This is a genomic window from Bradyrhizobium sp. U531 (assembly GCF_051710265.1).
Taxonomy (GTDB): domain Bacteria; phylum Pseudomonadota; class Alphaproteobacteria; order Rhizobiales; family Xanthobacteraceae; genus Bradyrhizobium.
In genome coordinates, this window is the sequence record NZ_JASVEN010000013.1 from 110,382 (window position 1) to 164,755 (window position 54,374).

At 65.6% G+C, this 54,374-nt stretch carries 57 protein-coding genes (1 of these 57 only partly in view); 32 read left to right on the forward strand and 25 right to left on the reverse strand.

What is annotated here, in order from left to right; all coding sequences use genetic code 11:
• Positions 1-12 precede the first annotated feature (12 nt).
• The 3 genes from QRQ56_RS36015 to QRQ56_RS36025 are packed head-to-tail and all read left to right on the forward strand — an operon-like array spanning position 13 to position 2,691.
• Positions 13-555, forward strand: a complete 543-nt coding sequence (locus tag QRQ56_RS36015; RefSeq protein ID WP_438746331.1) for a MarR family winged helix-turn-helix transcriptional regulator — start codon at positions 13-15, stop codon at positions 553-555.
• Complete coding sequence (locus QRQ56_RS36020; RefSeq protein WP_438746333.1) at positions 552-1,283, forward strand: response regulator; 732 nt, start codon at positions 552-554, stop codon at positions 1,281-1,283. Before QRQ56_RS36015 ends, QRQ56_RS36020 begins: the two co-directional genes overlap by 4 nt.
• A gap of 19 nt (positions 1,284-1,302) precedes the next feature.
• Positions 1,303-2,691 carry an ATP-binding protein gene (locus tag QRQ56_RS36025; RefSeq protein ID WP_438746335.1) on the forward strand — a complete coding sequence of 463 codons (1,389 nt, stop codon included), beginning with the start codon at positions 1,303-1,305 and terminating at the stop codon, positions 2,689-2,691.
• Positions 2,692-2,860: 169 nt separating this feature from the next.
• Here QRQ56_RS36025 and QRQ56_RS36030 read toward each other — a convergent pair whose 3' ends face one another.
• Positions 2,861-3,391, reverse strand: a complete 531-nt coding sequence (locus QRQ56_RS36030) for a DUF3617 domain-containing protein (RefSeq protein ID WP_438746337.1) — start codon at positions 3,389-3,391, stop codon at positions 2,861-2,863.
• 59 nt (positions 3,392-3,450) lie between these two features.
• Positions 3,451-3,750, reverse strand: coding sequence for a hypothetical protein (locus QRQ56_RS36035; protein WP_438746339.1), 300 nt, complete (start codon positions 3,748-3,750; stop codon positions 3,451-3,453).
• A gap of 185 nt (positions 3,751-3,935) precedes the next feature.
• Between QRQ56_RS36035 and QRQ56_RS36040 the strand changes: the two genes are divergently transcribed.
• From QRQ56_RS36040 to QRQ56_RS36055, 4 genes are all read left to right on the forward strand, one after another.
• Entirely contained in the window at positions 3,936-4,397 is a 462-nt protein-coding gene (locus QRQ56_RS36040) for a hypothetical protein (protein ID WP_438746340.1), read from the forward strand.
• 118 nt (positions 4,398-4,515) lie between these two features.
• The gene (locus tag QRQ56_RS36045; protein WP_438746341.1) at positions 4,516-5,208 is read left to right on the forward strand and encodes a ribonuclease T2 family protein; all 693 of its coding nucleotides are present in this window, start codon (positions 4,516-4,518) and stop codon (positions 5,206-5,208) included.
• 123 nt (positions 5,209-5,331) lie between these two features.
• Complete coding sequence (locus QRQ56_RS36050) at positions 5,332-6,192, forward strand: 23S rRNA (adenine(2030)-N(6))-methyltransferase RlmJ (RefSeq protein ID WP_438746342.1); 861 nt, start codon at positions 5,332-5,334, stop codon at positions 6,190-6,192.
• Positions 6,193-6,458: 266 nt separating this feature from the next.
• On the forward strand, positions 6,459-6,674 hold the full coding sequence (locus tag QRQ56_RS36055) for a cold-shock protein (RefSeq protein WP_008544396.1): 216 nt from the start codon (positions 6,459-6,461) through the stop codon (positions 6,672-6,674).
• 98 nt (positions 6,675-6,772) lie between these two features.
• Here the strand turns inward: QRQ56_RS36055 and QRQ56_RS36060 are convergent, their stop codons facing one another.
• Positions 6,773-7,396, reverse strand: coding sequence for an outer membrane protein (locus tag QRQ56_RS36060; protein ID WP_438746343.1), 624 nt, complete (start codon positions 7,394-7,396; stop codon positions 6,773-6,775).
• 251 nt (positions 7,397-7,647) lie between these two features.
• Between QRQ56_RS36060 and uvrC the strand changes: the two genes are divergently transcribed.
• The 9 genes from uvrC to QRQ56_RS36105 all read left to right on the forward strand — a co-directional run bounded on the left by uvrC (position 7,648) and on the right by QRQ56_RS36105 (position 16,493).
• Entirely contained in the window at positions 7,648-9,687 is a 2,040-nt protein-coding gene (gene uvrC / locus QRQ56_RS36065; RefSeq protein WP_438746344.1) for an excinuclease ABC subunit UvrC, read from the forward strand.
• A 97-nt stretch (positions 9,688-9,784) separates the two neighbouring features.
• Positions 9,785-10,402: a CDP-diacylglycerol--glycerol-3-phosphate 3-phosphatidyltransferase gene (gene pgsA, locus QRQ56_RS36070; RefSeq protein WP_438746346.1), complete on the forward strand. Its 618-nt coding sequence runs from the start codon at positions 9,785-9,787 to the stop codon at positions 10,400-10,402.
• Positions 10,399-10,650 (forward strand): molybdopterin converting factor subunit 1, encoded by a 252-nt coding sequence (gene moaD / locus QRQ56_RS36075; RefSeq protein WP_438746348.1) that lies wholly within the window; start codon positions 10,399-10,401, stop codon positions 10,648-10,650. Before pgsA ends, moaD begins: the two co-directional genes overlap by 4 nt.
• 3 nt (positions 10,651-10,653) lie before the next feature.
• Positions 10,654-11,136, forward strand: a complete 483-nt coding sequence (locus QRQ56_RS36080; protein ID WP_438746349.1) for a molybdenum cofactor biosynthesis protein MoaE — start codon at positions 10,654-10,656, stop codon at positions 11,134-11,136.
• A complete protein-coding gene (gene prmB / locus QRQ56_RS36085) occupies positions 11,136-12,095 on the forward strand; it encodes a 50S ribosomal protein L3 N(5)-glutamine methyltransferase (RefSeq protein ID WP_438746351.1) in 960 nt (319 codons plus the stop codon). The genes QRQ56_RS36080 and prmB overlap by 1 nt, the downstream gene beginning before the upstream one ends.
• A 91-nt stretch (positions 12,096-12,186) precedes the next feature.
• Positions 12,187-12,774, forward strand: a complete 588-nt coding sequence (locus QRQ56_RS36090) for a phage holin family protein (protein ID WP_438746352.1) — start codon at positions 12,187-12,189, stop codon at positions 12,772-12,774.
• The gene (locus QRQ56_RS36095; RefSeq protein ID WP_438746353.1) at positions 12,774-13,904 is read left to right on the forward strand and encodes a YihY/virulence factor BrkB family protein; all 1,131 of its coding nucleotides are present in this window, start codon (positions 12,774-12,776) and stop codon (positions 13,902-13,904) included. The genes QRQ56_RS36090 and QRQ56_RS36095 overlap by 1 nt, the downstream gene beginning before the upstream one ends.
• A 162-nt stretch (positions 13,905-14,066) precedes the next feature.
• Complete coding sequence (locus QRQ56_RS36100; RefSeq protein WP_438746355.1) at positions 14,067-15,623, forward strand: EAL domain-containing protein; 1,557 nt, start codon at positions 14,067-14,069, stop codon at positions 15,621-15,623.
• Positions 15,624-15,638: 15 nt separating this feature from the next.
• Complete coding sequence (locus QRQ56_RS36105) at positions 15,639-16,493, forward strand: TIGR01459 family HAD-type hydrolase (RefSeq protein WP_438746357.1); 855 nt, start codon at positions 15,639-15,641, stop codon at positions 16,491-16,493.
• 121 nt (positions 16,494-16,614) lie between these two features.
• On the opposite strand, the gene QRQ56_RS36110 is transcribed toward QRQ56_RS36105, so the two are convergent.
• Positions 16,615-17,010 (reverse strand): response regulator, encoded by a 396-nt coding sequence (locus tag QRQ56_RS36110; RefSeq protein ID WP_007596883.1) that lies wholly within the window; start codon positions 17,008-17,010, stop codon positions 16,615-16,617.
• Between the two features lie 231 nt (positions 17,011-17,241).
• On the opposite strand from QRQ56_RS36110, the gene QRQ56_RS36115 reads away from it, so the two are divergent.
• From QRQ56_RS36115 to arfB, 7 genes are all read left to right on the forward strand, one after another.
• Complete coding sequence (locus QRQ56_RS36115; protein ID WP_438746359.1) at positions 17,242-18,225, forward strand: bifunctional riboflavin kinase/FAD synthetase; 984 nt, start codon at positions 17,242-17,244, stop codon at positions 18,223-18,225.
• Positions 18,226-18,454: 229 nt separating this feature from the next.
• Positions 18,455-21,472: an isoleucine--tRNA ligase gene (ileS, locus tag QRQ56_RS36120; RefSeq protein ID WP_438746361.1), complete on the forward strand. Its 3,018-nt coding sequence runs from the start codon at positions 18,455-18,457 to the stop codon at positions 21,470-21,472.
• 8 nt (positions 21,473-21,480) lie between these two features.
• The gene (gene lspA / locus QRQ56_RS36125; RefSeq protein WP_438746364.1) at positions 21,481-21,975 is read left to right on the forward strand and encodes a signal peptidase II; all 495 of its coding nucleotides are present in this window, start codon (positions 21,481-21,483) and stop codon (positions 21,973-21,975) included.
• A gap of 95 nt (positions 21,976-22,070) precedes the next feature.
• Complete coding sequence (locus tag QRQ56_RS36130; RefSeq protein WP_438746366.1) at positions 22,071-22,796, forward strand: hypothetical protein; 726 nt, start codon at positions 22,071-22,073, stop codon at positions 22,794-22,796.
• Between the two features lie 187 nt (positions 22,797-22,983).
• Positions 22,984-24,375, forward strand: coding sequence for a M16 family metallopeptidase (locus QRQ56_RS36135; RefSeq protein WP_438746368.1), 1,392 nt, complete (start codon positions 22,984-22,986; stop codon positions 24,373-24,375).
• Positions 24,372-25,739, forward strand: coding sequence for a M16 family metallopeptidase (locus tag QRQ56_RS36140; protein WP_438746369.1), 1,368 nt, complete (start codon positions 24,372-24,374; stop codon positions 25,737-25,739). The genes QRQ56_RS36135 and QRQ56_RS36140 overlap by 4 nt, the downstream gene beginning before the upstream one ends.
• A 116-nt stretch (positions 25,740-25,855) precedes the next feature.
• Positions 25,856-26,272: an alternative ribosome rescue aminoacyl-tRNA hydrolase ArfB gene (gene arfB / locus QRQ56_RS36145; RefSeq protein WP_438746371.1), complete on the forward strand. Its 417-nt coding sequence runs from the start codon at positions 25,856-25,858 to the stop codon at positions 26,270-26,272.
• A 60-nt stretch (positions 26,273-26,332) separates the two neighbouring features.
• Here arfB and QRQ56_RS36150 read toward each other — a convergent pair whose 3' ends face one another.
• Entirely contained in the window at positions 26,333-26,638 is a 306-nt protein-coding gene (locus QRQ56_RS36150) for a hypothetical protein (protein WP_438746373.1), read from the reverse strand.
• 301 nt (positions 26,639-26,939) lie between these two features.
• Between QRQ56_RS36150 and QRQ56_RS36155 the strand changes: the two genes are divergently transcribed.
• Genes QRQ56_RS36155 through QRQ56_RS36170 form a run of 4 tightly spaced genes read left to right on the forward strand, consistent with a single transcriptional unit; the run spans position 26,940 to position 29,917 of the window.
• Entirely contained in the window at positions 26,940-27,323 is a 384-nt protein-coding gene (locus QRQ56_RS36155) for a c-type cytochrome (RefSeq protein WP_438746488.1), read from the forward strand.
• On the forward strand, positions 27,324-27,719 hold the full coding sequence (locus QRQ56_RS36160; protein ID WP_438746375.1) for a VOC family protein: 396 nt from the start codon (positions 27,324-27,326) through the stop codon (positions 27,717-27,719).
• Between the two features lie 53 nt (positions 27,720-27,772).
• On the forward strand, positions 27,773-28,321 hold the full coding sequence (locus QRQ56_RS36165) for a gluconate 2-dehydrogenase subunit 3 family protein (protein WP_438746377.1): 549 nt from the start codon (positions 27,773-27,775) through the stop codon (positions 28,319-28,321).
• Positions 28,322-28,348: 27 nt separating this feature from the next.
• The gene (locus QRQ56_RS36170; protein WP_438746379.1) at positions 28,349-29,917 is read left to right on the forward strand and encodes a GMC family oxidoreductase; all 1,569 of its coding nucleotides are present in this window, start codon (positions 28,349-28,351) and stop codon (positions 29,915-29,917) included.
• Positions 29,918-30,166: 249 nt separating this feature from the next.
• Here the strand turns inward: QRQ56_RS36170 and QRQ56_RS36175 are convergent, their stop codons facing one another.
• Positions 30,167-30,484: a ribbon-helix-helix domain-containing protein gene (locus QRQ56_RS36175; RefSeq protein WP_438746381.1), complete on the reverse strand. Its 318-nt coding sequence runs from the start codon at positions 30,482-30,484 to the stop codon at positions 30,167-30,169.
• A 239-nt stretch (positions 30,485-30,723) separates the two neighbouring features.
• Here QRQ56_RS36175 and mutL point away from each other — a divergent pair, with 239 nt between their 5' ends.
• Positions 30,724-32,538, forward strand: a complete 1,815-nt coding sequence (mutL, locus tag QRQ56_RS36180) for a DNA mismatch repair endonuclease MutL (RefSeq protein WP_438746383.1) — start codon at positions 30,724-30,726, stop codon at positions 32,536-32,538.
• A 108-nt stretch (positions 32,539-32,646) separates the two neighbouring features.
• On the opposite strand, the gene rsmD is transcribed toward mutL, so the two are convergent.
• The gene (gene rsmD, locus QRQ56_RS36185) at positions 32,647-33,201 is read right to left on the reverse strand and encodes a 16S rRNA (guanine(966)-N(2))-methyltransferase RsmD (RefSeq protein ID WP_438746385.1); all 555 of its coding nucleotides are present in this window, start codon (positions 33,199-33,201) and stop codon (positions 32,647-32,649) included.
• Between the two features lies 1 nt (position 33,202).
• Positions 33,203-35,317 (reverse strand): pseudouridine synthase, encoded by a 2,115-nt coding sequence (locus QRQ56_RS36190; RefSeq protein ID WP_438746387.1) that lies wholly within the window; start codon positions 35,315-35,317, stop codon positions 33,203-33,205.
• A gap of 119 nt (positions 35,318-35,436) precedes the next feature.
• On the opposite strand from QRQ56_RS36190, the gene QRQ56_RS36195 reads away from it, so the two are divergent.
• Positions 35,437-35,895 (forward strand): nucleoside deaminase, encoded by a 459-nt coding sequence (locus QRQ56_RS36195; protein ID WP_438746489.1) that lies wholly within the window; start codon positions 35,437-35,439, stop codon positions 35,893-35,895.
• Positions 35,896-36,038: 143 nt separating this feature from the next.
• Here the strand turns inward: QRQ56_RS36195 and QRQ56_RS36200 are convergent, their stop codons facing one another.
• From QRQ56_RS36200 to QRQ56_RS36230, 7 genes are all read right to left on the reverse strand, one after another.
• Entirely contained in the window at positions 36,039-36,941 is a 903-nt protein-coding gene (locus tag QRQ56_RS36200) for an alpha/beta fold hydrolase (protein WP_438746389.1), read from the reverse strand.
• 212 nt (positions 36,942-37,153) lie between these two features.
• Positions 37,154-38,437: a phosphoribosylamine--glycine ligase gene (gene purD, locus QRQ56_RS36205; protein ID WP_438746391.1), complete on the reverse strand. Its 1,284-nt coding sequence runs from the start codon at positions 38,435-38,437 to the stop codon at positions 37,154-37,156.
• Positions 38,438-38,665: 228 nt separating this feature from the next.
• Positions 38,666-39,286: a hypothetical protein gene (locus tag QRQ56_RS36210; RefSeq protein WP_438746393.1), complete on the reverse strand. Its 621-nt coding sequence runs from the start codon at positions 39,284-39,286 to the stop codon at positions 38,666-38,668.
• Between the two features lie 191 nt (positions 39,287-39,477).
• Positions 39,478-40,284 carry a hypothetical protein gene (locus QRQ56_RS36215; protein ID WP_438746395.1) on the reverse strand — a complete coding sequence of 269 codons (807 nt, stop codon included), beginning with the start codon at positions 40,282-40,284 and terminating at the stop codon, positions 39,478-39,480.
• Between the two features lie 371 nt (positions 40,285-40,655).
• A complete protein-coding gene (locus tag QRQ56_RS36220; protein ID WP_126259030.1) occupies positions 40,656-40,955 on the reverse strand; it encodes a winged helix-turn-helix domain-containing protein in 300 nt (99 codons plus the stop codon).
• Between the two features lie 4 nt (positions 40,956-40,959).
• Complete coding sequence (locus QRQ56_RS36225; protein ID WP_438746396.1) at positions 40,960-41,514, reverse strand: hypothetical protein; 555 nt, start codon at positions 41,512-41,514, stop codon at positions 40,960-40,962.
• A 183-nt stretch (positions 41,515-41,697) separates the two neighbouring features.
• Positions 41,698-42,708, reverse strand: coding sequence for an alpha/beta hydrolase (locus QRQ56_RS36230; RefSeq protein ID WP_438746397.1), 1,011 nt, complete (start codon positions 42,706-42,708; stop codon positions 41,698-41,700).
• Between the two features lie 133 nt (positions 42,709-42,841).
• Here QRQ56_RS36230 and xseA point away from each other — a divergent pair, with 133 nt between their 5' ends.
• Positions 42,842-44,461, forward strand: a complete 1,620-nt coding sequence (gene xseA, locus QRQ56_RS36235) for an exodeoxyribonuclease VII large subunit (RefSeq protein ID WP_438746399.1) — start codon at positions 42,842-42,844, stop codon at positions 44,459-44,461.
• 347 nt (positions 44,462-44,808) lie between these two features.
• On the opposite strand, the gene QRQ56_RS36240 is transcribed toward xseA, so the two are convergent.
• Together QRQ56_RS36240 and QRQ56_RS36245 are read right to left on the reverse strand one after the other, a co-directional pair.
• Complete coding sequence (locus QRQ56_RS36240; protein ID WP_438746400.1) at positions 44,809-44,955, reverse strand: hypothetical protein; 147 nt, start codon at positions 44,953-44,955, stop codon at positions 44,809-44,811.
• 272 nt (positions 44,956-45,227) lie between these two features.
• A complete protein-coding gene (locus tag QRQ56_RS36245) occupies positions 45,228-46,052 on the reverse strand; it encodes a dienelactone hydrolase family protein (protein ID WP_438746401.1) in 825 nt (274 codons plus the stop codon).
• Between the two features lie 209 nt (positions 46,053-46,261).
• Here QRQ56_RS36245 and QRQ56_RS36250 point away from each other — a divergent pair, with 209 nt between their 5' ends.
• Positions 46,262-46,489: a DUF2093 domain-containing protein gene (locus QRQ56_RS36250; RefSeq protein ID WP_438746403.1), complete on the forward strand. Its 228-nt coding sequence runs from the start codon at positions 46,262-46,264 to the stop codon at positions 46,487-46,489.
• Positions 46,490-46,628: 139 nt separating this feature from the next.
• Here the strand turns inward: QRQ56_RS36250 and QRQ56_RS36255 are convergent, their stop codons facing one another.
• From QRQ56_RS36255 to QRQ56_RS36285, 7 genes are all read right to left on the reverse strand, one after another.
• Entirely contained in the window at positions 46,629-46,937 is a 309-nt protein-coding gene (locus tag QRQ56_RS36255; RefSeq protein ID WP_438746404.1) for a hypothetical protein, read from the reverse strand.
• 92 nt (positions 46,938-47,029) lie between these two features.
• Positions 47,030-48,046 (reverse strand): tetraacyldisaccharide 4'-kinase, encoded by a 1,017-nt coding sequence (lpxK, locus tag QRQ56_RS36260; protein ID WP_438746406.1) that lies wholly within the window; start codon positions 48,044-48,046, stop codon positions 47,030-47,032.
• On the reverse strand, positions 48,039-49,385 hold the full coding sequence (locus QRQ56_RS36265) for a 3-deoxy-D-manno-octulosonic acid transferase (protein ID WP_438746407.1): 1,347 nt from the start codon (positions 49,383-49,385) through the stop codon (positions 48,039-48,041). Before QRQ56_RS36265 ends, lpxK begins: the two co-directional genes overlap by 8 nt.
• Positions 49,348-50,061, reverse strand: a complete 714-nt coding sequence (locus QRQ56_RS36270) for a lysophospholipid acyltransferase family protein (RefSeq protein ID WP_438746408.1) — start codon at positions 50,059-50,061, stop codon at positions 49,348-49,350. The genes QRQ56_RS36265 and QRQ56_RS36270 overlap by 38 nt, the downstream gene beginning before the upstream one ends.
• Positions 50,058-50,300: a DUF4170 domain-containing protein gene (locus QRQ56_RS36275; RefSeq protein WP_247320159.1), complete on the reverse strand. Its 243-nt coding sequence runs from the start codon at positions 50,298-50,300 to the stop codon at positions 50,058-50,060. Before QRQ56_RS36275 ends, QRQ56_RS36270 begins: the two co-directional genes overlap by 4 nt.
• A gap of 62 nt (positions 50,301-50,362) precedes the next feature.
• Positions 50,363-51,172: a 3'(2'),5'-bisphosphate nucleotidase CysQ gene (locus QRQ56_RS36280; RefSeq protein ID WP_438746411.1), complete on the reverse strand. Its 810-nt coding sequence runs from the start codon at positions 51,170-51,172 to the stop codon at positions 50,363-50,365.
• The gene (locus QRQ56_RS36285; RefSeq protein WP_438746413.1) at positions 51,159-52,562 is read right to left on the reverse strand and encodes a TldD/PmbA family protein; all 1,404 of its coding nucleotides are present in this window, start codon (positions 52,560-52,562) and stop codon (positions 51,159-51,161) included. Before QRQ56_RS36285 ends, QRQ56_RS36280 begins: the two co-directional genes overlap by 14 nt.
• 264 nt (positions 52,563-52,826) lie before the next feature.
• Here QRQ56_RS36285 and QRQ56_RS36290 point away from each other — a divergent pair, with 264 nt between their 5' ends.
• Positions 52,827-53,345, forward strand: a complete 519-nt coding sequence (locus tag QRQ56_RS36290) for a DUF6101 family protein (RefSeq protein ID WP_438746414.1) — start codon at positions 52,827-52,829, stop codon at positions 53,343-53,345.
• A 117-nt stretch (positions 53,346-53,462) separates the two neighbouring features.
• Here QRQ56_RS36290 and ubiA read toward each other — a convergent pair whose 3' ends face one another.
• Positions 53,463-54,374, reverse strand: the 3' portion of a protein-coding gene (gene ubiA, locus QRQ56_RS36295) for a 4-hydroxybenzoate octaprenyltransferase (RefSeq protein ID WP_438746416.1). 21 nt of this gene lie beyond the right edge of the window; 912 of the gene's 933 nt are visible here — the last part of the coding sequence; its start codon lies off the right edge, out of view; the stop codon is at positions 53,463-53,465.

Sequence of the window (54,374 nt, forward strand, 5' to 3'; positions counted from 1 at the left end):
AGATACGTCAATATGCCTGACATAAATTTCGCGACGTCCTCTCAGGAAGCTGCCGGATCCAGGCCGGCCGCAGGCGATGGAGGCAATTTGCGCTGGGATATCATCGAGCTGCTGTTCTTCGCCTATCGCGATTTCGTCGGCGATCCCGACCAGGAGCTGGAGGCTTTCGGCTTCGGCCGGGCCCATCACCGGGTCATGCATTTCGTCTATCGCTATCCCGGCCTCAAGGTCGCCGACCTGCTCGACGTCCTGCGCATCACCAAGCAATCGCTCGGCCGCGTGCTCAAGCAGCTGCTGGACGAGGGCTACATCGTGCAGAAGACCGGCGACAATGATCGCCGCCAGCGGCTGCTCTACGCGACGCCGAAGGGCGAGGCGCTGGTGCAGAAGCTCGCAGGCCTGCAGACCACGCGGATCACCAAGGCACTCGCCGAGATGAGCCCGCAGGATGCCGAGACGGTGAAGCGCTTCCTGCGCGCGATGATCGACCGCGACGATCCGGACAAGGTGCTCGAGACGATCTTCGCGTCCGTCAATCAAGACACCAAGGAGTGATTGTGCCGCTCGCTGCCACTCTCGCCCGCCCGCCGGCTCGCCCGGCCGATGACGCGCCCCATCTGCTGCTGGTCGACGACGACCGCCGCATCCGCGACCTGCTCTCGCGCTTCCTCGCGGCCGAAGGCTACCGCGTCACCACCGCCGCCAGCGCCGGCGATGCAAGGTCGAAATTGCTGGGCCTGCATTTCGACTTGCTGATCCTCGACGTGATGATGCCCGGCGAGACCGGCTTCGATCTCGCCCGCTTCATCCGCACATCCTCCTCGGTGCCGATCGTGATGCTGACGGCGCGGCACGAGGCGGAGGCCCGCATCGAGGGCCTGCAGATCGGCGCCGACGACTACGTGGCAAAACCGTTCGAGCCGCGCGAGCTGGCGCTGCGCATCAACAACATTCTCAAGCGCGCCGCTCCGCCGCCGCAGGCCACGACCGTCGAGAAGATCGCCTTCGGTCCCTACATCTATCACCTCGATCGCGGCGAGCTGCGCCAGGGCGAGGAGGTCATCCACCTCACCGACCGCGAGCGCGAGATGCTGCGCATCCTCTCGGAGACGCCGGGCGAGACCGTGCCGCGCAGCGCGCTGACCGGAAATGGCAGCGTCAACGAGCGCGCCGTCGACGTGCAGATCAACCGCCTCCGGCGCAAGATCGAGACCGACCCCGCCAATCCGCTGTTCCTGCAGGCGGTGCGCGGCATCGGCTACCGGCTGGTGGCCTCGCCATAACGCAAGTGAAGCGCGCCAGATGAGCACGATCGATACCGGCCTGACGCTGCTCCGAAGCGCCGCCGGCCGCGTCTCCGCCGTCAATGGCTGGATGGGCAACGCATTCAAGGGCTGGATGCCGACCGGCCTCTATGCCCGCGCGCTCCTCATCATGATCGTGCCGATGGTGATCCTTCAGTCGGTCGTCGCCTTCGTGTTCATGGAGCGGCACTGGAACACGGTGACGCGCCGCCTGTCGGCCGCCGTGGTGCAGGACATCGCCGCGCTGATCGACGTCTACAAGGGCTATCCGCAGGACAAGGACCGCAACGAGATCCGCCGCATCGCGCAGCAGCGCCTCGGCCTCGTGGTCGACTTCCTGCCCGCCGGCGACATGCCGCCGCCGGGACCAAAGCCGTTCTTCTCGCTGCTCGACCAGACGCTGTCGGTGCAGCTCGGCCGCCAGATCGGCCGCTCGTTCTGGATCGACACGGTCGGCCGCTCCAATCTCGTCGAGATCCGCATCCAGCTCGACGATGCCGTGATGCGCGTGTTCGCGCAGCGCAGCGCCGCCTATGCTTCGAACTCGGAGATCTTCCTGTTCTGGATGGTCGGCACGTCGTCGATCCTCCTGATCGTCGCGGTGCTGTTCCTGCGGAACCAGATCAAGCCGATCCTGCGGCTCGCGGACGCCGCCGAAAGCTTCGGCAAGGGCCGCGAAGCCCCGAACTTCCGCCCGCGCGGCGCGCGCGAGGTGCGGCGCGCCTCGATTGCCTTCCTCGAGATGAAGTCGCGCATCGAGCGCACGATGGAGCAACGCACCGCGATGCTCGCCGGCGTCAGCCACGATCTGCGCACCATCCTGACCCGCTTCAAGCTCGAGCTGGCGCTGATCGGCGACAGCCCCGAGCTCGACGGGATGCGCAAGGACGTCGACGAGATGTCGATGATGCTCGAGGACTACCTCGCCTTTGCCCGCGGCGATTCCGGCGAGCAGTCGCAGCCGACCGACATGGCGCAGGCACTTGAGGAGCTGCGCGGCGACGCCGAGCGTCACGGCCATACCGCGACCGTCGCATTCCACGGCCTGCCCGTGGTGACGGTGAAGCCGGCCTCGTTCAAGCGCTGCCTCGCCAACCTCGTCACCAACGCGGCGCGCTACGGCAAGAGCATCGCCATCACCGGACAGCGCGATCACCGTTATTTGACCGTGACGGTTGACGACGACGGCCCCGGCATTCCCACGCATTTGCGCGAAGAAGTGTTCAAGCCGTTCCTGCGGCTGGACAACGCCCGCAACCAGGACGAAGGCGGCACCGGCCTTGGCCTCGCCATCGCCCGCGACATCGCCCGCTCGCATGGCGGCGACATCACGCTGGGCGACAGCCCGATGGGGGGATTGAGGGCGAGCGTGAGGATACCGGTGTAGGTGGCTCTTCCCTTCTCCCCCTGTGGGGAGAAGGTGGCGCGAAGCGCCGGATGAGGGGTTGCTTCGGCAAATTCAAAAGCAAGAGTGCCGCACCCGGAGAGAGACCCCTCACCCGTCTCGCCGCTTCGCGGCGAGCCACCCTCTCCCACAAGGGGAGAGGGAAAGAGGCCTACTTCGGCAGCAGCGCCTTCAGCTTGTCCATGTCGCGCACGTTCATCTTGAAGCCGCCCGGCATCACGATGTCGCCGGGCTTCTGCTCCGGCTTGCAGGCGCCGAGCCATTTCGCTTCGAGAGTCATCGCGGTGTCGCGGCCCGCGGCACCTGCGGCGCCGCCCTGCGCGTGCGAGGTGGTCTTCACCGTATAGGCCGAGTTGAAATCGCCCGTGATCTCGGCATGCGAGGTCGTGCTGATGCCGGCGACGCTGCACTCGGAATCGCTGACATAGCCGGCCGCGGTCTTCTTGACGTCCTGCTTGGAGCAGATCTGCTTGGCCATCGGGGAGACGTTGTTGTTCATCTCCTTGTCGACGGTCTCGTCGGTGCAGTGCTGCATGGTCATCTCTGGCACCGGCCCGCCGGTGCGAACCATCTTCAATTCCCAGAGGCCGGCCTTGCGCACGGGCAGATCTTCGGCGCTGGCGCTGCCTGCCGACAGGACGAGGCAAAGGCTTGAGCCGAGCAAAGCGAGTTTGCGCGTCATGTGGGAATCTCCCGGCTGCGAGATGGCGGCGCTATTTGAGCGCTCTGATACGATGGGTCTCAGTACAGCGTGCGGATCGGCTGCTCGGCGGCGCCGTACGGCACCCAGCGGCAGGAGAACGAGATGTAACCGCCCTCATAGGCCTGCACGGCGAGGAATTTGACCACCTTGCCGTAGCGCGCGCAGTGATCGACCGCGACCTGACGGGCATCGACCTGGGTGGCCATCGAATAGGCGATGATGCCGCCGGTGTCATTGCCCTTGAACGGCGGCACATAGTCGGCACGCGCCGGCTGGCTCGCCGTCAGACCCGAGGCAACCAGGCTCGCAAGAAGGCCCGCGGCCGCAATGATTCGCATTCCCGTCACTCCAATTGATTGGCCGCCAGTTTACGGTGCCGGACTGGAAGTGAAAAGAACCGATGCCCTGCCGACTGCGACGTTGTGGTCAACTCCTGGCGAAGTGTTGCCGCGCTGCACTTGACCTACCCCGGCCTTCGCGGCACCGTCCGGCCTTCGCTAGACTTCAGCCGTCCGGATTGACCATGCGCGCCTCCTCCCCGAAATCGCTCCGCTTTGCCGCTTTGCTCGGCCTCCTGTTCGGGGCGATGTCGCTCGGCGAGGCCAGGGCCGCCAACCCGCTCGAATTGAACTTCTGGCTGAGCGGGCCGCGCTACGACGGGACCGTCGCCGATTGTGACAGGGCGCTGCCGACCATCGCCACCCAGTTCTGGGAAAAGGAAAGCACGTTCTGGAATTCCTCGTTGAAGATCACCGGCTTCTCCGCCGTGCGCGAGACCGCGTTCCGGCCCTGGCAGTCCGACAACATTCCGCGCCGCTATTGCACCGCTGACGCCATGCTCAACGACGGCAAGATGCGCAAGGTGCATTACTCGCTGATCGAGGATGGCGGCTTCGCCGGCTACGGCAACGGCGTCGAGTGGTGCGTGGTCGGGCTCGATCGCAACTGGGCCTACAACCCGGCCTGCCGCGCCGCCAAGCCCTGATTCGAAGACCGGATTTCGGCCGATCAACCGGCCGGACGGCGCTCGCTCGAATTTTGTTCTTGAAATGTTCCTATCGCCTGCTAGGCTTCCCTGCACAGTCTAGTTGAGGGGCGTCGCCATGTTTCATTCCAGATTGCGTCCGTTCTGCCGCCTGATGATCTCGCTGGCCCTCGCCGCCGGGCTCGCCACTCTCGCCGGCGGCGCCAAGGCCCAGGACAAGCGGCAGAACGCGCCGGGCGCGTTCGATTTCTATGTGCTGTCGCTGTCGTGGTCGCCTTCGTTCTGCGAGGAGGCCGCCGAGCGGGGCGGACGCTCCCAGATCCAGTGCAGCGGGCGGCCCTACGCTTTCGTCGTGCATGGGCTGTGGCCGCAATATGAGAACGGCTTCCCGGAATATTGCCAGCGCCCATCGCCCCGGCTGAACCGCAACATCGTCTCCTCGATGCTCGATCTGATGCCGGCGCCGGGCCTGATCTTCAACGAATGGGACAAGCACGGCACCTGCTCGGGCCTCGAGGGTCGCAGCTATTTCGAGACGATCCGCAAGGCGCGCGCCGCGATCAAGATTCCCGCCGAATATCTCGATCTGTCGCAAGCCAAGACCGTGTCGCCGGCGGAGGTGGAGGAGGCCTTCATCAAGGCCAATCCGGGGCTGAGCAATGCCGCCGTCTCGGTCACCTGCAACCGGACCCGGCTGTCCGAGGTCCGCATCTGCCTCAGCAAGGACCTGCAGTTCCGCGCCTGCGAGGAAACCGACCGCCGCGCCTGCCGCCGCGACCAGGTGACGATGCCGCCGATCAGGGGCGGCTAGCTCCGTCATTGCGAGCGCAGCGAAGCAATCCAGAGTGCCTCCGCGGACGCATTTCTGGATTGCTTCGCTGCGCTCGCAATGACAAGGGGTTAGGATCGCGCAAGACAACGTAGTCCTATTCCCATGAATTACCGCCACGCCTTCCACGCCGGCAGCTTCGCCGATGTCATCAAGCACATCGTGCTGGCGCGCATCATCACCTATCTGCAGGACAAGCCGGCGGCGTTCCGCGTCATCGACACCCATGCCGGCGCCGGCCTCTACGATCTCGACAGCGACGAGGCGCGCCGGAGCGGCGAATGGCTGACCGGCATCGCGCGGCTGATGCAGGCCCGGCTCTCGAACGAAAGCGTGGCGCTGGCAAAACCCTATCTCGACATCGTCCGCGCCTTCAATCCGAAGGGGGAGCTCAAGGCGTATCCGGGTTCGCCGCTGATCGCGCGCGGCCTGCTCCGGCCACAGGACCGCCTCGTCGCCTGCGAGCTCGAGCCGAAGGCACGGAAAGCGTTGATCGGCGCGCTGCGCCGCGACGAGCAGGCCCGCGTGGTCGATCTCGACGGCTGGGTGGCGCTGCCGGCCTTCGTGCCGCCAAAGGAGCGGCGTGGCCTCGTGCTGATCGATCCGCCGTTCGAGGCAAAGGACGAGTTCGAACGGCTGGGCGATGCCTTCGCCACGGCCTTCGCGAAATGGCCGACCGGCATCTACCTCATCTGGTATCCGGCCAAGAGCCGGCGCGCCACCGAGCTGCTGGCGCAGACCGTGGCGCGGCTCGCAGCCGCAGCAAAACCACCGGGAAATTGTCTGCGCCTCGAGTTCAGCGTCGCGCCCCAGCTCGAGGGCGGAGCGCTGGCCTCCACCGGGCTCTTGATCGTCAATCCGCCCTACACGCTGCAGGGCGAACTCAAGACCATCCTGCCCGAGCTGGAGATGCCGCTCGGCCAGGGCGGCGCTGCCAGATTCCGATTGGAGGTCCCCAAGCTCTAGCGAGAGGCCGTAACACTCCGGCATTCTTGGGAAAAATATGCAGGAGCGGTAGTCAATCCGCAGAGAACCGTATTATGCTGTTTTCGTGACTGGCTTTACGTTCCGCTTCCGCGAATGGTTGCGGCGGAGTGAAGGCCTAAGAAAGATCCGGCCGGACCGCTCAGGTCCGCCCAAGGATGGCCAGCTCTCCCGGGCTCCGTAACGCCCGGTCATGTCGCGACGTGTGTCTGCGTCGCGGCGGAGGAGCAATGAGGGGGAGTTTCCCGATGGCCATGACGGGAACGGTTAAGTTTTTCAACGGCGAACGCGGCTACGGATTCATCAAGCCTGACGACGGCGGCCGCGACGTCTTCGTGCATATTACTGCTGTGGAGCGGGCCGGACTGAAGGACCTTGCGGAAGGACAGCGCATTACTTTCGAAGTCGAACCCGACAAGAAGGGGAAGGGACCAAAGGCGGTCAATCTCGTCATCCTGTCTTAGCGGGCCCGACGCGCAACATTCGGCGCAATATTTCGCGCAAAAAAATCCCGGCCGCGAGCGGCCGGGAGGTTGTTGTCCGGTAGTTTCTTCTTCAGCTATCAGAAGCGATAGTTCACGCCTGCGCGCACAACGCTGGCGCTATAGCCGTTTGACACGCCCGTAATTGCGAACTGGGTCGTCGACAGGTCGATGTAGAGATATTCCAACTTGGCGCTCCAGTTCGGTGTGAGGCCGACTTCCGCACCTGCGCCGATGGTCCAGCCGGCGGTCGTGTGCGATTCCGACCAGCCGAAGGTCTGCGCGCGCAGCTCGCCGAAGGCGAGGCCGGCGGTGCCGTAGAACAGCACGTTGTTGAAGGCATAGCCGGCGCGGCCGCGCAGGGTACCGAACCACGGATTGGAGAACTTCCACGGCGCGAAGGTGTCGTCGGCGCCGGCGGCCTGGATGTCGCCTTCGACACCGAACACGAACGGGCCGTTCTGGAAATTGTAGCCGGCCTGCACGCCGCCGACGAAGCCCGAGGGCTTGGAGGGATTGTTGTCCACCGAGCCCCACTCGTAGCCGATGTTGCCGCCGAGATAGGGACCGGCCCAGCTATACGCATTGAGCGGCTGGTTGACGGTATAGGGGGCGCGCTGCCCGTAATTCATGTCGGCGGCATCTGCCGAAGCTGTCCAGCCGGCTGCAACCAACGCGGCTGCGCCCACAACGAGCCTCTTCATCACTTAACTCCAACGCAACTGCCGTCCCCGGATGCAGCGCCCGCACCGCCGCGCGAGGCGAACCGCATGGTTACGGAACCACCACTTTTTCGCGTAAGATTTATCGAGAGTTTTAAGTTAAAGGGCTGTTAAGCGGGGTTACCGCGCTGTTAACAGACTTAAGGATGCGTTACCGGGAACTGCGCCGCCGTCCTGTGCGTGCGGCAGCGCCGGAACTTCAAATCGGCTCCCCCAGCGCCTAAATTCGCTCCATGGTTCACGATTCCACCGACGATCCGGACGACCGCGCGCGCAAAGCGCCGCGGACCGCGGCCAGCGACGCGCCGCCCGACTTCGATCCCGCCACGGCGACCGCCGACGACGAGGACGATTCGCGGCTGCCCGACATCCTCGAAGAGAGCGGCACGGTCGGCGAGGAGCCGCTGGCGACCGGCCATGAGGCGATCGAGCGCGCGGTCCGGCTCGCCCCGACCTCGCCCGGCGTCTATCGCATGCTCAGCGCCAATGCCGACGTGCTCTATGTCGGCAAGGCCAAGAACGTCAAAAAGCGCCTGTCCAGCTACGCCCGGCAAAGCGCGCCGCTGCCCGCCCGCATCCTGCGCATGATCGCCGCCACGGTGACGGTGGAGATCGTCTCGACCAACACCGAGACCGAAGCGCTGCTGCTGGAAGCCAACCTCATCAAGCAGCTGCGGCCGCGCTTCAACGTGCAGCTCCGCGACGACAAGTCGTTCCCCTACATCCTGATCAGCGGCGACCATTGGGCACCGCAGATCCTCAAGCATCGCGGCGCCCAGAGCCGGCCCGGGCGCTATTTCGGGCCATTCGCTTCCGCCGGCGCGGTCAACCGCACCATCACGGCCCTGCAGCGCGCGTTCCTGATCCGCTCCTGCACCGATTCTTTCTTCGAGAGCCGCACCAGGCCCTGCCTGCTCTACCAGATCCGTCGCTGCGCCGGCCCCTGCACCCGCGAAATCGACTTCGGCGGCTATACGACGCTGGTGCGCGAGGCGAGCGACTTCCTGTCCGGCAAGAGCCATGCGGTGAAGCAGGAACTCGCCGGCGAGATGGAGAAGGCCGCGGGTGAGCTCGAGTTCGAGCGCGCCGCGCTTTACCGCGACCGCCTCGCTGCGCTCTCGGCGATCCAGTCGCAGCAGGGCATCAATCCGCGTACGGTGGAGGAAGCCGACGTGTTCGCCGTCCACCAGGAGGGCGGCTTCTTCTGCGTGGAAGTGTTCTTCTTCCGCACCGGCCAGAACTGGGGCAACCGCGCCTATTTTCCGCGCGCGGAGAAGTCATTCACCCCGGAAGAGGTGCTGGGCTCGTTCCTCGCCCAGTTCTACGACGACAAGCCGCCGCCGAAGGTCATCCTGCTCTCGCACGAGATCGAGGAGAGCGAGCTGCTCGCCAATGCGCTGGCGATCAAGGCCGGCCACAAGGTCGAGGTCCTTACGCCCAAGCGCGGCGAGAAGAAGGAGCTGGTCGCTCACGCGCTCACCAATGCGCGCGAGGCGCTCGGCCGCAAGCTCGCCGATACCGCCACGCAAAGCCGCCTGCTCGACGCCATGGCGACGACGCTGAACCTGCCGCATCCGCCCAAGCGCATCGAGGTCTACGACAACAGCCACATCCAGGGCACCAATGCGGTCGGCGCCATGATCGTCGCCGGCCCCGATGGTTTCGTGAAGAACCAGTACCGCAAGTTCAACATCAAGTCGGAAGGGATCACGCCGGGCGACGACTTCGCCATGATGCGCGAGGTACTGGAACGCCGTTTCAAGCGCCTGATCAATCCGCCGGAGGACGGTGCCAAGGCCAAGGACGACGATTTCCCGCAATGGCCCGACCTCGTTATCATCGACGGCGGCCGCGGCCAGCTCAACGCCGTCCGCGAGATCTTTACGAATCTCGGCCTGACCCAGGTGTCGCTGATGTCGGTCGCCAAGGGGCCGGACCGGGACGCCGGCCGCGAGACCCTGTTCATGCCGGAACGCGAGGCCATCAAGCTGGAGCCGCGCGACCCCGTGCTCTATTTCATCCAGCGCCTGCGCGACGAGGCCCACCGCTTTGTCATCGGCTCGCACCGCAAGCTGCGCAAGAAGGACATCCGCGAGGCGGGTTTGCAGGAGATTCCGGGCATCGGCCCGTCACGCAAACGCGCCTTGCTGCACCATTTCGGGACCCTGAAGGAGATCGAACGCGCCTCGATCGCCGATCTCGGCAAGGTTCCGGGGGTGAGCGCCGAAAGCGCCCGCAGGATTTTCGACTATTTCCATCCCCAGCCGGGATGAATTAAAGGGGGCTGCGGTCATATGGTCGTTGCATCACGCACCCCATCTAGGGAGCGGAACGGTTGACCTTCAGGCACGAGCGGTATTGGTAGGACGGATGAACATCGCCACGACACGAGGGACGACCAGCCGCGCGATGTCCCTCCCGAACCTCCTGACCTATGGCCGGATCGCCGCGATCCCGGTCGTGGTCGGGTGCATCTACGCCCAGTCGATTCTGGACCAGCCGCTTTGGTTGCGCTGGGTCGCGGTCGCCATCTTCATCGCGGCCGCGGTCACCGATTACCTCGACGGCTATTATGCGCGAATCTGGAATCAGCAATCGGCCTTCGGCCGGATGCTCGATCCGATCGCCGACAAGCTGCTGGTCGCCTCGTGCCTCTTGATGCTGGCCGCCGACGGCATCATCCATGGCTGGTCGCTGTGGGCCGCCATCGTGATCCTGTGCCGCGAGATCCTGGTCTCGGGCCTGCGCGAATACCTTGCCGCGCTCCGGGTCAGCGTGCCCGTCACCAAGCTTGCGAAGTGGAAGACCACGGTCCAGCTCGTCGCGATCGGCTTCCTGCTCGCGGGACCCGCCGGCGACGAGGTCGTGCCAATCGTTTCGATGATCGGCCTCGTGCTGCTGTGGGCCTCGGCGATCGTGACCATCTACACCGGCTATGATTACTTCCGCGCCGGCATCCATCACCTCATCAAGGAGGACGAGGGATGAAGGTGAAATATTTCGCCTGGGTGCGCGAGCGCGTCGGCAAGGCCGAGGAGACGATCGAGCCGCCCTCGACGGTGCGCACCGTCGAGGAACTGATCGCCTGGCTGTCGGGCCAGAGCGAGGCTTATGCCTATGCGTTCGAGAAGCCGAAGGTGATCCGCACGGCGATCGACCACACCCACGTCAAATCGGACGCCGCGATCGCCGGCGCCCGCGAGATCGCGTTCTTCCCGCCGATGACCGGCGGCTAGTCCATGACGTCCCATGTCACCCCCTGCCCCGTCGCCATCCGCATTCAGGAAGACGATTTCGACATCGCGCGCGAGATCGCGGTCCTCACCAAGAGCCGTACCGACATTGGCGCGGTGGTGAGCTTCTCCGGCATCTGCCGCGCTGACGATGACAGCGCCAAGGTCGCGGCGCTCACGCTCGAGCATTATCCTGGGATGGCCGAGGACGAGATCAGGCGTCATGCGGACGAGGCCATTTCGCGCTGGCCGCTCAACGGCGTCACGGTGATCCATCGCGTCGGCCGCTTCATGCCGGGCCAGAACATCGTGCTGGTGCTGACGGCGTCGCAGCACCGCCAGGCCGCATTCCAGGCCGCCGAGTTCCTGATGGATTACCTCAAGACCAGTGCCCCGTTCTGGAAGAAGGAAGAGAGCGCCACCGGCACCGGCTGGGTCGAGGCCCATGCCCGTGACGACGAGGCCGCCGCACGCTGGACCAAATCCTGATGGCAAGAGTTGCGAAGAAGACGACACGCGGTCGCGCGGCGCCCAAGCTCGCGAAGGTGGGAAGCGGCGAGCTTCTCACGCTGCTCGATTTCGTGCGCTATGCGGTGAGCCGCTTCGTCGAAGCCAAGCTCGCCTTTGCCCATGGCACGACCGACCCGGTCGCGGAAGCGGCCTTTCTGGTCAGCGAGGCCCTGCACCTCAATCCCGACCAGTTCGAGAGCTTTGCCCACGCGCGCGTGACGATCGCGGAAGGCAAGACCATCCTCAACCTGATCCATCAACGCGTCACCACGCGCAAACCGGCCGCCTATCTCGTCAACAAGGTCTACATGCGCGGCCTGCCCTTCTATGTGGACGAGCGCGTCATCGTTCCGCGCTCCTTCATCGGCGAGCTCTTGGATTCGCATTTCGGCGGCGAAGAAGGCGCGGGAACGTTGATCGACGATCCCACGGCGGTCGAGCGCGTGCTCGATCTCTGCACGGGATCGGGCTGCCTTGCGATCCTAGCCGCCCATCATTTCCCGTATGCGGCGATCGATGCCGTCGACATCTCCAAGGGCGCGCTCGAAGTCGCCAGGCGCAATGTCGAGGAATACGGGCTCGATGAACGGATCACGCTGCATCGCGGCGACCTGTTCGCCCCGCTCGGCGATATCAGGTACGATTTGATCATCACCAATCCGCCCTATGTCGACGCGGAAGGCATGGCCGCGCTGCCGCCCGAGTGCCGGGCCGAACCCAAGCTCGCCTTCGACGGCGGCGCCGACGGCCTCGACGTGGTCCGCCGCATCCTGGCCGAGGCCCCCGCTCATCTGACGCCGGATGGCGGGCTGATCTGCGAGATCGGCCGCGGCCGCGACCTGGTCGACGAAGCCTTCCCGGAACTGCCGCTGCTCTGGCTCGACACCGAGGATTCCGAGGGCGAGGTGTTCTGGATTTCGGCGGCCGACCTCGCCTGATCCGTCGCAGCCTGCCGCTCCGGCGGAACAAGTCAATTTCCGCCACGTTCATCTCCGCGAACGACTTTTCTTGCTCTCGGAGGATGTCCGTATGCTCGCGCCATCGGGCGAATTGCTGCGCGCCGGCATGGCGCTGAAGCTCAATCACGTCAAACGTGCCGCGCAATCCTATCTGCGCGACCAGACCAGCCACGCCACGGGCAAGGTAACGTCCTATGCCGTGGCGGGCGGGCTGTTTGCGGCCGCGGGCCTGTTCGCGGTCGCGGCCTGCTTCGTCGGGCTGATCGCGCTGTACCGCTGGGTCGCCATCACTTACGGGCAGTTCTGGGGCTTTGGTGCCGTCGGCGCGGTGCTGCTGGTGCTGGCCGCGATCTGTGCCGGCGTGGCATCAGCCCAGATGAAGCGTAAAAACAGGCCGATCGTGCCACTCACCAGCCGTCTGCGCGTTGCCATCGCGACCCCGCGAATTCCGCGCGGAACGGTCAAGGAGGCGGTGAAGGAGGTCGCGACCGCGATTCCCCTGGCGCCGCTCGCACCGGGCGACCGCCGTCGTGGCGCCAGAGCCTCGCCAGCGCGCACCAACCGTCCCGTGCAGCTTGGCCTGATGCTCGCAGCCATTGGACTGGCGGGGTTCACGGCGGCGCGCCGCAGGCGTCAGAGCCATCGATTGGATGCCTGATGCTGGTCCGGCGCTCCGATCAGATCGACTCCTGGCTACTGGTAGCGGCGACCGCGGTCTTTGTACTGACGGCGGAGCGCTACTTCCAGGACACCGGCTTGATCGGTTCGGGGCCGCCGCAGGACCACCGTAACGGCGAGGCGAATTCGCCGGAAACACATCCCGCGCACGCCGCCGTGCAGCCCGGCCATGGCCGCAGCGCCAAGAGCCCGTTCGAGATCCCCTGGGCGGGCTGGAAGGATATCTTCTGGCGCACCTATCAGCGCATCGACGACGATCGCCTGCTCGCAACGGCGGGCGGCGTCGTGTTCTTCGGGCTGCTCGCGATCTTTCCGGCGGTCACGGCACTGGTCTCCTCCTACGGCCTGTTCGCCGATCCCGCGACGATCAGCGCCAATCTGCAGACGCTGGCGACCCTGCTGCCGCAGGGGTCGTTCCAGATCGTCGAGGATCAGGTCGCGCGCGTGGTCTCGAACGGCAACACCACCCTCGGTGCCACCTTCCTGTTCGGCCTCGTCCTTGCGATCTGGAGCGCCAATGCCGGGGTCAAATCGATCTTCGATGCCCTGAATGTCGCCTATGAGGAGCGCGAGAAGCGCGGCTTCATCAAGCTCAATCTGGTGTCGCTGGCCTTCACGATCGGCGGCATCGCAGCTCTCTTGCTGATGGTGGGGGTCGTCGTCGCCTTCCCGCTGGCGCTCGATCATCTCGGCATGGCGCCCGAAAGCAAGCTGATCGTGGCCCTGGCACGATGGCCGCTGATGTTCCTCATTCTGCTGGCGGCGCTCGCCGTTCTCTACCGCTTGGCGCCCAGCCGCGACGCGCCGCGCTGGCAATGGCTGAGCCTCGGCGCGTTGGCCGCCGCCATCCTCTGGATCGCCGGCTCGGCGCTGCTGTCCTTCTATCTCTCGAAATTCGCCAATTACAACGCGACCTACGGCTCGCTCGGCGCAGCGATCGGCCTGATGACCTGGATGTGGATGTCGGCGATCGTCATCATGTTCGGCGCCGAGCTGAATTCGGAGATCGAACGGCAGACGCTGAAGGACACGACCACCGGACAGCCCAAGCCGCTCGGCACCCGCGAGGCCGTCTCCGCCGACACCGTCGGTGCCGCCGCGCCGTCCTGACATGACGCCGGCCTGAACGCGCGAGGCGCGCGGCGCTATCCCCTCGAATCAACAATGATGCTAGGGTCATGCAGCTTGGGGGAGCATGAGGCGTGACGGGATCGCACAGAGGCCCGTGTTTTCCCGGGTGAGACTGTCAGCTCTTGAGGCGTAACGCGCGGCATGATTCGCATTTCGACGATCTTCATCGCCATCTGCATGGTTCTGGTCGCGGCCTCGCTCGGGCTTGCCCTCTACGCCGTCGCCGGCATCAGCGGAACCGAATCCGCGATCGTGGCGCTGACCGCGCTGACCTTCCTGATCCTCTACAATGCGGTCTCGATGCGGCTGCGCGACCGTAGCGACGTCGGCGGCCAGATCGCCGATCTCTCGCGCGGCACCGCCGACCTCGCCCGCCAGGTGGCCGAGTTCGGCCGCCGGCTGGCGGCGATCGAGGGACGCATCGCCTCGTCCAATTCAACCAACTCCGACCGCATCCAGTCGGTGGTCGGCGAAATCAACGAGCTCGGCGGACTGGTCAGGCAGCTCGCGACCACCGTATCGACCCATGAGGACCTGCTGGCCGGCGCCGCGCCGGCTCCCGCACAGGTCGCCAGCTCTGAGCCCAGACAGGAGCTCAGGCAGGAACTCAGATCCGAGCCCGAAGCGCTGGTCGATCTGGCTGCGCCGTTCGAGGAACTGGCGGTCGCCCCTCCACCGCTTCCCGTGCCCTCCACGCCTCCGGTAGCGCAGCCGCGGCCCGCGCCGCCCCAGGCCCAGACCGTCCTCCCGGTTCAGACGGCCGCCGGACGCAACCAGACGCAATTGCTGGCGACGCTGCGCAATGCCATCGACGAGAACCGCATCGACATCTTCCTGCAGCCGATGGTGACGTTGCCGCAGCGCAAGGTGCGGTTCTACGAGGCGGTGACGCGCCTGCGCGACGAGCGCGACCAGCTGATCGCCGCCGAGGAGTTCATCAGCATAGCGGAAGCGTCCGGCCTGATCGGGCGCATCGACAACATGGTGATGCTGCGCTGCGTGCAGGTGCTGCGGCGCCTGATGGTGCGCAACAAGGACGTCGGCGTGTTCTGCAACGTCGCCGCGTCCACGCTCGGCAATTCCACCACCTTCGCGCAATGCCTCGACTTCCTCGAAGCCAACCGGGCGCTGGCGCCCTCGCTGGTGCTGGAGTTCAAGCAATCGACGTTCCGCAACCTCGGCCCGGCCGAGACCGAGAATCTCGCCGCACTGGCCCAGCGCGGCTTCCGCTTCTCGATCGACCATGTCACGGATCTCAGGATCGAGCCGCGCGAACTGGCCGACCGCGGCGTGCGCTTCATCAAGGTGCCCGCCTCCCTGCTGCTCGACCCCAGGCAGGCCTCGGCCTCGGACATCCACCCCTCGGATCTCTCCGACCTGCTCGGCCGCTTCGGCATCGACCTGATCGCCGAGCGGATCGAAGGCGAGCGCGCAGTGGTCGATCTGCTCGACTACGACGTGCGGTTCGGCCAGGGGTTCCTGTTCGCGCCGCCCCGGCCATTGCGGCCGGAAGGGGCATCTGCTACCGGCGGGGCCTCGCCGAACCAGGCGCAGGACATTCAGGGATCCAATGGCTCCGCTACCCCCGGCCAAGGCACGACATCTGGCACGACGTCTGTCGCGATATCTGGCACGACCTCAGCCGCTCCTTCGGCCCAACGCATCACCGGTAACGCCGCGCTCGCGCGCCGCATCTGATTGGCGCCGAGAATCATGACCACGCTGCATTTCGCCGAAAGCCTGCGCGAGCTCGTGGGCGGTGTGGATGTCGTGCTCAGCGACATCTGGGGCGTCGTTCACAACGGCCTCGAATCCTTCCCCGAAGCCTGCGAGGCGCTGCACACCTATCGCAGTCGCGGCGGTACGGTGATCTTGATCACCAACGCGCCGCGCCCGGCCGACAGCGTGCAGCGGCAATTGCGCAAGCTCGGCGTTGCAGACGAGACCTATGACGCGATCGTCTCGTCGGGCGACCTGACGCGGCACTATGTCGCCGAGCATCCCGGAAGCAAGATGTTCTGGCTCGGGCCCGAGCGCGACAATTCGATCTATCGCGGCCTCGACGCGACGACCGCGCCGCTGGAAGAGGCCGACTTCATCGTCTGCACCGGCCTCTATGACGACGAGACCGAGACGGCGGAAGACTATCGCGGCATGATGCTCAAGGCGCGCGAGCGCAAGCTGACGCTGATCTGCGCCAACCCCGACATCGTGGTGGAACGCGGCGACCGGCTGATCTATTGCGCCGGCGCCATCGCGGAGCTCTATCGCGAGCTCGGCGGCGAGGTGATCTTCTACGGCAAGCCGCACCGGCCGATCTACGAGCGCGCAATGGCGCTCGCCGGCGAGCGCCAGGGCCACCAGATCGACCGGAAAAAGGTGCTGGCGATCGGCGATTCCGTCCGCACCGATCTCACCGGCGCGCGCGAATTCGGCATCGACTGCCTGTTCGTGACCCGCGGCATCCATGCCGAGGAGTTCGAGGGCCTCGACCAGCTCGACCCGAAATCGGTGATGGAGCTGTTCGGCCACCCGCCGAAAGCCTTGATGCGCGAATTGAAGTGGTGATGGCGTAGCTTTCCGTCAGTCCGGGCAGTATGCGGCACCGCTCCGGAATGACGACCCCCAACGCAAAAAGCCCGGGACAAGCCCGGGCTTTGCAAATTCATCCGATGACTTCGAAAGCGCCTTACGCGCTCGCCATGTCCGGAAAGACCGCTTCGATCTTGGTCTTCAGCGTCGCCGCGTTGAACGGCTTGACGATGTAGTTGTTCACGCCGGCCTTCTTGGCCGCGATCACGTTCTCGGTCTTGGATTCCGCCGTGATCATGATGAAGGGCGTCGTGGCGAGGTTCGGATCGGCGCGCACTTCGCGCAGCAGATCGTAGCCCGTCATCGGCTCCATGTTCCAATCGGAGATCACGAGGCCATACTTCTTGCCGCGCATCTTGTTCAGCGCTGCCGAACCGTCGCTGGCATCGTCGATATTCTCGAAGCCAAGCTGCTTCAGCAGATTCCGGATGATACGGATCATGGTGCTGTAGTCATCAACCACCAGAACCGACATCGACAAATCAACCGCCATCTCGACTCCCCCAACGCAAACCCAGGAAATGTTACAATCGGACCTGCCCGGCTCCAGCCCCGCAGTTCCACGTTTCAAGCACTAACACCAAGGCGTTAAACAGCGCGTTAATCGCGGACGGCCCCGAAGGATTGAAATGCCATTCAATCCACCCCCGCCCCTGCCGCTTGACTTCGTCAGGCGGGTCAAGCCACGGTCCGGGCCGGTCCTGCCGCTTCGAGAATTCCCCTGATGGCCCCGCATTTTACCGTTATCCGCGACAATACGCCGGATTCCGCGATTTTGAGGGGCGCTGTGGTCGCGATGGGCAATTTCGACGGGGTTCACCTCGGCCACCGCGCCGTGATCGCCGCAGCCCTGGAAATGGGCCGGGCGCATGGCCGCCCTGCGCTGGCGCTGACTTTCGAGCCTCATCCACGGCGTTTTTTCAGCCCCAACACCCCCCAATTCCGCCTGACGGACGAGCGGGCCAAGCTGCGGCTTCTGGCCGGCACCGGGCTTGCCGGCGCCGTGGTCATGACCTTCGACAAGGCCCGCGCCGGGACCAGCGCGCAAGATTTCATTCACCATGACCTCATCGGACGGCTCGGCGTCAGAGGGATCGCGGTGGGGTACGACTTCCATTTCGGCAAGGGACGGGTCGGCTCGCCCGCTCTCCTGGTCAACGAGGCCCCCCGGCTCGGCATCGAGGTCGACGTGCAGGCGCATGTCGACATCGACGAGCGGCCGGTGTCCTCCAGCGCGATCCGGATCGCCCTCGCCGAGGGGCAGCTCGACGAAGCCACCACCATGCTGGGCGCGCCCTGGTTCGTGACCGGCGAGGTGATCCACGGCGAGAAGCGCGGCCGCGACCTTGGCTATCCCACCGCCAATATCCGCCTGGACGCCAATTGCGGGCTGAAGCACGGCATCTACGCCGTGCGGGTCGGCCGCGGCCAAGGAAAGGATCGGGTGCGGCTGGACGGGGTGGCCAGCTTCGGCCGCCGCCCGACCTTCGACAACGGTGCGCCCCTGCTGGAAATCTTCCTGTTCGACTTCAAGGGCGATCTCTACGGGCAGGAGCTGGACTGCGCCTTCGTCGGCTTCATCCGCGAGGAGCTGAAATTCGAGGGCATCGAGGCCCTGATCCGGCAGATGGACGACGATTCCGCCCGCGCCCGCGCGATCCTGGCCGCGGCCCCGGACGCGTTTCCGAGGCTCGGCACCGTCGCTTGAAGGTCGAACCCTGCCTCCCCGAACCTTTGCGCTTCCCTTTTGCGCTTCTCTTTTGCGCTTCCTTTGGCCCCCTGCTATGGAGAGCCCATGTTTGCGCGGCGCATCATAGGGATTAGCGGCCCGGCTTCCGCCTGAGCTTTCAGCTCGGCGCAAGACCGGGATTTTGTCGTTTCACCCCGCGATTCCGCATCGCCATCCGTTCCCGCGCCATTCCGAGCCAGTCAGTCCCATGTCCGAAAAGCCGCAAAAGTCCCAAAAGTCTGAAGCCAAAGACTATTCGAAGACCCTGTTCCTGCCGCAGACCGAATTCCCGATGCGCGCCGGCCTGCCGCAGCGCGAGCCGGAGATCCTCAAGCGCTGGTACGAGATCGGCCTCTACGAGAAGCTGCGCGAGACCGCGAAGGGCCGCGCCAAGTTCGTGCTGCATGACGGCCCGCCCTACGCCAACGGCAACATCCATATCGGCACGGCGCTGAACAAGATCCTCAAGGATCTCGTCACCAAGAGCCAGCAGATGCTTGGCTTCGATTCCAACTACGTGCCGGGCTGGGACTGCCACGGCCTGCCGATCGAATGGAAGGTCGAGGAAGAGCACTATCGCAAGAAGGGCAAGCAGAAGCCCGACTTCCGCGACTCCACCGCGATGATCGATTTCCGCAAGGAATGCCGCGCCTACGCGACGCACTGGCTCGGCGTGCAGCGCGAAGAGTTCAAGCGCCTCGGCGTCATCGGCGATTGGGATCATCCCTACGCCACCATGAGCTTCCCGGCCGAGGCCCAGATCGCGCGCGAGCTGATGAAGTTCGCCGCCAACGGCACGCTCTATCGCGGCTCCAAGCCTGTCATGTGGAGCGTGGTCGAGAAGACTGCGCTCGCCGAAGCCGAAGTCGAGTACGAGGATCACACCTCCGATACGGTCTGGGTGAAGTTTCCGGTCACCTCGCCCGCACATGGCGCGCTCGCGTCCGCAAGCGTCGTGATCTGGACCACCACGCCCTGGACGCTCCCCGGCAACCGCGCCATCTCGTTCTCGCCGAAGATCGGCTACGGTCTCTACAAGGTGACGGATGCGCCCGCCGACAACTGGACCAAGACCGGCGATCTCCTGATCCTCGCCGACGCGCTCGCTGAAGAGGTCTTCAAGCAGGCGCGCGTGACCGCTTACGAGAAGGTCCGCGACGTCCCCGGCGACACCATGGACGCGATCGAATGCGCCCATCCGCTGAAGGGCCTTGCCGGCGGCTACGACTTCATCGTGCCGCTGCTGTCCGGTGATCACGTCACCGACGACACCGGCACCGGCTTCGTGCACACCGCGCCCGGCCATGGCCGCGAGGACTTCGATGTTTGGATGGCGCAGGGGCGCGATCTCGACGCGCGCGGCATCTCGACCGCGATCCCCTACACCGTCGACGAGAACGGCGCCTACACCGATCATGCGCCCGGCTTTGCCGGCAAGCGCGTCATCAACGACAAGGGCGAGAAGGGCGAAGCCAACGAGGCCGTGATCAAGGCGCTCGTCGAACGAGGCATGCTGCTCGCGCGTGGCCGGCTGAAGCATCAATATCCGCATTCCTGGCGCTCCAAGAAGCCGGTGATCTTCCGCAACACGCCGCAATGGTTCATCGCGATGGACAAGGACGTCGCCACTGGTGGCAAGACGACGTCCGGCGACACGCTGCGCGCCCGCGCGCTGCACGCGATCTCGGTGACGCAATGGGTGCCGCCGTCGGGCGAGAACCGCATCAACGGCATGATCGAGGCGCGGCCCGACTGGGTGATCTCGCGTCAGCGCGCCTGGGGCGTGCCGATCGCCGTGTTCGTGCGCGAGAAGGGCGATGGCTCCGCCGAGATCCTGCAGGACGAAGCGGTGAACACCCGGATCGGCGAAGCCTTCGAGAAAGAAGGCGCGGATGCCTGGTACGCCAAGGGCGCCCGCGAGCGCTTCCTCGGTTCGCGTGCGAGCGAGGACTGGCAGAAGGTCGACGACATCCTCGACGTCTGGTTCGATTCCGGCTCGACGCACGCCTTCGTGCTCGAAGACCCCGTGCATTTCCCGGGCCTCGCCGGCATCAAGCGCAAGGTCGATGGCGGCACCGACACCGTGATGTATCTGGAAGGCTCGGACCAGCATCGCGGCTGGTTCCACTCCTCGCTGCTGGAGAGCTGCGGCACGCGCGGCCGCGCGCCTTACGACATCGTGCTGACCCACGGCTTCACCCAGGCCGAGGACGGCCGCAAGATGTCGAAGTCGCTCGGCAACACCATCGAGCCGCAGGCCGTCATCAAGGAATCCGGCGCCGACATCCTCCGGCTCTGGGTCGCGTCCTGCGACTACACCGACGACCAGCGCATCGGGCCGGAGATCCTGAAGAACACGGTCGAGACCTACCGCAAGCTGCGCAACACCGTGCGCTGGATGCTCGGCACGCTGCATCATTACAAGCCGGCTGAGGCGGTTGCGCCGGCCGAGATGCCCGAGCTCGAGCGGCTGATGCTGCACGAGCTCGCGGTTCGTGCCGCCGCGGTCGACAAGGCCTATCGCGAGTTCGACTACAAGACCGTGGTCGCGACCCTCTCCGCCTTCCTCAACAGCGAGCTCTCGGCGTTCTACTTCGATATCCGCAAGGACACGCTGTATTGCGAGCCGCCGTCGTCGCTGACGCGCAAGGCGGCGCTGACGACGATCGACCTGCTGTGCACCTCAATCCTGAAATGGCTGGCGCCGATCCTCAGCTTCACCGCGGAGGAAGGCTGGCGCATGTATCGCCCCGACGCCGAGCCGTCGGTGCATCTGACGCTGTTCCCGACCGACCTTGAAAGATTCCGCGACGACAAGCTTGCGGAGAGATGGCAGATGATCCGTACGGTGCGCCGGGTCGTCACCGGAGCGCTCGAGATTGCGCGCGCGAACAAGCTCATCGGCTCCTCGTTGGCGGCCTCGCCTGAGATCTATCTGGCGGAGGAATTCATGGGACCTTTGTTCGACGTCGATTGGGCGGAAGTCTGCATCACCTCCAACTTCGAAGTTCATGTCCTCCGCGGCGACGAGAAACTCCCCCCGGAAGCCTTCACGATCGACGGCGTGTTCGAGATCGGTGTCATCGTGAAAGAAGCGCAGGGTCGTAAATGCGCCCGCTCCTGGAAGATCTCGCAGTTTGTCGGCGACGATCCTGAATATCCCGACGTCACCCCGCGCGATGCCAAGGCGCTGCGCGAGTGGAAGGCGTTGGGCGTGAGCGTCTGATCACCGGCATGAACCCGCTCAGCGCCGGCATCCTCGCGGCCCTGGTCACCCTCGTGGCCGACCAGGCCTCGAAGCTTTGGCTTCTGAACGGGTTCGACCTCGCCCGCCGCGGCGTCGTCAAGGTGACGCCGTTCTTCGACCTGGTGCTGGCCTGGAATATCGGCATCAGCTTCGGCTGGCTGCAGAACGACAGCCAGGCGGCCCAGCTCGCGCTGATGGCGGTCAAGGCCATCGCCGTGGTCGCCCTGGCGATCTGGATGGCCCGCTCCAACACCCGCCTGGCCACGGTCGCGCTGGGCCTGATCATCGGCGGGGCCATCGGTAACGGCATCGACCGCCTGGCCTATGGCGCGGTGGTCGATTTCGCCCTGTTCCACATCGAGATCGGCGGAAATACCTATAATTGGTATGTGTTTAACCTCGCCGACGTGGCCATCGTTGCTGGGGTGGCGGGGCTATTGTATGATTCCTTCCTAGGGGTACCCGCCGCAAAAGCGCCCTGATCCCGGCCGATACGGACGGGCAGGTGGAACCCGCTTTTTGCGAGGACTGGCCGCGTGCGAGCGGCGATCTGCCACAATATGGAACAGGTACAGGTATGCGCAGCTCGAAGACCAGCGGTTCGATGGTTCGAGACCCCTCATCGGGGTTGTGGCGGGCGTTGAAATTGTCCGCCGTCGCACTCGGCATCGGTCTCGTCATGTCGGCTGGCGCGGCCCGCGCCGGTGACGACGACGACGAAGATGACGGGATGACCTTCGAAGAGAAGATCATCGACAATCTGATGTCCGGCATCGGCGCCAAGAGCATGGAGAAGAAGGGCATCGAATACCGCGAGCGCTCGCCGCTGGTGGTGCCGCCCAAGCTCGATCTGCCGCCGCCTGCGACCGAAGCCAAGGCTGCGCCCAACTGGCCCAAGGATCCCGAGGAAAAGCGCCGCAAGGAAGCCATCGCCGCGCGCAAGAAGGCGACCAAGGAAACCGAGAACTGGCAGGCCGCCCGACCTCTGACGCCCGCCGAGATGAAGGCCGGCCAGGTCGCCGCCGCCCCCCGGGCCACCAACGACCCGATCCAGCCGGGCACCAACGGCAATCCGTCGCTCAGCCCTGCCGAGCTCGGCTTCTCCGGCGGTCTGTGGAACATGATGAAGGGCGGCAACGCCACCGAAGAGAAGAAATTCAGCAGCGAGCCCCCGCGCCAGTCGCTGGTCGAGCCGCCCCCGGGCTATCAGACGCCCTCGCCGAACTACGCCTATGGCGCCGGCCCGGACAAGACCCGCCGGACCTATTTCGACATCATGTCGGGCAAGGACAAGGAACAATAACGTTCCCGTCCTGCCGAGGCGAACCCGGCGCCGGCGTGCCACACGCCGGCCGCGTTCAATGAATTGCCTATCAGTAACTTGCCTACGTGTTGAGTTCTCTGCTTCGTGACGCGAAGCCTCAGCCGCACGGTGTAGCATGCCGTGCCTCGCGAGCCGGGCATCCGGACTCGCCCTTTCATTAGGGATCATGATGTCATCTTACCGATCGGCCTGCCTGCTTGCCGCGCTGCTTTCGACGAGTGTCCTTTCAACCGGCGCCGCCATTGCCCAGACCACGGTCACGTCGGCGCCGCCCGCCAGCTTCACGCTCCCCAACGGCATGCAGGTCGTGGTGATCCCCGATCATCGCACTCCCGTGGTCACCGAGATGATCTGGTACAAGGTCGGCTCGGCCGATGAGACGCCGGGCAAGTCGGGCCTCGCCCACTTCCTCGAGCACCTGATGTTCAAGGGCACGTCGAAACATCCGGTCGGCGAGTTCTCCCAGACCGTGCTCCGCGTCGGCGGCAACGAGAACGCCTCGACCTCGGTCGACTACACCAACTATTACCAGCGCGTGCCGAAAGAGCAGCTCCCAACCATGATGGAGTTCGAGGCCGACCGCATGACCGGCCTGATCCTCAAGGACGAGAACGTGCTGCCCGAGCGCGACGTCGTGCTCGAAGAGTACAACATGCGCGTCGCCAACAATCCGGATGCGCGGCTGAACGAGCAGATCATGGCCGCGCTCTATCTCAATCATCCCTATGGCCGGCCGGTGATCGGCTGGCACCAGGAGATCGAGAAGCTGGATCGCGAGGACGCGCTCGCCTTCTACCGCCGCTTCTACGCGCCCAACAACGCGATCCTGGTGATCGCCGGCGACGTCGAGGCCGCCGACATCCGCCCGCTGGTCGAGCGCAATTTCGGATCGATCCCGGCCCAGCCCGCGATCCCGGCTCGCCGCGTTCGTCCGCAGGAGCCGGACCCGGCGGCGCCCCGCACCGTCACGCTCGCCGACCCCCGCGTCGAGCAGCCGAGCATGCGACGCTATTATCTCGTACCCTCCGCGACTACGGCTGCGGCCGGCGAGAGCGCGGCGCTCGACGTGCTGGCGCAGCTGATGGGCAGCGGCAGCAATTCCTATCTCTACCGCGCCCTCGTGGTCGACAAGCCGCTCGCAGTCTCCGCCAGCGCCAGCTATTCGAGCATCTCGCTCGACCCGACCCAGTTCGCGATCGCGGCCTCGCCCAAACCAGGCGTCAGCTTCGCTGACGTCGAGCAGGTGGTCGACGGCGTCATCGCCAACGTCGCGCAGAACCCGATCCGCGCCGAGGATCTGGAGCGCGTGAAGACCCAGCTCATCGCGGAGGCGATCTACGCCCAGGACAATCAGGCCGTGCTGGCGCGCTGGTATGGCGGCGCGCTGACCACGGGCCTGTCGATCGAGGACATCCGGAGCTGGCCCGACCGCATCCGTGCGGTCACCGCCGAGCAGGTCCGCGCCGCAGCTCAAAAATGGCTCGAGAAGAACCGCTCGGTGACGGGCTATCTGATCAAGGACACCAGTGCCGCCAAGCGCGAGGAGAAGCGTTCGTGACCTATCCCTTCCTTCGACGCGTTGCATTCTCGTTCGTCACCGGCGCCGCGCTGTCCCTCGCCGCCATCTCGCCCTCGGTCGCTGCTGCGAAGATCCAGCGTCTGGTTTCGCCCGGCGGCATCGAGGCCTGGTTCGTGCAGGACGCGACCGTGCCGCTGATCGCCATGGAATATTCCTTTGCCGGCGGCTCGGCCCAGGATCCCAAGGACAAGTCGGGCGTCGCCAATCTGGTCGGTGACCTCCTCGACGAAGGCTCCGGCGATCTCGATTCCAAGACTTTCCACGAGCGGCTCGAGCGCCGCGCCATCGAGCTGTCCTTCAGCGCCAGCCGCGACACCTTCCGCGGCAGCCTGCGCATGCTGCGCGACAACAAGGACGAGGCCTTCGACCTGTTGCGAAGCGCGCTGACCTCGCCGCATTTCGACCCTGCCGACGTCGAGCGCATCCGCTCGCAGGTCATTTCGGGCCTGCGCCGCGAGACCACCAACCCGACCTCGCTGGCGAGCCGCAAGTTCCTGGAGGTCGCCTTCGGCGATCATCCCTACGGCCGGCAGACCAACGGCAACCTCGACAGCGTCCCGACCATCGGGATCGCCGACCTGAAGGACTATGTCGGCCGGGTGATCGCCAGGGATGGGCTGAAGATCGCCGTCGTCGGCGACGTCGATCCGGAGACCCTCGGCAAGCTGCTCGACCACACCTTTGGCAGCCTGCCCGCCAAGGCCAATCTGACGCCGGTCCCCGACGTCGACGCCGCAAAGCCGCCGCAGCGCGCCTTCGTGACGCTCGACGTGCCGCAGACCGTCATCACCTTCGGCGGCCCCGGCGTGAAGCGCAACGATCCGAACTTCATGGCGGCCTATGTCGTCAACCACATCCTCGGAGGCGGCGGATTGTCGTCGCGGCTCTATCACGAGGTGCGCGAGAAGCGCGGCCTCGCCTATTCGGTCTATGAAGCGCTGCTCTGGATGGAGCACTCGGCGATCTTCATCGGCAATACCGGCACCCGTGCCGACCGCTCGGGCGACACCATCGAGGCCGTCGACAAGGAAGTTCGCCGTATCGCCGACGAAGGCCCGACCCAGAAGGAGCTCGACGAGGCCAAGTCCTACCTCAAGGGCTCGCAGATGCTCGCGCTCGACACCTCCTCCAAGCTGGCGCAGGCGCTGCTGCAGTACCAGCAGGACAAGCTGCCGATCGACTATATCGAGCGGCGCAATGCCATCGTCGATGCCGTGACGCTGGACGACGCCAAGGCCGCCGCCAAGCGGCTCTGGGGCCAGGGCCTCCTGACCGTCGTCGTCGGCCGCGCCCCGCAGGCGGCGGCGCAGCCCTCCGCAGGCCCGGCAACGAAGTCGAACTGACGTTTCCGACGTCGACTGCAATGGCCGGGCTCGCCCCGGCCATTTGCGTTTCCACCAAGCACAATTGCCGAAATCAGACGTCCGCGATATGTCCGGACATCACAGATGGTGCCATCATGCTGCGGATATCCCGCGATCTCGTCATCGACGAGGACGACATCGAGATCGGCTTTGTCCGCGCCTCCGGGCCGGGCGGGCAAAACGTCAACAAGGTCTCGACCTCGGCGCAGCTGCGCTTCGACACAAGCAAGCTGACCATCCCTGAGGATGCCGCGATCCGGCTCGCCCGCATCGCCGGCCAGCGCATGACCAAGGACGGCGTGATCGTGATCCACGCCCAGCGCTTCCGCACCCAGGAGCGCAACCGGCAGGACGCCATCGACCGGCTCGTCGAGATCCTGACCGAAGCGATGATCCGGCCAAAGCCACGCCGCGCGACAAAGCCGACTTTCGGCTCCAAGCAACGCCGGCTCGAAGGCAAGAAGCGCCGCAGCGACGTCAAGGCCGGTCGCGGCGGTCGCTTCGACGACTAAACGTACGGCAGAAGCTCCGGCCGCGGGGGCAACCGGAGCTCTGCCGTCTCGCCGGAATGACTAGTAGCGCTTGCCTGTGGCACCGCCCGTCGCGGTATCGTCGGTCGTTCCCTTGTGCACAGCGCTGCCCGTGGTGCCGACCGTACCTTTGGTGCTCTTGGTTGGCTTCATGCCAGTCTTCTCGCCCGCGGCACCCGGCTGGGCATTCATTTCCTCATCGCCGCTGCCCATCGTGCTGCCTTGCATGGGCTTGCTCTGCACCGTGCCGCCCGACTTCGCGGTGGGAGGCGCGCTTTGCGCGAGAACGGGCGTCGCAATGAGAGCCGACAGAGCGCATGCGATCATCGAGGTCTTGACCAACTTCATCCATTTCTCCTGGATTTTTCCGCGATGAATGGCTCGGCCGTTTCCGACGCCGCTTGCCTGCGCCTACCCATCGCATCGCGTAAAGACATCAAGCGGCGCAATCGTCATGCAATGCGCAGGGTGTGGTGATCGTTTAGGGATTTGACGGCGGTTTCGCGGAATTGTGCTCCGCATATAAGGCGGCGCGGAACTGCGCGCCCGGCAGACATCGCGGCGCGCAGCGAAACAGCCCGCTACTACCACCGCCGATCTGACGCCGCCTAGAGTTGCGCACGTTGATGTGGATGGGCGGCTCTTGACGATGCGCGCGACCGTGCTGGGATTGTGCACCGCGACGGTGCTGGTGATGGGCGCGAACGCGCAAATGCCCCTGCCCGCAGCAAAACCGCCGGATGGCGCAACACTCTTCAAGCAGCAATGCGCCGTGTGTCACACGCTGAGCCTGTCGGAGCCGATGCGGCAAGGACCGCCGCTGGTCAAGGTCGTGGGCCGCCCGGCCGGCAAGGCCGAAGGATTCAAATATTCGGAGGCGCTGTCGAAAGCCGGCTTCACCTGGGATGAAGGCCGGCTCGACGCCTGGCTGATCAATCCTCAAGCCGTCATTCCCGGTGCGGTCATGGCCTATCGGCAGGCCAGGCCCGAGACGCGCGCCGCCATCATCGCCTACCTGAGGGAGCAGAACTGAATGGCGAAGCCCGTTCATTCCATGATCCGCGTGCTCGACGAGGCTCGCGCGCTCGACTTCTACAAGCGCGCCTTCGGCCTGGAGGTCGCCGACCATCTCAAGTTTTCTGACTTCGCCCTGATCTATCTGCGTCACCCCTCCTCACCTTTCGAGGTCGAGTTGACCGTGAATTTCGATCGCAAGGAGCCGTACCAGCTCGGTGACGGCTACGGCCATCTCGCCGTCGTGGTCGAAGATCTCGACGCCGAGCATGCCCGCTTCGAGCGAGAGAAGCTCGCACCCGGGCCCTTACGCGACTTCAAGCACGACGGCAGGACGCTGGCGCGGTTCTTCTTCGTCAGCGATCCCGATGGTTACAAGATCGAGGTGATCCAGCGAGGCGGGCGCTTCGGCTGACTACAACAATCCAAATCATAAAAATTGAAAACAAAAATCCACGGAGGAATGCCATGAGAGAAGTCGATCGTCGAAGCAAGCACAGCCGCCGCGTCTTTCTCAAGGGCGCGGCCACCGCCGTTCCGGTCGTCGCCGTCGCGACCAGCGTCACTGTGAGCATTGAAGACGCCTGGGCCGACGATGCAAGCGCACTCTCGCCCGCGACCATGAAGACACTGCTGAAGGTCGCGCGCGACATCTATCCGCACGACGTGCTCGGCGACAGCTACTACATCACCGCCATCAAGCCGTGGGACGGCAAGGCGGCGAAGGATCCCGCCGTCAAATCGCTGATCAGCGACGGCATCACCCGGCTCGATCAGAACGCGAAGGATCGCCACAAGGTCGCCTACGCCGAAGTACCCTGGGAATCCGACCGCGTGGTCCTGCTCAAGGAAATTGAACAGAGCGACTTCTTCCAGAAGGTGCGCGGCGACCTCATCGTGTCTCTCTACAACCAGAAAGAGGTCTGGCCGCGGTTCGGCTATGAGGGCTCCTCCGCCGAGCATGGCGGCTACATCAACCGCGGCTTCGCCGATATCGACTGGCTGCCGAAGGCTTAAGCCACACAACGGTTCGGGAGAACGCATATGGCAAAATTCGATCTGAACGATTCCAGCGTTGTGGTGATCGTCGGCTCCGGTGCGGGCGGCGGCACGCTGGGCAACGAGCTCGCGCAGAAGGGCATCAAGGTGGTCATCCTCGAAGCGGGTCCCCGCATCGAGAACCACGACTTCGTCAACGATGAGTGGGAGAGTTTTTCCCAGCTCGCCTGGACCGATGCCCGCACCACCTCGGGCACGTGGCGCGTCGCCAGGGATTTTTCGGGACTGCCGGCCTGGATCGTCAAGGCGGTCGGCGGCTCGACCACGCATTGGGCCGGCGCCTCGCTGCGCTTCGACGAGCACGAGTTCAAGGTGAAGTCTACCTACGGCAACATTCCCGGCGCCAACCTGCTGGACTGGCCGGTGACGCTCGCCGAGATGGAGCCGTGGTACGCCAAGGCCGAGGACAAGATGGGCGTGACCCGCACCAACGGCATCCCCGGACTTCCCGGCAACAATAACTTCAAGGTGCTGGAAGCCGGCGCCAAGAAGCTCGGCTACAAGACCGTGCACACCGGCAACATGGCCATCAACAGCCAGCCGCGCGACGGTCGCGGCTCCTGCCAGCAGATCGGCTTCTGTTTCCAGGGCTGCAAGTCGGGCGCGAAATGGTCGACGCTCTACACCGAGATTCCCAAGGGCGAGGCCACCGGCAATCTCGAAGTGCGGCCGAGCAGCATGGCGATCAAGATCGAGCATGACGCCGGCGGCAAGGTCACCGGCGTCGTCTATGCCGACGAGCGAGGTGCAATGCAGCGCCAGAAGGCCCGCATCGTCGCGGTCGCCGGCAACTCGATCGAGAGCCCAAGGCTGCTGCTCAACAGCGCCTCGAGCATGTTCCCGGACGGGCTCGGCAATTCATCGGGCCAGGTCGGCCGCAACTACATGCGGCACATGACCGGCAGCGTGTACGCCGTGTTCGAGAAGTCCGTGCACATGTATCGCGGCACCACCATGGCCGGCATCGTCCGGGACGAAGCCGCCAACAATCCGAAGCGCGGCTTCGTCGGCGGCTACGAGATGGAGACGCTGTCGATCGGACTGCCGTTCATGGCGGCATTCCTCAATCCCGGCGCCTGGGGACGCTCGTTCACGTCGGCGCTCGACGGCTATCCCCGGATGGCCGGCATGTGGCTGGTCGGCGAGGACATGCCGCAGGAGACCAACCGTATCACGCTCGACCCTAGCGTGAAGGACAAGCACGGCCAGCCGGTCGCGAGCGTGCATTTCGACGATCATCCCAACGATATCGCGATGCGCGCCCATGCCTACAAGCAGGGTGCGGCGGTCTACGACGCCGTCGGCGCCACCGTGAGCTATCCAACCCCGCCCTATCCGAGCACGCATAATCTCGGCACCAACCGCATGAGCGAGAAGCCCAGGGACGGCGTGGTCAACAAGTTCGGCCAGAGTCACGACGTCAAGAACCTGTTCGTCTCCGACGGCAGCCAGTTCACCAGCGGCGCTGCCTGCAACCCGACGCTGACCATCGTCTCGCTTGCGATACGCCAGGCGGATTACATCGCGGGAGCGATGCAGAAGAAGGAGATTTGAGGTCAGACAGGTTGACTCTCTCTCCTCCGTCATTGCGAGCGAAGCGAAGCAATCCAGAATCCCTCCGCGGAAAAACTCTGGATTGCTTCGTCGCAATAGCTCCTCGCAATGACGGCGGAGGGAGCGTTGTAGCGGAGACGATCTCGTAGCCCGGATGGAGCGCAGCGCAATCCGGGGCCGCTGTCACTTGCGGCACGAATCCCGGATTGCGCTGCGCTCCATCCGGGCTACGCACTTTTGCCGGAACAACTACTCGGCCGCATCCAGAATCGGCGCCACCGTGGCCTTGAACTCCGGCACCGTCACCATGCTCTTCGAGCGATAGATCAAACACGAACACCGCAGCAGCGAGGCAAAATTGTTGACCTCGCCGTGGTGGTCGAGCACCTCGTTGTAGAGCGTGGTCAGGAATTTTCCGACGCTCATGTTCTCCTTGGCCGCGATCTCCTCCAGCGTGTCCCAGAACGACATTTCCAGCCGGATCGAGGTGCAATGGCCGTCGATCCTTAAAGAACGGGTCTGGGATTCGTAGTCGCGTTGGGGCTGATGCGCGAAGAGATGGCACATGGCGTCCTCCCGTCCTGTTGCCGTTTTTTCACGATGCTACACTGCGGCCCGGCGCCCCACAATCAGGACCGTCGCCGGATGTTGCCCGATCCCGGCTGCGCGATTTTCTCGAACGCTCAATGTCTTCAATGTGATAGGTAGCCCTCTTCCCCAGGCGGCCACTCCGCTGTTGCCCAACACATGCTTTTGACGCAACACGGCCTAGAATAGCGCCGTCAGCGAATCCAGATCAGAGCCTCATGCCCGTCCGCCAGCTTCCAGAACAGGTCGTCAACCGCATCGCCGCCGGCGAGGTGGTCGAGCGGCCCGCGAGCGTGGTCAAGGAGCTGGTCGAGAACGCGATCGATGCCGGCGCCAGCCGGATCGACGTCTTCACCGACGGCGGCGGACGGCGCCGGATCGGCATCACCGATGACGGCAGCGGGATGACCGCGAAGGACCTCGCGCTCGCGGTCGAACGCCACGCCACCTCCAAGCTGGACGACGAGGATCTGCTGCAGATCCGCACCCTCGGGTTCCGCGGCGAGGCGCTGCCCTCGATCGGCTCGGTGGCGCGCCTGTCGATCACCACGCGTCATGCCAGCGAGCCGCATGCCTGGGCGCTCAGCGTCGAGGGCGGCGACAAGTCCGAGATCATGCCGGCGGCGCTGGCGCATGGCACCCGTGTCGAGGTCAATGACCTCTTCTACGCGACACCGGCGCGGCTGAAGTTCCTGAAGACCGACCGCACAGAGGCGGAAGCCATCCGCGAGGTGGTGCGGCGGCTCGCCATGGCGCGGCCCGACGTCGCTTTCACGCTCGCGGGCGAGGAGCGCGCGCCGGTGACCTGGGCCGCCGCCCTGCCCGGCGCGGCCGGACGCCTGACGCGGCTCGGCGATATCCTCGGCGCTGAATTCCGCAGCCACGCCATCGAGGTCCATGCCGAGCGCGAAAATGTGGTCGTCGCCGGCTATGCCGCGGCACCGGCCCTGACCAAGGCCAACGCGCTCGGCCAATATCTCTTCGTCAATGGCCGCCCAGTGCGCGACAAGCTGATCCTGGGTGCGGTGCGCGCGGCCTATTCCGACTATCTGCTGCGCGACCGCCATCCGGTGCTGGCGCTGTTCGTCACGCTCGATCCGCGCGAGGTCGATGCCAACGTGCATCCCGCCAAGACCGAGGTGCGCTTCCGCAACGCCGGCCTCGTGCGCGCGCTGATCGTGCACGGCTTGAAGGAGGCGCTGGCGCGCGAGGGCCGCCGCACCGCAGCCAACAGCGGCGAGAGCGCGCTGTCCGCGTTCCGCCCGGCTTTCACGCCGCAGCGCCCGGCAAGCTGGGACTGGCGCGCTTCGCCATCGGCCCCGGTCGCACCGATGCCGTCGTTCGAAGGCTCGGCGGCGCCTGTGTTTGCCGAGCGCGCGCAGGCCGCGTTCGATGTCGGCGCGCCCAGCGCGGACGTGCGGATGGAGACGCAGCCCGCGGGCGATCTGGTCGATCGCCCGCTTGGCGCTGCGCGCACGCAGATCCACGAGACCTATATCGTCTCGCAGACCCGCGACGGCCTGATCATCGTCGACCAGCATGCCGCGCATGAGCGCATCGTCTATGAGCGGCTGAAGGCCTCGCTCGCCGAGAACGGTGTGCAGCGGCAGATCCTGCTGATCCCCGAGATCGTCGAGATGGACGAGGCGACCGTCGAGCGCCTGCTCGAGCGCAGCGACGAGCTGGCCTCGTTCGGCCTCGTCATCGAATCCTTCGGCCCCGGCGCCGTCGCGGTGCGCGAGACACCCTCGCTGCTCGGCAAAACCAACGCCGGCGGCCTCTTGCGCGATCTCTCCGAGCACATGGCCGAATGGGACGAGGCGCTGCCGCTCGAACGCCGCCTGATGCACGTCGCCGCCACCATGGCCTGCCACGGCTCGGTCCGCGCCGGCCGCCGCTTACGGCCCGAGGAGATGAACGCCCTGCTCCGCGAGATGGAGGACACGCCGAACTCCGGCCAGTGCAATCACGGCCGGCCGACCTATGTCGAGCTGAAGCTGAGCGACGTGGAGAAGCTTTTCGGGCGAAGGTGACAGGTGCGGCTGTGTAGGATGGGTAGAGCGAAGCGAAACCCATCAATTCTGTTAGTTGCGGCGAGACGATGGGTTTCGCTTCGCTCTACCCATCCTACGGCAGCTCAGCTACGCCCTACGCAAGAACACGAACTCCGTGTCGTCATAGGCCCGCCGCTCAAGCTCCTCGAAACCTTCCGGCGTCGCGAACTGCGCGGCCTTGGCCTCTTCCACCACGAGCAGCGCGCCCGGCGTCAGCCAGCCACCATCACGCAAGCTCGCAAGCGCCTTCTCCGCGAAACCCTTGCCATAGGGCGGATCGAGGAACACCAGGGAGAACGGTTCGACGGGATGGGCGGGACCGAGATCGGTGGCATCGCGGCGATAGACCTTCGTCACACCACCCAGGCCGAGCGCCTCGACGTTGTTGCGCAGCAGCGCGCGCGCTTCCGCGCCGTTGTCCACGAACAGCGTGAACTTCGCGCCGCGCGAGGAGGCCTCGATGCCGAGCGCGCCGGTGCCGGCGAAGAGATCGAGCACGCGCGCGTCCGGAATCGGATCGTCATAGGCGTGCACGAGGATGTTGAACACGGACTCGCGCAAGCGGTCCGCCGTCGGGCGGATGTCGCGCGAGGACGGTGAGGCGAGATTGCGCCCCTTCAAACGACCGCCGACGACGCGCAAGCTAATCCTCCCGCGGCGTCAGATCGCGCTTGCCGTGATAGCCGCGCTTGGGGCGGCGCGGCGGGCCGTAGCCGTTGGCCTCGTCCTCGTTGCGCTCGCGGGCTTCCTCGCTGCCGGTGCGCTGCACCAACACGCGGCGGCCCTTGCGATCGTTGATCACGCCGCGCTTGCTGGCGGGCTTCTTCTCGCTCGGCGCGTCGTCGATGCGATGGGCTTTCGAGGGCACATCGAACTGCGCGCCCGCCTTCTCGATCACCTTGTCGCCGAGCTGCTCGCGCAGCACCCGCGACTTGATCTCCTCGACCTGGCCTTCGGGGACTTCGCCGAGCTGGAACGGGCCATAGGAGACCCGGATCAGCCGGTTCACCTCGAGACCGAGATGGGCGCAGACATTGCGCACCTCGCGGTTCTTGCCTTCGCGGATCGCGAACACCAGCCAGACATTGGCGCCCTGGTCACGCTCCAGCGTCGCGTCGATCGGGCCGTATTTGACGCCCTCGACCTCGATGCCGTTTTTGAGCGCGTCGAGCTGTGCCTGGGTGACGTCGCCATGCGCGCGGACGCGGTAGCGGCGCAGCCAGCCGGTATCCGGCAGCTCGAGCGTGCGCGCGAGCCCGCCGTCATTGGTGAGCAGCAACAGGCCCTCGGTGTTGAAGTCGAGCCGGCCGACGCTGATCAGCCGCGGCAGGCCTTCGGGCAGATTGTCGAACACGGTCGGACGACCCTCGGGGTCGTCATGCGTCGTCATCAGCCCGCGCGGCTTGTGATAGAGGAACAGGCGCGTGCGCTCGCGCTCGGGCAACGGCTTGCCGTCGACCAGGACTACGTCGTTCTTGGTGATGTCGAGCGCCGGCGAGTTGATGACGCGGCCGTTGACGGTGACGCGGCCCTCCGTGACCATCGCCTCGGCATCGCGGCGCGAGGCAAGCCCGGCGCGCGCCAGCGCTTTCGCGATGCGCTCTCCGGCCTTCTTCGGCTTCGGCGCCTCTTCGCGGCGCGGCCGTCCCTCGAAATCGCGATCACGCTGGCGATAGGCGCCACGGCCGCCGAAGGCCGGGCGCTTCTCGAAGATCCTGCTCTCGTCTTCGTTCTCGCGGCGCGGACGATCACCGAACCCACCTTCGTTGCGCGGATGCTCGTGCCAGTCGGAGCGATCGCGTGGTCGGCTGAATTTGGGGCGATCACCGCCGCGTTCACCATCACCGTCACGACGCGGCCGGTCGAACTTCGGACGATCCTCGCGCGGGCGATCGAACTTGGGCCGATCACGGAACGGACGATCGCCGGACGGGCGATCGTCGCGCGAACGTGAGAAGCGCGGACGGTCTTCGCCGCCGCCTTCGCGCTTCTGCCAGGGCTTGTCGGCGCCGCGGTCGCGGCCGCCAAAATCTTTGCGCGGCCCGCGATCCGGCGCGCCACGGGAGAACTTCCGCTCGCCGTCGAATTTGCGTTCCGGGCGATCGCCGCGCGGTGCGCGATCACCGCGATCGAAATTCGGGCGGTCGCCACGCGGCTTGAAGCTGCGCTCGCCACGATCCCCCCGGTCGCGTTCGCGATCCGGGCCGCCCCGCGAAAACTTCCGCTCGCCGTCGAACTTGCGCTCGGGGCGATCGCCACGCGGCGCGTAGGGCTTCTTGTCGCCGAACTTCCGCTCACCGCCGGAGCGGCTGGCCGGCCGCGAGTCGTCGCGGTCCCTGCGCGGCGGACGGTCGTCGCGGCCATAGGACGGGCGATCGCCGCGCGGCTTGAACGGGCGCTTCTCGCCATCGCGGGAGGAGCGGTCGGAGAACGGACGGTCGCCACGCGGCTTGAAGCTGCGCTCGCCGCGGCCTTCACCGCCACGGTCGTCGCGCTTGAACTTCGGACGGTCGCTGAAATCGCGGCGCGGGGCATCGCCGTCCGCGCGAGGGCGGAACGGACGATCGCCGCGGTCGGCGCGAGGCGGACGGCTGTCGCGGTCACCACGGGGCGGCCGGGCATCGCTCTTGCCCTCGAAGCCGCGCTTGGCGAACTTCTTCTCGGGGCCGCGCGCCTTGCCGGACCGGCCCTTGGGCGGTCCTTTGGGAGGGCCTCGCCGGCCGCGGGAATCGTTGTCTTTGTCGCTGTCGCGAGGCATGAATGATCTCACTCAGGGGATGGCCGGAAAGCATGACGCGCGCTCGTCTCGAGCCGCATGCTCAGGCAAATTCGGTAAGCACTTCTGCTGAAGGCGCAGCTACTAGCAGGTTTCTTCGGATGATACGAGGCTTGAAAGCCCCCTCTTTCATGGATTTGGCGCTCAAAACGGCCGAAAACGCCGGAAAAGCGGGCGAAGTCCCGATCGGATGCGTCATCGTCCGGGATTACGAGGTCATCGCCACCGCCGGCAACCGGACGCTGACCGATTACGACCCCACGGGGCATGCCGAAATCATTGCGCTGCGCGAGGCGGCGAAAAGGATCGGCAGCGAGCGCCTGGTCGACTGCGACCTCTACGTGACGCTGGAGCCCTGCACCATGTGTGCGGGCGCGATCTCCTTTGCAAGGGTCAGGCGGCTCTATTACGGCGCGGCCGACCCGAAGGGCGGCGCGGTCGAGTCCGGCGTGCGGTTCTTTGCCTCGCCGACCTGCCACCACGCGCCGGATGTCTATTCCGGCGTCGGCGAGAGCGAGGCGGCGCGGCTGCTGAAGGAGTTTTTTCGGGAGCGGAGGTGATCGCTCCAAACTTCGCTGTCATGCCCCGCGAAGGCGGGGCATCCAGTACGCCGCAGCCTCTCGATCAATCATGGCCGTCACGGAGTACTGGATCGTCCGCCTTCGCGGACGATGACAGCTGAGTGTTGGGGGTACAACGTGGCTCAGCCCGCGAAGAACTCCCGCAGCGCCGTCGCGGTCGCTTCCGGATTCTCCTCGGTGAGGAAGTGGCCGGACTCCACCGGCATGCCCTGCACGTTGGTCGCCCATTGCTTCCACGTGTCGAGCGGCGTCGCCGCGGCTTGCGCGATGCCGGCGTTGCCCCACAGCGCCAGCATCGGCACGGTGATCTTCTTGCCGGCTTCGAAATCGGCCTTGTCGAGGTCGTAGTCGAAATAGGCGCCGGCGCGGTAATCCTCGCACATCGCATGGATGCGGGCGGGATCGCGGAACGGGGCGAGGTAGTGTTCGAGCGCGCGCGGATCGATGGCATCCAGCGTGCGCGACCTGGTCTGGCTCGCCATCTTGAAGCGCAGGAAGAACTCGCCCTGGCTCGCGATCAGCGTCTCCGGCAGCGGATAGGGCTGCGCCAGGAAGGTCCAGTGATAGATCTTCAGCGCATAGGCGCGGTTCATCCGCTCCCAGTAATTATAGGTCGGCAGGATATCGAGCACCGCGAGCTTCGACAGCCGGCCCGGGTGATCGAGCGCCAGCCGATACGAGACCCGGCCACCGCGATCGTGACCGGCCAGCGCGAAGTGCACGTGGCCGAGCCGCTCCATCACCTCGACCATGGCCTTAGCCATCGCGCGCTTGCTGTAGGGGATGTGCAGCGCATCGCTCTCGGGCATGTCGGACCAGCCATAGCCCGGCAGGTCGGCGATGATCAGCGTGAAGTCCTTCGCAAGCTCGGGCGCCACGCGATGCCACATCACGTTGGTCTCGGAGAAACCGTGCAGGAGCAGCAGCGGCGGCCCGCTGCCGCCGACGCGGGCGAAGATCCGGCCGAACGAGGTATCGATCCATTCGGAGCCAAAGCCCGGATAGAGGTCGGCGAGATCGGACATCTTGCTGCATCCTTGTGGGGTCAGCCGGGGTGGGCCCCCGACACCCAAAAGTGCGAAAACAACCCCATGCACAGTACCGGTATCATCATCGGGGCGACTAACCCCAACGACCGATTGCACATTCTGGCGGGCGGATGTGGCGATCCAGTGACGCGACGCGCGCCGAGCGAGCTCTCTGGACGAGTTCTCGCTAGCTCTTGGCTAGCTCTTGGCTAGCCCTTGGCCTTCTCCGCCTCGACCGCCTGCCAGCCGATGTCGCGGCGGCAGAAACCTTCCGGCCAGCGAATGCGGTCGACGGCCTGGTAGGCGCGGCTTTGGGCTTCCGTCACGGTGGCCCCGAGCGCGCAGACATTGAGCACGCGGCCGCCATTGGCGAGGATCGCACCGTCCTTCGCAACCGTGCCGGCGTGGAAGATCTCGACGGTGTCCACCTTGGCAGCGTCATCGAGCCCCTCGATGCGCGTGCCCTTCTGATAGTCGCCGGGATAGCCCTTGGCCGCCATCACCACGGTGATCGCGGCCTCCTTGTGCCAGCGCAGATCGAAATTCTTCAGCTGCCCGTCGCAGGAGGCGAGCAGCGCCGGCACGATGTCGCTCATCATGCGCAGCATCAGCACCTGGCATTCAGGGTCGCCGAAGCGGACGTTGAACTCGAACAGCTTTGGGCCCTGCGTCGTCAGCATGATCCCGGCATAGAGAATGCCGCGGAACGGCGTGCCGCGCTGCTTCATGCCCGCGACCGTCGGCAAAATGATCTTCGCCATGATCGCGTCGTGGATTGCAGGCGTCACCAGCGGCGTCGGCGAATAGGCGCCCATGCCGCCGGTGTTGGGGCCGACGTCGTGGTCGAACACGCGCTTGTGGTCCTGCGCGGAGGCCAGCGCAATAGCGGTCTCGCCGTCGCACAGCGCGAAGAAGCTGATCTCGCGGCCGGGCAGAAACTCCTCGATCACGACCTCCGCGCCGGCCTCGCCAAAGCCGCCCTCGAACATCATGGCGATGGCATCCTCCGCCTCGCGCACGGTCTTGGCGACCACGACGCCCTTGCCGGCGGCAAGGCCGTCGGCCTTCACGACGATCGGCGCGCCCTGGCTCTGAACGTAATCGCGCGCATCCCTGGCGTTGGTGCAGCGCTTATAGGCGCCGGTGGGAATGCCGAACTCGGTGCAGAGCGCCTTGGTGAACCCCTTGGAGCTTTCGAGCTGGGCGGGAATCTTGTTCGGCCCGAACGCCTTGATGCCGGCGGCGGTGAGATCATCGACGATGCCGGCGGCGAGTGGCGTCTCCGGCCCGACCACCACCAGCTCGACCTTGTTGGCCTTGCAGAAGGCGATCACCGCCGCATGGTCGGCGACATCGAGCGCCACGCATTCCGCCTCCTTGGCGATGCCGGCATTGCCGGGCGCGCACCAGAATTTGGTCACCAGGGGAGAGGCCGCGATCTTCCACGCCAGGGCATGTTCGCGGCCGCCGGAACCAAGGAGGAGGATGTGCATAAGAGGCTCGAAATGAGGGGTTTTGCTGGGGCCGGAGGTCGCATGAATCGGGGTGGGGCTCAAGGGGGGCCGTGACAAACTCACTGTCATTCCAAAGGTGCGGCCAGCGCGCGCCGGGAATCAATTGGTTACAACGTCGGCGGATAGATGGATTCGAGGCTCCCCGCTGCTCGGCGCCCCGGAACGATAACAGCAAGTGATTTCGTTCATCCGAACTACGAGGACTGCTCAGGTATGGGCAATGGCACGGTCCAACACGACAGCCAGCCCCGCTAACCTGCTGTGGTATCGCTTAGGGCTCGCAGGGCGGCTGTCCTTTGCATTTAGAAACTCGTCGGGAAGAGGCGCGTACCGGATGCTGTAGACCTGTTGGAGATGTCTACGGTAAGCGAGCTTCGCCGCGTCGCTGTTGTGGACCACACAATTTCGTATTGCCGCCAAGGCATCAATGTACGGCACATCCGCCTGGGGCACTTTACGGAAGGGGTTGTTGGTTTTGCCAAGCCATCGATCTGCCTTCCCAAATAGATCAGCCATCGACCTAAAATCGAAGAACTTGCTCCCCCCTCGAACAACGAAGGAGGCCAGACCGAAAGAAACTTGCGAGACACCGGCGATACCTTCCTCGGCAATGAAGTGGCTTGCGTCGTGGTTCAGTGCCGCGACGGCGCGCGCTTCGGCATACCGCTCCCATACACCATGTAGCTCAACGGCGGTCATGGCGGACATCCACCGCAACATCATATAGTCTACCTTCAACGCTTTAGCCGTTTCTAAGCGCTCCAGCGCCCAGTTGATGTCATGCTGTGACGAAGCCTTGAGCTTTCTGAGGTCGATTTTTCGTGCCATCTGCGGACCTTCGGTTGGTCGAAATCACATTGGGAATGAAGCTATGGCTTCTGCCGGACCTCTTTCAAACACCGGACCCCATTTTGCCCACCGGCGCCTTCTCGGCTTCCCTGAGAGGGCTCGAAGGGTACGAGTGCCACCAAACCTACGGCTGCATTGTTGTCCTCCGATGGAAGGCCTAGGACCGGCCGCTAGTGCATCTGCCCAACGATCTTCAACCAAGAAATGACAACGTCGATCGCCTTGTGAATTTGATCGTTGTAGGTAGCGGCGACAACCGCGCCAACGGCAGGAATGCCGGCCTTGATGGAAGTGTCGATCGCTAGGTCAATCTTCTTGCCGCCCCACTTGATCGAGGCGAGCGCGGCTTTGCCAAGCGCCGCGCCGGCGTTCTTGATGAACGCAATGGACGGGTTCGGTTTGCTGAACTCCGCGTGCAATGCCGCTACAGGCCCGCGCAATCCTTCGACAATCTCCGTGTCGTCGAGCGCTTCCGGCGGGTTGTTGTGGCCCATGCCGATCGGCTTCGGCCGGTCCAGCATGTCGAGCAGCTCTTTGAGAACGTTCCGGGCTCGTTCACGCGTTTCGAGGTCTTGCTGTGATCCGTACAGCTGGTTTGGCTGATCGCTGAAGTCTTCGAAGGATGGCCGCGGGTCTTCCGGCGAGTCGTAATCGTCCTGGTAGTCGTCGTGTGTCGGTGCCCAATCCGTGATGCCGTCGGATTCTACCTCTTCAGCTACCTCCTCGATCAGTTTCTCGGATACAAAGCTGCCGAACATGTCCGAAAGCTGTTCTCGCGCGTCATATGGTCCGCCATGGTTCCAGAGATAGCCGCCCTCAGCCGAAACGTAGGACGTACGCTCGGCCGGATCCTCGTAATGTTGTTTGAACCACTCGACCATAAGCTCGCGCTTCTCGGCCTTCTTCATTCGCCGAAATTGCGTGCGGGACACGCCGAACTGCGAACCGTCTTCGAGGAAAGGTGGCTTCTCAACCATTGAACCAAACGAAAATGACCGACGGTCTAAAGTAAGTTGAGCCGGACGAAAGCACAACTCCATACCGTTCCCCAGCCGGACCCCGATACAATAGCCGGGTTCTATAGAACTGCTATTTCGAGTTTTTCGAAGTGTTCATAGAACGAACCGTTCTGGCGCTATCCGTGCTTCGTCATCACGTGCAATCGTATGACAGCTGAGAGAGCCGGAAGAGGAAAGCGATGGGTTTCGCAAGGGCTCAACCCATCCTACGAATTGTCATTCCGGGGCGCGCGCAGCGCGAGCCCGGAATCCATTGGGCTGCAGCGTCCGCAGTGGGATGGATTCCGGGTTCGCGCCCAAGTGGGCGCGCCCCGGAATGACGGTGGAGGCTAAACCTGCTTCCCCGCAATAATCTCCTGCAACGTCGCCACATGCCGCGCGAAGGCGCCACGGCCCGCGGCGGTCGCCGTCACCGTCGTCTGCGGCTTCTTCCCCACGAACGCCTTCTCCACCGAGACGTAGCCCGCCTTCGCCAACGTCTCGATATGTGCCCCGAGATTGCCGTCGGTGGCGCCGGTCAACTTCTTCAGGCGCGCGAACTCCAGACCGGCCGACACCGGCAGCGCGTTCAGCGCTGCCATGATCTTGAGCCGCAGCGGCTGGTGGATGATGTCGTCGAGCTCTGCCATCCCGCTAGATCCGCCGCATCCACCAGCCGCCGAGGATCAGGCCGCCTCCGTTGACGAAGGCCATCCAGAGCGGGAAGGCCTCGCCGATCCAGAAGAAGCCTACAAGCGTCAGCGCGGCGATGCCGAGGCCGATCGCGACGAAGGCATGGCCGAACCACAGGCCCGCCATGGTGTAGAACAGCATGAAATAGAGCGGCCAGAACGTGCCGAGCTGGCGCGGGCCGAAATGGCCGATCACGTTGGTGCAGAGATAGCCGAAGGCAAAGAACAGCGCGAGCACCAGCAGCATCCGGATGCCGGCTGCGCTGCCACCCGGGTGTTGCGGCGGATTGAGGATGCGGAGCACGACGAGACCGCCGACGCCGACGATATCCGTGGCGACCCAGGCATAGGCCGCATAGGCCGGCCACAGCCAGGTGACGAGATTGGCGGCGAACACCAGCACGCCCCACCACAGCGCAGCCAGGCTCGCAAGCTCGTAGAGCTGCGATTGCTTCACGCGCTGGACGATGTCGTCGATATCGGCCAGCGCGGCGGACGCCTCCTTGCTGTCGATCATGTCGTGCCTTTCTGTCCCGGGGCTAACTGGTATGGCGCGCGGTGACGCCGGAGCAAGCGCCTCGTCCTTCGAGACGGCGCTTACGCGCCTCCTCAGGATGAGGCTCGGAGATAGCGGTTGCCTCAGGATCAGGCTTCGTGGCAGCGCCGCTTCCTGCGATGGCCGCGCGCGCCACAGGGCGTATCATGACTGGCCTGACCCGCGCGTTGCCACGTCGTCGGCGATGACCGAGATCGCCTTCGGATTGGTGACGATGCCCATGTGATTGATGCCGTCGATGACCTTGACGTCAACCTGCGGCTTCACCGCCTGCACGGCTTCCGCATATTTGTCCGAGATCATCATCTCGTCCTCTGCGCCGCCGAAGATCGTGACCGGGCGCGTCGTCGCCGGAAGATCGACGCGATAGCCGCGCGTCGCGAAATTGCGCATCAGGCGATCGGAATAGGTGGCGACGAGGTACTTCGCCGAGGTTGCCGGCACCGCCAGCGCCAGCACCGGAAGCTGCGAGCAGCAATCGATGCCGAGCCTGCGCAGCGCCATCAGGCCGAAGAAGCGCGGCGTATCCATGCTGGCCCAGCCGCCGGCCTTCGGCCGGTTGGTCGGCGCGTCATAGCCGAGATAGGGCGCAAGGAGCACGGTGCGCACGAACATGTCCTGCATGATCGGCGTCGCGGCGACGCGCAGCGAGAAGCCGGCGCCGGCGGAATGGCCGATCAAGGTGAGCGGCAGGTCCGGCGCGCTCTTGCGCAAGTGAGCGACGAAATCGACGAGGTCGTCCTCGAGCTGGCCGACATAGCCGATGTCGCCGCGCGTGCCGGAGCCGCCATGGCCGCGGATGTCGAGCGCCCAGGTCTCGACGCCGCGCGAGGCGATCGCATGGGTCAGCGCGTGGTTGACGGTGCCGCTGGAGCCGGAGGAGCCGTGGATGAAGATGGCGCCGCCGCCGGTCGCGGCGCCGCTTGCCGCATAATGGCGATAGCCGATCCAGGTGCCGTCGCGGGCCTGGAAGCGCTCGAGCTGGGGCAGCGTGGACCAGTCGATCCCCTTGCTGGAGTCGGAGACCGACTTCATCTCGGGCGGCCGTTCCAGCGGCGTTGCGATCATGGCGGTCAGGATCAGCGCCACGCCGCCGACCGCACACAGGGCCCATTTCACGCCAGTCAAAACGCCGCGCAGCAACCGGATCGCCATGGCAGGACTCCTCAACGCATCAATCAATAGAGAACTCTATATTACAGAGTACTCTTGGGATCAAGGGCCGGATTGGCACTGGCATGCGAAAATCCTTAACGTCGGGCCTGACCCCAAAATGCCGAATCGTTAGATGCCCCCCGCGGAACAACTGAACAACGCCTTCGAATTCACCGTCTCCGAGCTCTCGCAGTCCCTGAAGCGGACGGTGGAGGACACCTATGGCCATGTCCGGGTCCGCGGCGAGATCTCGGGCTTTCGCGGCGCGCATTCCTCCGGCCATTGCTATTTCGCGCTCAAGGACGAGAGCGCCAAGATCGAGGCGGTGATCTGGAAGGGCGTGCACGGCCGCATGCGCTTCAAGCCCCAGGAAGGGCTCGAGGTCATCGCCACCGGCAAGCTCACGACCTATCCGGGCTCCTCGAAATACCAGATCGTGATCGAGGCGCTGGAGCCGGCCGGCATCGGCGCCCTGATGGCGCTGATGGAGGAGCGCAAGAAGAAGCTCGCGGCCGAAGGCCTGTTCGACGAGGCGCGCAAGCAGCTGCTGCCCTGGCTCCCGGAGGTAATCGGCGTCGTGACCTCGCCGACCGGCGCCGTGATCCGCGACATCCTGCATCGGCTGGAGGATCGCTTCCCCCGCCACGTGCTGGTGTGGCCGGTGAAGGTGCAGGGCGAAGGCTCGGCCGAGCAGGTGGCCGCCGCGATCCGCGGCTTCAACGCGCTGCCTGAAGGTGGCAAAATTCCGCGCCCCGACGTGCTGATCGTCGCGCGCGGCGGCGGCTCGTTGGAGGACCTCTGGTCGTTCAACGAGGAGATCGTGGTGCGCGCAGCGGCCGAGAGCATGATCCCACTGATCTCGGCGGTCGGGCACGAGACCGACATCACGCTGATCGATTTCGTTTCGGACAAGCGCGCGCCGACGCCGACGGCCGCGGCCGAGATGGCCGTGCCGGTGCGCAGCGAATTGTTCGTCGAGGTCGCCGATCTCGGCCGCCGCACCCATGCCTATTGGATGCGTGCCCATGAAAGCCGCCGCAACGAATTGCGCGCCGCCGCGCGTGCGCTGCCGTCGGCCGGCGATCTGCTCGCTATTCCGAGGCAACGGCTAGATTCGGCGGGCGCGTCCCTGCCCCGCGGCCTCAAGGCCAACACGCATGCGCATTTCCGCAGGTTCACCGCGGCAAGCTCGAAGCTGACGCTGCGCGTGCTGCACGGCCAGATCTCGCAGGCCGACCATCGCTTGACAGTGTGCGGCGAGCGGCTTGGCCTGTCCACGCGCTCGCTGCTGCGGCAGCGGCGCGACCGCTTCGCCGGGCTCGAGGTTCGCCTGCGCGCCTCGAAGCTCTCCAATGCACAGGCGCAGCGCAACGCGATTGCCCGGCAGCGCGAGCGCACGCATCGTCTCGCCGAGCGCGCCAATCGCGCGCTGGTCACGCTGATGCAGCGGCTCGAGGCCCGGGTCGAGAACAGCGGCAAGCTGCTGTCGGCCTTGTCCTATCGCAGCGTGCTCGCGCGCGGTTTTGCGCTGGTGCGCGATGAGGCGGGGCATCCCCTGCATGCGGCAGATGCGATCGGGCCCGGCGCACGGCTCGAGATCGAGTTCGCGGATGGACGCGTTGCGGCAACCGCGGATGCGGATCGGCCGGCGCCGACGACAAAGCGCGCGCCCTCACGGCCAAAGCCGGAGGCGGAGACAAAGCCCGCGCCGAAGCGCGTGGCCAAGCCGGTGGATCAGGGCAATTTGTTCTGAGGCCGAAAGCGGCGCGCCGCATCACCGGTGTCATTCCCCGCGAAGGCGGGGAATCCAGTACGCCGAGGCTTCGCGGTGAATCAGAGACGTCTCGGAGTACTGGATCGTCCGCCTTCGCGGACGATGACAGCGCGCATGTGGAAGCCTGTGTGGCCACGAGTTCGTCATTGCGAGGAGCGAAGCGACGAAGCAATCCAGAATCCCTCCGCGGAAAGAGTCTGGATTGCTTCGCTGCGCTCGCAATGACGGCTGTGGAAGCAGTGTGTAGCCCGCATGAGCAAAGCGATATGCGGGACCAGTCGTCCCGGATATCGCTTTGCTCATCCGGGCTACGGCACCGTCATGCCCTACCGGCAGGACAAGCCCGCGTCGATCGTGGTCCAGAAGCCGCAATGCTCGGGCGCGCGCTGGGGAGCGCCGGCGTGGGCCTCGTACAGGAAGATCGCGACGGTGAAGACGGCGAGTGTGAAGAGAAGCGTGATGCGGTTGCGCATGAGGCTTGCGTTTAATCGACATCATGGTCGAACTAAGGCGCCGTCACGCGCTGAAACCGGTTTGACGCGCGATCCGTAGATTCACGGTCGGCCATACTCCGTGCAGGGCGGTGGTCGATGCGGGGCTGTCCGTCTCACGTTGTTCCCCGGGCGGCCCCGCTTTGCGTCAATGCGTAGCCCGGACGCGTAGCCCGCATGAGCGTAGCGACATGCGGGACGTTCGCCCCGGATATCGCTTCGCTCATCCGGGCTACGAAATTACCGCGCAACCATCACCGCGCCAGCCACTGCGCGACCTCTTTCTGCGATTCCGCGCGAGCCTGCGCATCCGTGCCGAGATGGCCGCGCTCGGGCGCAGCGGCATCGCCAGTGCCGGCCGCTGCGTGCAACGGCGTGTTGGCGCGATCGAAATCATGGGGGGCGCCGGGATAGACCACGATGCGCGCGAGCGCGCTGCGGCCGTGCGCGCCCTCGACCATCTGGCGACAGGCCGGCGGCGACGAGACGTCGTCATCGCCGCCGATCAGCACCAGGGTCGGTACCCGCGTGCTCCAGCCGAGCCCGGCGGAAATCCGGCAGTCCGGATAGAACGCGATCGCGGCGCGGAAGTCGGGCCCGGGATCGCGCGCGCCGCTTTGCGGACGCACGGCCCAGAGCAGCGCGCTTGCGCCATTGGCCCAGCCGATCAGGCTGACACGGTCGCGCGCCACCCAGCTCTGCTTCATCAGCCAGGTCCGCGTTGCCGCGATGTCGGCGACGCGCTCGCGCCGCGCCTTGACGTGCATCTCCCTGACGCGGCATTGCGGCCCGAGCTCGCGCGAGCCGTAGCTGTCGGGCCACAGCACCGCGTTGCCGGCCTTGAGCAGGCGCTCGGCCCAGTCGCGGTACCGCGGCAGCACGGAGTCGGAATGGCCGCTGAGCCCGTCGCAGCCATGCAGCGCGATCACGGTCGGAAACGGCCCCGCGCCTTCGGGCTTGTAGAGCTGCGCATGGAGAACGCCCGACGCCAGCGGAATCTCGATCGGCTGCGGCGCCGGCGCGGCACGCGCGGCGGACATCAGCAGCATCAGGAACAAGGCGGTCAATCGAAGGCGCATCGGGGTCTGCCGTATCAGGTGCCGGGCCACGCGCGGCGCACCGGGACGATCCTTCGGCCGAGCATTATCACGCGGGAACGGCGGCAAAACATCACAAACCGGTGGGTTTAACGGGCGGACAAGCCGCCCTATCTATGCTAGATCCCGTCCGACACATCGTGCCCTCCGGCTTCTTGCCTGGACGCGGCCTTCCGCGGAGACTTTCGACCGTGCTGAACAAGTTCGGCCCCTCGGGCCATGGCGAAGCGCAGGTGCAATATCTCGACGGCGATTTCCGCGTGATCTCGCCGGGGACCTATGTGCGCTGCGCGATCACCGACACGCGGATTCCGCTGGACGAGCTGAAGTACTGGAGCGTGGATCTGCAGGAAGCCTACGCCACGCCCGCCGCCGTGCTGCAGCGGCATTTTCCCGGCGCGCCGAAGCCGCAGGAGTGATCCCTCGGCTTTCGTGGATCTCGTAGGGTGGGCAAAGCGAAGCGTGCCCACGTCGATTGCCTCGATTGCGAAGAGTCCGTGGGCACGGCGCTTTGCGCCTTTGCCCACTCTACGAGAGCGAGCTTGTGGCATCGCCCTTCTATCGCTGCTCGGCCGCATCGCCGCCCACGCAGGTCTTGATAAAACTCTTCCTGGCTTCGCCGACGATCTTCTGATCGATCGCCTGCTTCAGGCAGTCGAGCCGCGCCTGCGCCAGGCAGAGCTGCAGCTGATCGCGCTTGTCCTGCCCCTTCAGGCTCGCCGTCGTGGCGAGGCACGTCACGCGCTTGGCCGCGGGAACCGGCACCGTGGCGGTCGGGCTTGCAGCCGGCGCGGGCGCCTGCGCCAACACCGGCGCAACGAACAGACACACGAGGCTGGCGGCAAGGGCTGCGGACGGCAATCTCATCGAACTCTCCTGATCCCCACGAGATCGATAGGAGCTTTGCGATGAATGCCGCCTGAATGATGAACTATCGCAGTGCTACGAAGATTGCGAGATCACCGCCTGGAGAACCTACGCTCGCGCGCCTTGTAGAGCTGCTCGCTGATCAAGCGCTCGAGCTTCTCCGGCTCGTCGAATTCGAGCTGGACCGCGAACGCAACGATGCCGTCGGGCACGCCCTCCATGCCGCGCAGGCGCGCAAGGTCCTTTTCCGTCGTCACCAGCGTGAGCTGCTCGCGCTGCGCCTCCGCCGCGAGAGCCGCGATGTCCTCGCGCGAGAACATGTGGTGGTCGGCAAAGGGCCGCGTGCGCGCGACGTCGATGCCGTTCGCGCGCAGGGTGCGGAAGAAGCGGTCGGGATCGCCAATGCCGGCGAAGGCGAGCACCCGCTTTCCCAGGAGCTGCGCGAGCGAGGCCGCATCCGCCTTCAGCCGCGCGCGCAACTCGGGCTTGTTGCGCTTGGCGAGCTCGGCGGCGACGTCGTTGGCGGCGCGGCCCTCGCCGATCAGCACCAGCGCGTCGGTGCGCGCAAGCTGCGCTTTCAGCGGCGCGCGCAAGGGGCCGGCGGGAAACACCTCGCCATTGCCGAGGCCGCGCTCGCTGTCGATCACGATCAGGGACGCGTCCTTGAGCAAACGCGGATTCTGGAAACCGTCGTCCATCAGGATCACGGTCGCGCCCTGCGACTTCGCCAGCGCGACGCCGTCGAGCCGGTCGCGCGCGACCGCAACGGGGACGTCGCGCGCCATCATCAGCGGCTCGTCGCCGACATCGGCTGCGCTATGCCGTTCGCGGTCGACCATGACCGGGCCCTTCAGCCGTCCGCCATAGCCGCGGCTGAGCACCACCACCGTCTCGCCGAGCCCACGCAGCAGCCTGGTCAGCGCCAGCACGGTCGGGGTCTTGCCGGCGCCGCCGACATGATAATTGCCGACGCAGATCACGGGGATGCCGGCATCCGCGCCCTGGCGCAGCATGCGCCGTTCGGTGATCGCGCCGTAGACGGCTCCGAGCGGCCATAACGCGTAGGACGGGAGGGAACGTGGCCGGTACCAGAAGGCCGGCTCACGCATTGGCCGCCCCCATCTCGATCCGCAACTGCAACAGATAAGGCTCGAGCGCCGTCATGGTGCGCTCCAGCGCGCCGCCGAGCTGCTCGACCACACCGGTGCCGGCGTGCTGCATCTTCTCGCGCAGGACCGGATCGGCCAAGAGCTGGCCGAGGTGCTTGACCAGCGCCTCCTGCGTGTCGGCCTGCCGCGCGCCGCCGCTCGCGTCGAGCGCCTCGAACACGTCGGCGAAGTTGAAGACGTGCGGGCCATGGACGACCGCGGCCCCCAGCTTGATCGCCTCGATCGGGTTCTGCCCGCCATGGCGGATCAGCGATCCCCCCATGAACACGATCGGCGAGAGGCGGTAGAACAGGCCGAGCTCGCCCATGGTGTCGGCGACATAGACGTCGGTGGTCGCGCTCGGCAGCTCCTCGCGCGAGCGCAAGGCGGGCGTCAGGCCGGAAGCCGTGATCATGCCAGCGATCGAGGAGCCGCGATCCGGATGCCGCGGCACGATCACGGTGAGCAGTTGCGGAAAGAAGCCGACGAGGCTGCGATGCGCCGCGACCAGCATTTCGTCCTCGCCCGGATGGGTCGAGGCCGCGACGATGATCGGCCGCCCGCGCGTCATCGCCATCAGCCGCTCGAGCTTGGCGGGATCGGCCGGCGGCGCCGCCACGTCGAGCTTGAGATTGCCTGTGGTGACGACGTCGCGGCCGCCGAGCGCGGCGAAGCGTTCGGCATCAATCTTCGACTGCGCGAGACAGATGTCGAACCGCGACAGCAGCGCCGAGATGGTGCCGTGCATGCGCCGCCAGCGCGGGAAGGAGCGCGGCGACATCCGCCCGTTGATCAGCACCATGGGCACGCGGCGCGCAGCACCGGCCAGGATCAGATTGGGCCACAGGTCGGATTCGATGAACAGCGCCAGCGACGGCTTCCAATGGTCGAGGAAGCGCGCGACATAGCGCGGCGAATCATACGGCACGTATTGATGGATCACGTCGGGCGGAAAGCGCTTGGCGACCACGGCGGCCGACGTGACGGTGCCGGAGGTGAGCAGGATGCGCAGATTGAGATCGCGCAACCGCTCGATCAGCGCAGCCGCGGCCAGCACTTCGCCGACGCTGGCCCCGTGGATCCAGACCAGAGGCCCGTGCGGCCGCACGTCGCGCGACAGTCCGCGCCGCTCGCCGACGCGCGCGGGATCCTCCTTGCCCTGCTTCAGCCGCCGCTTGATCAGCGCAGGCGCAAGCGGCACCAGGCCGGAAGCCAGGCGCCGATACATCCGCAGCGTCATGGGCAGCGAAATCGGCAGCGACTTAGCCATCTTGGGGCCCCGGACGGCCGAGTTGCGCATAGGCGCGGCGGGTCGCCTCGTTCAACGTCTCTTCCAGCTCCAGCCGCAGCACTTCCATTGCGGCGGCGTCGGCATCCGGCGGGACGTGGATTTCCTTGATGCCGACCAGGACGCCCCGCCCGAACGGCAGGTTGATGGTGGTGCGGTCCCAGTTCTTCAGCCGGATGAAGCGGCTGGTCGCCATCGCGAAAGGCATGATCGGCCGCCCCGATTCCCGTGCCAGCATGATGATGCCGAGCCCGGCCACGCGCGCGCGCTTGGGGACATCGGCGGTCAGCGCGACATTACAACCGTCCTCGAGGGTCCGCACCATTTCCTTGAAGGCGCCGACCCCGCCCTTGCGATGAAAGGCGCTGCCATGATCGCCGGAACCGCGGATCAGGCCGATGCCGAGCCGCTCCACCGCGATGGCGTTGAACTCGCCGTCGCGGTGACGGGAGATCAGGACCTTGGCGCGGTAGGAGTCCTTGTTCTTGATGAAGGGGGTGAGGAAATGCTGGCCGTGCCAGAAGGCGAAGATCGCGGGGATCTGCGGCTCGACGATGTCGTAGACGTCGGGCGGATCGAACGTGAATTTGTTGGTCCGCCAGACCAGACGCAGATATTCGGCCGCCAGAAACCCGACGGCACGCTGAAACCAGCTGCTTCGCAGCGTATTGCGAAGCAGTTTTTTCAACGCGCCGGTTCTTGATTGGGGTCGAGCAGCCGATGGAGATGGACGATGAAATAGCGCATCTGCGCGTTGTCGACCGTCGACTGCGCCTTGGCCCGCCAGGCGGCGTGGGCGGTCGCATAGTTCGGGTAGAGGCCGACGATCTCGACGTCGTCGAGATTCTTGAAGACGTTGTGCTCGAGATCGACGAGCTCTCCGCCGACGACGAGGTGAAGCAGTTGTTGCGGGGCACTATCTGGCATGAGTTCTGTTCCTAACGGGCTGCCCGGCAAAGCAGTGTTCTAGCGGCACGACGACAAGCGCCTTAGGCCAAAGGGCGGTTTCGAAAATGCGCGACAATGCCCGCATGACGATCGCGCCCCGCTGCCACCAGCACCCCGTGCGCCACTTCCCGGCGGTTATAGAGGATGGGTTCTCCGGAGAGGTCGCTCATCCTACCATCCGCTTCCTGCACGATCAAATCGGCGGCCGCAAGGTCCCAATCATGGCTGTTGCCCCCCGCAAAAGCCGCATCCAGCGCGCCATGGGCGACCCGGCACAGGCGCAGCGCGAGCGAACCGATTCGCGGATGCAGTGTGATGTCGCCGGGCGACGGCTTCAGGCGCTCGACCAGGGGCTTTGGGCCGGCGACACGGGCGAAGTCCAGCTCGGCTCCGGGCGTCGCCCGCACCGGGGCGTCGTTGAGCGTGGTGCCCTGTCCGCGCGCAGCGAAAAAGAACTCGTCGCTGACAGGCGCGAACACCGCAGCCAGCACGGGCGCGGCATCCTCGACCAGCGCGACGCTGACGCACCAATCGTCATGGCCATTGAGGTAATTGCGTGTGCCGTCGATGGGATCAACGATCCAGGTCAGGCGCCGCGACAGCCGGACAGCGTCGTCCGCACTCTCCTCCGAGAGCCAGCCATAATCCGGCGTCGCACCGCGCAAGCGCGCTTCGAGCAGATCGTTGACGGCGATGTCGGCTTCCGACACCGGCGAGGAGGCGCCCTTGGTCCACTTCTTCAGCTCGGTGCGGAACATCGACCGCGCCAGCGCGCCCGCGTCCCGCACCGTGTCTCGCAGCAGCGCCGCGTCGCGCGTCAGGATGGTGTCGTTCCCGTCAACGTCCGCCAAGCGTCAAACCCTCGATGCGCACCGTCGGCGCATTGACGCCGTAGCGGAATTCGAGATTGTTCGCGGGCTGCATCGACTTGAAGATCTCGAACAGATGCCCCGCGATCGTCACCTCGCTGACGGGATAGGTCATCTCGCCGTTCTCGATCCAGAAGCCGGAGGCGCCGCGGCTGTAATCGCCGGTGACGCCGTTGACGCCGGAGCCGATCAGGTCGGTGACGTAAAAGCCCTGCTTGATGTCGGAGATCAGCTCAGTGGGGCTCGGCGTGCCCGGCTCGAGATGCAGATTATAGGGTCCCGGCGAGGGCGAGGACGACACGCCGCGATGGGCGTGGCCGGTGGTGACGAGGCCGAGCTCGCGCGCGGTGGCGCAATCGAGCAACCAGGTCGTCAGCACGCCCTCGTCGACCAGCGCGGTCTTCTTCACCGCGACGCCCTCAGCGTCGAAGGTCTGCGAGCGCAGGCCGCGCTTGCGCAAAGGATCGTCGATGATGCGGATGTTCTTGGCGAACAGCTGCTGGCCGAGCTTGTCCTTCAGGAAGCTGGTCTTGCGCGCGATCGAGGCGCCGTTGATGGCCCCGACGAGATGGCCGACCAGCGAGCCCGCGACGCGCGGATCGAACACGACGGGCACCTTGCAGGTCTCGACCTTGCGCGGATTGTAGCGCGCCACGGTGCGCTCGCCGGCGGAACGGCCGACGATCTCAGGCGACAGCAGATCGGCGGCATGCGGCGCCGAGGTGAAGTCGTAGTCGCGCTCCATGCCGGTGCCCTCGCCCGCGATGGCGGTGGCCGAGATGCCCTGGCTGGAACGCAGATAGGAACCATGGAAGCCGGTCGAGGTGACGAGCACCATGCCGCCCATGCCTGCGGAGGCCGAGGCGCCACCGGACTTGGTGACACCCTTCACGGCGAGCGCGGCAGCTTCAGCCGCGAGCGCACGGCGCTCGAGCTCGCTCGTCGCGGGCACATCGGGATCGAGCAGATCGAGGTCGGGGAAGTCGCGCGCGAGCAATGCGGGATCGGCAAGGCCGACATATTTGTCGTCGGGCGCAACCTTCGCCATCGCGACCGCGCGCTCGGCGAGCTTGGTCACGGCATCGCCGCTGACGTCGTTGGTCGAGACCACCGCCTGGCGCTGGCCGACCAGTACGCGCAGGCCGACATCGTCGCCCTCGGACCGCTCGGCTTCCTCGACGCGTCCGTCGCGCACCTCGACGCCCTGCGACACGCCGCGCACCGCGACCGCATCGGCCGCGTCGGCGCCGGCGCGCCGGGCCGCCTCCACCAGCCGCTGCGCCAGATCCGACAGCGCGGACTGGTCGAATAGGTCGCGATTGGCGCCCGAGGATTTTGAGGTCGAAGACGTCGAGCTTGGTGAAGAGTTCACGAACGAAATCCTGTTGGGGCGGAGTGCGGGACTGGAACCCACAGATGTGCCCTGATTGCGCGGACTTCAAGCATTTTCAGCCTGCCAAAAGCTCAGATTCGCACCATCGGCGCAACGTCTCGTCAATCATGCGTGCCAAGCTCTTGTCAATCATGAGTGGCAGTGACGGTGGGTTAACCAGCCTTTTTAAGCGGTTTCGGAAAGGGCCGCGCTAAGGTCCTCGCATCGACCGGGAACATAATCCTGGCGGGGAGAACTAAAGCCGTGAGGCGTCAAACAGCAACATGCGGGGTCAACCCCGCCGGGTCGAGCCGCTCTCCGCGGCTCGACCCACTTTCCCTTCCGGTCCGCTTCGATGCGCACGATCCGCGCGCCGACGGCTACACCAGACAGATCGAGCTTCATCGCGAACGCGTCGTGCTGCGCCGTGCCGTACGCGGCATGCAGATGGCGATCAACGTCCGCGTCTCCGACTTCACAGGCGTCGCGCTGCGCGGCAATGACGAAGCACAGGCCCTCGTGCTCGTGCATCGCGATCCCTCGCTCTCCGTGACGCTGCTCGTCGGCGTCGACGGCGAAGAACTCACCGAAGCCTGGGCGATTTGGAGCGAGCTGTTCGCGCTTCCGCAGCTCGACGAAGGCGCGCGCAAGCCCGCCCCCCGTCGCCGCCGCGCCAATGCGATCCGCGCCCGCCGCCCGAAATTCCTGATGCGCCGCCGTGTCGCCATGGCGCGCGAGGTGATGGTTCACCACGGCGAACGCGAGATCATCGCGAGGAATTAAGCGGCAATCACAAATGCCGTAGGGCGGGTTAGCCGTAGGCGTAACCCGCCTCTTTTGCTTTCTGCTTGGACAGAAGTCGGCGGATTACGCTTCGCTAATCCGCCCTACGCATTTGCGTTACACCGACCGCATCACCGCGTCGGCCAACAAACCCGCGAACAGCATCAGCCCGGCGTGCTTGTTCGAATAGAACAGGCGCTTGCAGAGCTCCGGATCCTCGATCCGCAGGCGCATGATCTGCCACGCCAGATGCGCGGCGAAGGAGGCGAGCCCGAGCCAGGCCGGCCAGCGCGCATCGGCGGAGGCCAGCGCGACGCCGATCAGCATCACCGACAGCCCGTAGAACAGGATCAGCGCCTGGTGCGTATGCGCGCCGAATAGGCGCGCGGTCGACTTGATGCCGATCAGCGCGTCGTCCTCGGCGTCCTGATGCGCGTAGATCGTGTCGTAGCCGATCACCCAGGAAATCGAGCCCGCATAGAGCACCAGCGCGGTGACGTCGATGCGGCCGAAGGTGACGGCAAATCCCATCAGGGCGCCCCAGGAGAAGGCAAGCCCGAGCACGATCTGCGGCCACCAGGTGATCCGCTTCATGAAGGGATAGATGGCGACGACCAGCAGCGAGGCGATGCCGGTCGCGATCGCGAAGCGATTGAACTGCAGCAACACCAGAAGGCCGATCACGGCCTGCGCGACCATGAAGGCCAGCGCCTGCTTCGTGCTGACCTGCCCCGAGGGCAGCGGCCGCGAGCGGGTGCGCTCGACCTTGTCGTCGAGATCGCGGTCGGTGATGTCGTTCCAGGTGCAGCCCGCCCCGCGCATCACGAAGGCGCCGATGAAGAACAGCACGATGGTGAGCGGCAGCGCGCGGACGTCATGCGCCATGCCGCCGGCGAGCGCCGCCGACCACCAGCAAGGCATCAGCAGCAGCCAGGAGCCGATCGGGCGATCGAAGCGGGACAGGCGCAGATAGGGCCGCGCCCATTGCGGCGCGAGCGTATCGACCCAGTTGCCGGTGGAATCGGCAAC

What these genes read in the sequence shown, in the direction of transcription:
- QRQ56_RS36015 (WP_438746331.1), top strand. Translation starts at nt 13, where the DNA reads ATGCCTGACATAAATTTCGCGACGTCCTCTCAGGAAGCTGCCGGATCC.
- QRQ56_RS36025 (WP_438746335.1), top strand. Translation starts at nt 1,303, where the DNA reads ATGAGCACGATCGATACCGGCCTGACGCTGCTCCGAAGCGCCGCCGGC.
- QRQ56_RS36030 (WP_438746337.1), bottom strand. Translation starts at nt 3,391, where the DNA reads ATGACGCGCAAACTCGCTTTGCTCGGCTCAAGCCTTTGCCTCGTCCTG.
- QRQ56_RS36035 (WP_438746339.1), bottom strand. Translation starts at nt 3,750, where the DNA reads ATGCGAATCATTGCGGCCGCGGGCCTTCTTGCGAGCCTGGTTGCCTCG.
- QRQ56_RS36040 (WP_438746340.1), top strand. Translation starts at nt 3,936, where the DNA reads ATGCGCGCCTCCTCCCCGAAATCGCTCCGCTTTGCCGCTTTGCTCGGC.
- QRQ56_RS36045 (WP_438746341.1), top strand. Translation starts at nt 4,516, where the DNA reads ATGTTTCATTCCAGATTGCGTCCGTTCTGCCGCCTGATGATCTCGCTG.
- QRQ56_RS36050 (WP_438746342.1), top strand. Translation starts at nt 5,332, where the DNA reads ATGAATTACCGCCACGCCTTCCACGCCGGCAGCTTCGCCGATGTCATC.
- QRQ56_RS36055 (WP_008544396.1), top strand. Translation starts at nt 6,459, where the DNA reads ATGGCCATGACGGGAACGGTTAAGTTTTTCAACGGCGAACGCGGCTAC.
- QRQ56_RS36060 (WP_438746343.1), bottom strand. Translation starts at nt 7,396, where the DNA reads ATGAAGAGGCTCGTTGTGGGCGCAGCCGCGTTGGTTGCAGCCGGCTGG.
- uvrC (WP_438746344.1), top strand. Translation starts at nt 7,648, where the DNA reads ATGGTTCACGATTCCACCGACGATCCGGACGACCGCGCGCGCAAAGCG.
- pgsA (WP_438746346.1), top strand. Translation starts at nt 9,785, where the DNA reads ATGAACATCGCCACGACACGAGGGACGACCAGCCGCGCGATGTCCCTC.
- moaD (WP_438746348.1), top strand. Translation starts at nt 10,399, where the DNA reads ATGAAGGTGAAATATTTCGCCTGGGTGCGCGAGCGCGTCGGCAAGGCC.
- QRQ56_RS36080 (WP_438746349.1), top strand. Translation starts at nt 10,654, where the DNA reads ATGACGTCCCATGTCACCCCCTGCCCCGTCGCCATCCGCATTCAGGAA.
- prmB (WP_438746351.1), top strand. Translation starts at nt 11,136, where the DNA reads ATGGCAAGAGTTGCGAAGAAGACGACACGCGGTCGCGCGGCGCCCAAG.
- QRQ56_RS36090 (WP_438746352.1), top strand. Translation starts at nt 12,187, where the DNA reads ATGCTCGCGCCATCGGGCGAATTGCTGCGCGCCGGCATGGCGCTGAAG.
- QRQ56_RS36095 (WP_438746353.1), top strand. Translation starts at nt 12,774, where the DNA reads ATGCTGGTCCGGCGCTCCGATCAGATCGACTCCTGGCTACTGGTAGCG.
- QRQ56_RS36100 (WP_438746355.1), top strand. Translation starts at nt 14,067, where the DNA reads ATGATTCGCATTTCGACGATCTTCATCGCCATCTGCATGGTTCTGGTC.
- QRQ56_RS36105 (WP_438746357.1), top strand. Translation starts at nt 15,639, where the DNA reads ATGACCACGCTGCATTTCGCCGAAAGCCTGCGCGAGCTCGTGGGCGGT.
- QRQ56_RS36110 (WP_007596883.1), bottom strand. Translation starts at nt 17,010, where the DNA reads ATGGCGGTTGATTTGTCGATGTCGGTTCTGGTGGTTGATGACTACAGC.
- QRQ56_RS36115 (WP_438746359.1), top strand. Translation starts at nt 17,242, where the DNA reads ATGGCCCCGCATTTTACCGTTATCCGCGACAATACGCCGGATTCCGCG.
- ileS (WP_438746361.1), top strand. Translation starts at nt 18,455, where the DNA reads ATGTCCGAAAAGCCGCAAAAGTCCCAAAAGTCTGAAGCCAAAGACTAT.
- lspA (WP_438746364.1), top strand. Translation starts at nt 21,481, where the DNA reads ATGAACCCGCTCAGCGCCGGCATCCTCGCGGCCCTGGTCACCCTCGTG.
- QRQ56_RS36130 (WP_438746366.1), top strand. Translation starts at nt 22,071, where the DNA reads ATGCGCAGCTCGAAGACCAGCGGTTCGATGGTTCGAGACCCCTCATCG.
- QRQ56_RS36135 (WP_438746368.1), top strand. Translation starts at nt 22,984, where the DNA reads ATGATGTCATCTTACCGATCGGCCTGCCTGCTTGCCGCGCTGCTTTCG.
- arfB (WP_438746371.1), top strand. Translation starts at nt 25,856, where the DNA reads ATGCTGCGGATATCCCGCGATCTCGTCATCGACGAGGACGACATCGAG.
- QRQ56_RS36150 (WP_438746373.1), bottom strand. Translation starts at nt 26,638, where the DNA reads ATGAAGTTGGTCAAGACCTCGATGATCGCATGCGCTCTGTCGGCTCTC.
- QRQ56_RS36155 (WP_438746488.1), top strand. Translation starts at nt 26,940, where the DNA reads ATGCGCGCGACCGTGCTGGGATTGTGCACCGCGACGGTGCTGGTGATG.
- QRQ56_RS36160 (WP_438746375.1), top strand. Translation starts at nt 27,324, where the DNA reads ATGGCGAAGCCCGTTCATTCCATGATCCGCGTGCTCGACGAGGCTCGC.
- QRQ56_RS36165 (WP_438746377.1), top strand. Translation starts at nt 27,773, where the DNA reads ATGAGAGAAGTCGATCGTCGAAGCAAGCACAGCCGCCGCGTCTTTCTC.
- QRQ56_RS36170 (WP_438746379.1), top strand. Translation starts at nt 28,349, where the DNA reads ATGGCAAAATTCGATCTGAACGATTCCAGCGTTGTGGTGATCGTCGGC.
- QRQ56_RS36175 (WP_438746381.1), bottom strand. Translation starts at nt 30,484, where the DNA reads ATGTGCCATCTCTTCGCGCATCAGCCCCAACGCGACTACGAATCCCAG.
- mutL (WP_438746383.1), top strand. Translation starts at nt 30,724, where the DNA reads ATGCCCGTCCGCCAGCTTCCAGAACAGGTCGTCAACCGCATCGCCGCC.
- QRQ56_RS36190 (WP_438746387.1), bottom strand. Translation starts at nt 35,317, where the DNA reads ATGCCTCGCGACAGCGACAAAGACAACGATTCCCGCGGCCGGCGAGGC.
- QRQ56_RS36195 (WP_438746489.1), top strand. Translation starts at nt 35,437, where the DNA reads ATGATACGAGGCTTGAAAGCCCCCTCTTTCATGGATTTGGCGCTCAAA.
- QRQ56_RS36200 (WP_438746389.1), bottom strand. Translation starts at nt 36,941, where the DNA reads ATGTCCGATCTCGCCGACCTCTATCCGGGCTTTGGCTCCGAATGGATC.
- purD (WP_438746391.1), bottom strand. Translation starts at nt 38,437, where the DNA reads ATGCACATCCTCCTCCTTGGTTCCGGCGGCCGCGAACATGCCCTGGCG.
- QRQ56_RS36210 (WP_438746393.1), bottom strand. Translation starts at nt 39,286, where the DNA reads ATGGCACGAAAAATCGACCTCAGAAAGCTCAAGGCTTCGTCACAGCAT.
- QRQ56_RS36215 (WP_438746395.1), bottom strand. Translation starts at nt 40,284, where the DNA reads ATGGTTGAGAAGCCACCTTTCCTCGAAGACGGTTCGCAGTTCGGCGTG.
- QRQ56_RS36220 (WP_126259030.1), bottom strand. Translation starts at nt 40,955, where the DNA reads ATGGCAGAGCTCGACGACATCATCCACCAGCCGCTGCGGCTCAAGATC.
- QRQ56_RS36225 (WP_438746396.1), bottom strand. Translation starts at nt 41,514, where the DNA reads ATGATCGACAGCAAGGAGGCGTCCGCCGCGCTGGCCGATATCGACGAC.
- QRQ56_RS36230 (WP_438746397.1), bottom strand. Translation starts at nt 42,708, where the DNA reads ATGGCGATCCGGTTGCTGCGCGGCGTTTTGACTGGCGTGAAATGGGCC.
- xseA (WP_438746399.1), top strand. Translation starts at nt 42,842, where the DNA reads ATGCCCCCCGCGGAACAACTGAACAACGCCTTCGAATTCACCGTCTCC.
- QRQ56_RS36240 (WP_438746400.1), bottom strand. Translation starts at nt 44,955, where the DNA reads ATGCGCAACCGCATCACGCTTCTCTTCACACTCGCCGTCTTCACCGTC.
- QRQ56_RS36245 (WP_438746401.1), bottom strand. Translation starts at nt 46,052, where the DNA reads ATGCGCCTTCGATTGACCGCCTTGTTCCTGATGCTGCTGATGTCCGCC.
- QRQ56_RS36255 (WP_438746404.1), bottom strand. Translation starts at nt 46,937, where the DNA reads ATGAGATTGCCGTCCGCAGCCCTTGCCGCCAGCCTCGTGTGTCTGTTC.
- lpxK (WP_438746406.1), bottom strand. Translation starts at nt 48,046, where the DNA reads ATGCGTGAGCCGGCCTTCTGGTACCGGCCACGTTCCCTCCCGTCCTAC.
- QRQ56_RS36265 (WP_438746407.1), bottom strand. Translation starts at nt 49,385, where the DNA reads ATGCGCAACTCGGCCGTCCGGGGCCCCAAGATGGCTAAGTCGCTGCCG.
- QRQ56_RS36275 (WP_247320159.1), bottom strand. Translation starts at nt 50,300, where the DNA reads ATGCCAGATAGTGCCCCGCAACAACTGCTTCACCTCGTCGTCGGCGGA.